Source organism: Mycoplana sp. 10N416 (genome assembly GCF_056394765.1).
The window spans coordinates 111,935-166,996 of the sequence record NZ_JBFTIM010000004.1 but is presented as its reverse complement, the minus strand read 5'-3'; the positions used below and the strand labels follow the sequence as shown (position 1 = coordinate 166,996).

Here is a 55,062-nt window from a genome sequence, read left to right as displayed (position 1 = left end):
CTCGTCGAGAACGACCTTGGCGACTTCCGCCGGCTGCAGGGCGTTGACGATGAAGGACGCCGGATCCTGCGACCACGGGATGATGTCGATCTTTTCGCCCTGCAGCTCGCCGACGACGGCCTGGACGCGCGAACCGCGCATACCGACGCAGGCCCCGACCGGATCGATCGAGCTGTCGTTGGAGATCACGGCGATCTTGGCGCGCGAACCGGGATCGCGGGCGACCGACTTGATCTGGATGATGCCGTCGTAGATTTCCGGTACTTCCATCGTGAACAGCTTCACCATGAACTGCGGATGGGTGCGCGACAGGAAGATCTGCGGGCCGCGCTGCTCACGGCGCACGTCGTAGACGAAGGCGCGGACGCGGTCGCCGTAGCGCATGTTCTCGCGCGGGATCATCTCGTCGCGGCGGATGATGCCTTCACCGCGGCCGAGGTCGACGATGACGTTGCCGTATTCGACGCGCTTGACCGTGCCGTTGACGATCTCGCCGACGCGGTCCTTGTACTCGTCAAACTGGCGGTCGCGCTCGGCTTCGCGGACCTTCTGCACGATCACCTGCTTGGCCGACTGGGCGGCGATGCGGCCGAAATCCATCGGCGGCAGCGGATCGGCGATGAAGTCGCCGATCTTGGCGTCCGGGTTGCGATCGCGGGCCAGTTCCAGCGGGATCTGCGTGGAGTAGTCCTCGGCGTGCTCGACGACTTCCAGCAGCCGCTGGAGGCGGATTTCGCCGGTCTTGGAGTTGATGTCGGCACGGATATTGGATTCCGAGCCGTAGCGCGAGCGTGCCGCCTTCTGGATGGCGTCGGCCATCGCCGCCAGAACGATTTCGCGATCGATGACCTTTTCGCGGGCCACGGCATCCGCGATCTGCAGAAGTTCGAGCCGGTTAGCACTGACTGCCATTGTCTCAAGTCTCCGTTTGATGCCGGGGCCCTGCCTCCGGCGGTGGGGAGCGGCCTGCCGCCCCCGGGTTCCGTCTTCTCCATCGCGCCCCGCCCGGGGCGACGCCCGGCAGACGCAACGCACTCAAAAACTATTCGTCCGCGTCGTTCTGGTTCGCGGCTTCCGCCTTCGCCAGCTTGTCGGCGCGCAATGCGTCGCGGATCAGATCATCGGTCAGGATCAGCTTCGCCTCCGCCAGCGCCGAAAACGGGATCGTGACGCTCGGCTCCTCGCCATAGGCGGGCTGATCGCGCTCGATCGTGAATCCCTCCGCGTCGGCGGCGACGATCTTGCCACGGAAGCGCTTGCGGCTGTCGATCAGGATCGACGTCTCGCATTTGACGAGATGCCCAAGCCAACGGGAGAAGTCCGATTTCCGGACCATCGGGCGATCGATACCCGGCGACGACACTTCGAGATGATACGCCTTGTCGATCGGATCCTCAACGTCGAGCACCGGCGAGACGGCCATGGAGACCGCTTCGCAATCTTCCACTGTCATGGTCCCATCGCTGCGCTCGCACATGATCTGCAAGGTCATGCCGTGCTGCGCCGACAGGCGAACTCGCACCAGCCGGTAGCCGATCTGCTCGATCGTCGGCTCGATGATATCGGCCACGCGCCGGTCGAGGCCTGTCTCGACGATCAGCCGCGGTTCGTTCTGTTGTTCCGTCATTGTCGCGTCCCTTGCCGCCCGCATCCCTCCATCGAAGGCTACGATCCGGCTCTGAGGCTCGGGCCGCAACTTCACCGTTCGACGGGTGAGCAACGCTCCGGAGCATCGTTCATCATGCGCTCGGCCGGGCCAATAAAAAAGAGCGGGTCCTCGCGGGCCCACTCCTCATCAAACCGATCAAGAATTTGACGGCTATATACGCTGCCCGACGGGGAATTGCAAGCTTTCGTCGGATTGCTGGGGGAAAGCGGGCGCAGAGCAAAAGCGCATCTGGCAATTTATTCACCCATATGGTTGACTAATGAAGCGAAAAGGAATATTCAACCCTATGGGTGAACAAATGGAAGACGAGATCCTGTCACGCATTCTGAAGGCCGCCGGCGACACGACCCGGCGGCAGATTCTCACGCTTCTCGTCCAGGAGGGGCCTCTGAGAGTGACGGGACTTGCTGCCCATTTCGACATGTCCCTGAACTCGGTGTCGAAGCACATCAAGGTGCTCGAGGAGGCGGGACTTGTCACTCGCCGGACTTTGGGCCGCGAGCATTTCATTGCAGCGGAGCTCGACCCACTGAAACATACGGAACGATGGTTCGGGCAACTGAAGTCGATATGGGAACTGCGCCTGTCGGCGCTCGATCAACTGCTCGCTTCCGAGGAGAAGGACCATGAGCCAACTCGAACTGACCAGGGACCTCGAACTGACCGTGAACCACACGATCGCCGCTCCGCGTGAGAAGGTGTTCAATGCGTGGCTCTCGCCGCAAATGCTGGCGAAGTTCATGCGCGCCTGCGAGGGAATGGAGGTGCCGAAGGTGCATACCGATCCCGTCAAGGGCGGCCGGTTCTCCATCCTGATGGCGGTCGACGGAAAAGAGATCCCGCACGCCGGCACCTATCTGGAGATCGACCCGTATTCACGCCTCGCGTTCACCTGGGAATCCCCCTATTCGGTCGATGACAGCGTGGTGACGATCGATCTCAAGGAAATAGACAGCGGCACAACGGAGATCACCCTCCACCAGGTGAAGTTTGCCAGCGAAGACGCCCGCAACGGTCACGAGAGTGGCTGGACCCGCATTCTGGCCGAGCTCGGCGCGGCTCTCGCGTGAGCGCGTAACGCGAGCCGGGCGGTTTCGCCGCCCGGCCGTCCCTTTGGCGCTGACACCCCTGTCGGACTGCGCGCCGCCTCAACCATCCTTTCCACGCGGACATGGTCGCAACGATTCCATCCCGTTAGGAATCGCAGCCGCACCCATTTCGACGGCGGGTTTTCCTTGCCGCCACGCATTACCTCGCTATCTTGATGGCGAGCCAAATCAGAAGAGGTGAGACTGAGCGGTGCCCGATCGCATTTCCCCCCTTGCACCCTTCAGGCACGACACCTTCCGCCTCATCTGGGCGGCAAGCCTGATTTCCAATTTCGGCGGCCTCGTCCAGTCGGTGGGTGCGGCCTGGATGATGGCCTCGATTTCCAGTTCGGCAAACATGGTTGCACTGGTGCAAGCCTCGACAGCACTGCCGATCATGCTGTTTTCGCTCGTCTCGGGCGCACTCGCCGACAGCTTCGATCGCCGCCGTATCATGCTCACCGCCCAGTTCTTCATGCTTGTCGTGTCGATCACCCTGACGCTGGCTGCCTGGTATGGGCTGATCACGCCCTGGCTGCTTCTCGGGTTCACCTTCCTGATCGGCTGCGGCACGGCGTTGAACAATCCGGCCTGGCAAGCCTCGGTCGGCGACATGGTGCCGCGCGAGGATCTGCCGGCCGCTGTGGCGTTGAACTCGATGGGGTTCAACCTCACCCGCAGCGTCGGCCCCGCCGTCGGTGGTGCGATCGTCGCCGCGGCAGGCGCTGCAGGCGCTTTCGCCGCCAATGCGTTCAGCTATTTCGCACTGATCTTCGCGCTTCTGCGCTGGAAGCCGGCGCTCCCCAGGAGCCCGCTGCCACGCGAGCCGTTCGGCCGGGCGATTTCCGCCGGTTTGCGCTATGTGTCGATGTCTCCGAACATCGGCAAGGTGCTGTTGCGCAGTTTTGCCTTCGGCCTTTCCACCAGCGCCATCCTCGCGCTGCTGCCGCTCGTCGCGCGCGACCTGGTAAAGGGCGGCCCGCTGACCTACGGCATACTGCTCGGCTGCTTCGGCGTCGGAGCAATCGGCGGAGCGCTGGCGAGTGCGCGAATGCGGGAAGTGCTCTCCAGCGAGGCGATCGTGCGCCTGGCTTTCACTGGATTTGCGCTCAGCGCCGTCGTGACCGCCTTTAGCGACAATTCCATCGTCACCGGCCCCGCCCTCTTCGTCGCCGGCGCCTGCTGGGTATTGGCCCTGTCGCTGTTCAACACGACGGTGCAGCTTTCGACGCCGCGCTGGGTCGTCGCGCGTGCGCTGTCGCTCTATCAGACGATGACCTTCGGGGGCATTGCCGGGGGGAGCTGGCTTTGGGGCGTCGTCGCGGACGGCCGAGGGGCGTCGAACGCGCTGCTCTGGGCCGCTGTCGCAATGATGGCCGGCGCGGCGCTCGGGCTGCGCTATGGCCTGCCGCAGTTCGAGTCCCTCAACCTTGACCCGCTGAACCGCTTCAGCGAGCCGCAACTGCCGCTCGACCTCAAGCCGCGCAGCGGCCCGATCGTCGTTCTCATCGACTACGAGATTGCGGAAGAGGATATCTCCGCCTTCCTGACGGCGATGGCGGAGCGCCGGCGCATCCGCATCCGCGACGGCGCCGGCCAGTGGACGCTGATGCGCGACCTCGAAAATCCAACCATCTGGAGCGAGACCTACCACGTACCGACCTGGATCGAGTATGTGCGTCACAACCAGCGCCGCACGCAGGCGGATGCGGAAAACGGCGACCGCCTGCGGGCGCTCCATCGCGGCAAGGAACCGCCGCGCGTGCACCGGATGATCGAGCGGCAGACGATCCTGCCGACCGAATACGAGCGCTACAAGCGGCAGGTCGACATGCACTGACAGAAGGTCAGCGCAGCCTGGCCTTCAAGGTGACATCGGGGTAGCAGGTGGGCGTCAGGCCGGACTTCGACTGCCAGTCGCCAAGCGAACGGCGGGTCTTGTAGCCGGGTAATCCATCGACCTTGCCGACGTCGTAGCCCTTGGCGACGAGCGCCTTCTGCATGGCCAGCACGTCGGAGCGCATCATCTTGCCGACGTCGCCCCAGCCGCCCTGGAAGGGGCCGTTGCCATAGGCGATGCGATCCGCAAGATTGCCGATGAAGAGCGCGTAGAGATCGGAGTTGTTGTACTCCTTGATCACGTAGAAATTCGGCGTGACAATGAATTCCGGACCGTGCCGGCCGGCCGGCACCAGCATCATGCCGGAGGCCCGGCCCTCTGTCTTCGAAAAGCCCTTGCCCGAGATGCGCTCGATGCCGGCGGATGCCCATTCCCCGATGGGCTTTGCGAGATCGGGGCCTTCCTGCGCACAGGAGACGCCCTCGGGAATGCGCACCTCGTAGCCCCAGCCGCGGCCCGGCTCCCAGCCCTTCTCGCGGAGGTAATTGGCGATAGAGGCGAGGCTGTCGGGGACGGAATTCCAGATGTCGCGCACGCCATCGCCGTCGAAGTCGACGGCGTATTTCAAATAGCTGGTCGGCATGAACTGCGGCTGGCCCATCGCGCCGGCCCACGAGCCTTTCAGCTGCGCCGGGGCACGGTCGCCTCCGTCGATGATGTGCAGGGCGGCAATCAATTCGCGCCGGAACATGTCCTTGCGCGTCGACATGAAGGCCTTGGTCGCCAGCACTTCGACAGCCGGATGCGGGATATCGGCGCGCCCGAAGCCGGATTCTCGCCCCCACACCGCAAGGATGATCTCGCCCGGTACGCCATAGGTCCGCTCGACCTTGCGCAACGTCGCGGCATGGGTCGACGCCAGCGTGCGCCCACTCGCGGCCAGCCCCTGCAAACGCTTCTCGGAGAAATAGGCGCCCGGCGAAGAGAACTCGGCCTGGCTCTGCTTCTGCTCCTTCTTCGGCGCGGCGCCGGGCGGCACGAGATCGGGGAGGTCCCAGTTCAGGCGCACGCCGTCAAAGGCAGCCTTGAAGGCTTTCTGCGAGACGCCGGCCTTCGAAGCCTCGGGCCAGAGGTCGCGCTGCAGCCAGGCCTGGAACTGCGTTTCGACGTCGGCCTTCGAGACGGCATGGGCCGCCGCGGGCGTCAGCAGCACGCCAAGGGCGATGGCGCCTCGGGCGATGCGCACAAGGGTTCCTGCCTTGATGTTCGCAGCTCTCATCCGGTTCCCTCTCAGATGGTCGTACGGGCACGCAGGGCCGCCGTGAGCGTGCCCTCGTCGAGATAGTCGAGCTCGCCGCCAACGGGCACGCCGTGTGCCAGCCGGGTAATCTTCACATCAAGGCCCTGCAGATGATCGGTGATGTAGTGCGCGGTCGTCTGGCCTTCGACGGTCGCATTCACCGCAATGATCAGCTCGCGAATGCCGCCGGCGGTGACGCGATCGATCAGGCCGCGGATGTTGAGATCGTCCGGGCCGACGCCGTCGAGCGGCGAGAGCGTGCCGCCAAGCACGTGGTAGGCGGCATTCATGGCACCGGCCCGCTCCAGCGCCCAGAGATCGGATACGTCCTCGACGACGATGATCACCGACCGGTCCCGGCGCTCATCGACGCAGACCGTGCAAGGATCGATCGTGTCGACATTGCCGCAGCAGGAACAGATGCGCACCTTGCGATGCGCCTCGCCCATCGCCTCGGCCAGCGGCCCCAGCAACTGGTCCTTCTTCTTGACGAGATGAAGCGCCGCACGCCGGGCGGAACGCGGGCCAAGCCCCGGCACCTTGGCGAGCAGCTGAATGAGTTTTTCGATTTCCGGACCGGTGACGCGTTTTGCCATGGGCTGCTTCTATCGCAAATCAATGCGGAACTGAAATCGCGAAAGCTGGACTTTTTCATGAAATTGGCATCGGAGAGCGGACCGCATGCACGCCAGCGCGTCGCTCATGCGGCCTCGTATGTTCACCGAGGCAGACATCGAAGATGGCAACTGCCAAAGCGGCAGCGCGGCCTTTATGCGGCTCGCGTCGAGGGGACGCGCCTCAGAACGGCATCTTGAAGCCGGGCGGGATCGGCAGACCGGCCGTCAACGCCTTGGTCTTCTCGGCTGCCAGCGCCTCGGCCTTGTCCTTGGCGTCCTTGTGCGCGGCAACGATGAGATCCTCGAGAATCTCGACGTCGTCCTCCTTGAACATGGACGGATCGATCTTCAGCCCCTTCATGTTGCCCTTGCCATCGAGCGTGACCGTGACGAGACCGCCGCCGGAGGTGCCGTCGACGGAAAGCGCGGCGATCTCCTCCTGCATCTTCTCCATCTTGGCCTGCATTTCCTTGACCTTGCCCATCATGCCCATGATGTCGCGCATCGGTCGCTCCTTCCGTATTTCGCATTAAGACCGTCAGAACTCTATGTCGTCACCGGGCAGGATGTCGCCCTCGGCGGACTCGGCTGCAGCCGCCACCTCGATCGTCTCGCTTTCGACCGGCGGCGCCTTGATGCGCACGTCGGTGATTTTCGCACCCGGGAACCGCTGCAGGATGGCAGCCACATCGGGGTCCTGGCGCGCATCGGCGACCCGCTGCTCCTGCGCTCTCGCCTCGGCCTCCGCGAGTGTCGGCCCGCCGGCTTCGCGCGAAACGATCACCATCCAGCGGATGCCGGTCCATTCCTCAAGACGCCGCTGCAGGTCGCCGACCAGCGCTTTCGGCGCGTCGTCGGCAAGGCCGATCTCCGCACGGCCTGGCTCGAATTTCACCGGACGGACGAAGTTGCGAAGCAGCGCGCGCAGGCGGATGTCGCGATTTTTCGTGCAAAGCTCAGCTATATCCTCGAGCGATCGCACCGGAACCTTTACCACAGGCGCGGCCTCGACCGGTTCCGGACGCTGTTCAGTCGCTGGTGCCATCTGCGGCAGTGCATCACCGGCCGGCACCGCCCGCAGCATGGTTGCCCCACCGTTGCCGGCACGCATCGTCGGCTGCTCCGGGGAACGCCCTACGGCAGAAACAGGCGGCTGTGACGATGCCTGCGCCCCACCGGAATAGCCGTTGCCCGAGGGCGCGCGTTGCCCGTTTCCGCCACCACTCCCGTTTGCAAGCTCGGCCAGACGCCGAGCGGCATCCTCCGGCGACGGCAAGTGCGCGGCGTGGGCGAGCCTGATCAGCACCATTTCGGCGGCGCCCGCCGGTCGGCTCGAGGCTTCCGTCTCCGGAATGCCCTTCAGCAGCATCTGCCAGATGCGCGACAGGGCGCTGACGGCGACGCTCTGGGCCAGCTCCGCACCGCGGACGCGCTCGATTTCGCTCAGCGACTGGTCATTTGCCGCGTCGGGCACGTATTTCATGCGGGTGACCAGATGGGTGAAATCGGCAAGGTCGGTCAGGACCACCGGCGGGCTGGCGCCGGCCTCGTACTGGGCGGTAAATTCGGCAAGGGCCGCGGCCACGTCGCCGCGGACGACATGACTGAACAGGTCGACGATGCGGGCCCGATCGGCAAGGCCGAGCATAGAGCGCACAGCCGCCGCTTCCACCACGCCGGCGCCGTGGGCGATCGCCTGATCGAGCAGCGACAGCCCGTCGCGGGCGGACCCTTCGGCGGCACGCGCGATCATGGCGAGCGCATCCGGCTCCGCCTGCACGCCTTCCTTCTCAAGGATCGTCGAAAACAGCCCGACGAGGTCGGTGGCTGCAATGCGGCGCAGGTCGAAGCGCTGGCAGCGCGACAACACCGTGATCGGAACTTTTCGGATTTCCGTCGTCGCGAAGATGAACTTTACATGCTCCGGCGGCTCCTCGAGCGTCTTCAGCAGGCCGTTGAAGGCCTGCGTCGAGAGCATGTGCACTTCGTCGATGATGTAGACCTTGTAGCGGGCAGAAACCGGGCGGTAGCGCACCTGCTCGATGATCTCGCGGATATCGTCGATGCCGGTGTGGGACGCCGCGTCCATCTCGATCACGTCGACGTGCCGGCCCTCCATGATTGCCTGGCAGTGTTCGCCGAGGACCTTCAGGTCAATCGTCGGCCGGTCGATCTCGGCGGTCTTGTAATTGAGGGCACGCGCGAGAATGCGCGCCGTCGTCGTCTTGCCGACCCCGCGCACACCGGTCAGCATGTAGGCCTGTGCAATGCGGCCGGTCTCGAAGGCGTTGGTGAGCGTGCGGACCATCGGCTCCTGGCCGACCATCAGATCCGTGAAATCCTTGGGACGGTACTTTCGCGCCAGAACCCGGTATGCGGCGGGCTTTTCACCTGACGGAAGTGGAGTGTCTTCGCTCATCGCCCCTGCCGCATCGCTTGAAAATCGCGTCCCGACAGGACGTTAGGTGGGAGGCTGGCACGATGACCCGTGCCGGGCTCGTTAGGGCTGCTTCCTTCCGGACCTGACCCGGTTGGCGAGTGGCTCGTCCACCACCAACCTCCCGGTTTCCATATCGGCAATAATGCATCAGAATGCAAGGCGGCGCGGCAAAAAACTGTTGGAGCGGATGACGAACCCGTGGCATGACTCGCAGTGGGGCGAAACGACGGGAGCGAAACATTGAGCGCATTCGAGGCGGACGAGCGGCTGGCACGCGACAGCGAGATGCTGACGAGGATCGGGCTTTGCGAACTGCGCCTGATGAATGACTCGCGCTGGCCCTGGCTCGTGCTCTTGCCGCAGCGGGCAGATGTCTGCGAGATCTTCGAACTCACTCCGCTCGATCAGACGATGTTGACGTTCGAGATCAATCTCGTCGCCGATGCGCTGAAGCGCGCCACCGGCGCCACCAAGATCAATGTCGGTGCGCTCGGCAATATCGTCAGACAGCTCCACGTTCATATCATCGCCCGCAACGAAGGAGACCCTAATTGGCCCGGCCCCGTCTGGGGCTTTGGATCAGCACAGGCCTGGGACGCGGACGACAAGGCTGCCTTCACCGCCAAGCTGCTGGAACACCTGGGCTCATGACATCATCGATCTTCGACCGACACCTTCCGCACGCCGAACCCAGCACCATGGTCGCCTTTGCCGAGAACAGCCTGGACCGGCGCTCGGAATACCGGGCGGAGGACTGTGTCGACCGTGCCTTCGAGACCGATGGCGTGCATGCTTTCGCCCTGGCCGGCGGCAAGTTGGTCGTCAAGCACGACGAGAAGATCATCGATCCGCTTTTCGCCCCTTACGAGCTTTCGGGACTGGACCCGATCGTCGAGGAAACGATCCTGCTGGGCTACCTCAAGAACGGTGAGCCGCGGCTCGCCGTGCCTGTCCGCGCCGACCCGGACGCGCTCCACGAACCGCTGAAGGCGGCCGACGGACGCACCCTCTATCGCCAGCAGATGCTGGACGACGACCTGCTCGGCCAGTTCGCGCAGGCCTCCAGCCTGCTGACCTGGAACGGCAACAATCATTACTGCGGCCGGTGCGGCGCGGCCAACCGCATGGAGATCGGCGGATATCGCCGCGTCTGCACCGCCTGCGGCCACCAGACCTTTCCGCGCACCGACCCCGTTGCCATCATGCTCACGATCGATCTCGAACGCGATCGCTGCCTGCTTGGCCGGTCCTACCATTTCCCCGAAGGCATGTACTCGTGCCTGGCCGGCTTCGTCGAGCCCGGCGAGACGATCGAGCACGCGGTGCGCCGGGAGACGCTGGAAGAGTCCGGCATCCGGATCGGGCGGGTGCGCTACCACGCCTCGCAGCCCTGGCCGATGCCACATTCGCTGATGATCGGCTGCTATGCGGAGGCGAAATCCTTCGAGATCCACCGCGACGAGCAGGAGCTGGAGGACTGCCGCTGGTTCACGCGAGCCGAAACCGTGGAATTGCTCGCCCGCACCGCAAGCGTCGATCCGGCAACCGGGGCGACGATCTCGCCGCCGAAAGGTGCCATCGCCCACCGTCTGATGCGCGACTGGCTCGACTGGCCGACCCCATAGGCTTGGAGGCAATGGCGCGCTCGGAACGCCTCTTGACCCTGCTGCAGACGATGCGCCGCTACCGCCGTCCGGTGAGCGGCGCCGCGCTCGCGGCAGAAACGGGCGTCAGCGTCCGAACGCTTTACCGCGATATCGCCAGCCTGCAGGCGCAGGGGGCGCTGATCGATGGCGAGCCGGGAGTGGGCTATGTCCTGAAGCCCGGTTTCATGCTGCCACCCATGATGTTCTCGCAAGACGAGATCGAGGCGCTTGTGCTTGGCTCGCGCTGGGTCGCGCGCGCTGCCGATCCGCGCCTCGCGACCGCCGGCGCCGATGCTCTCGCAAAGATCGCCGACGTTCTGCCACCGGAGATGCGGGAGGCGGTGGAAGCATCGACACTTCTCGTCAACCTTCGCCCTCCGATCGAGGCAAAGGCCGATCTCGGCGCCATCCGCAAGGCAATCCGCAGCGAGCGCATGTTGAACCTTACCTACTCCGACGAAACCGGCGCGGTGTCCGTCCGCCGCATCTGGCCGTTCGCGCTCAGCTACTATGAGCAGGTGCGCGTGGTGGTGGCCTGGTGCGAACTCAGGCAGGATTTCCGCCACTTCCGCACCGATCGCATCATCGAGATGGTTCCTCAAGACGAGCGTTACCCTCGTCGGCGGGCCGTTCTCCTCAAGGATTGGCGAGAGCGGCAAGAGGAGCAGGTCGGCAGCACCCAGGATTAAGCTGCCCCGACGCGAGGCTACTGCCATAATCTGTCAGCATGAACCGCTATCATCCATACCATTCAAGCGTGAATGGAGGACAAAATGATCGCGACCCTCAATCCTTCCGGGCCCTATGCTTCGGCGCGCTTCGCACCTGTTGGACGGCCCGCAAAGCAGCGGCGAACATTCCTTTCGCGAGTTGTCGATGCTATCGGCCGGCCCATGCGGACGGCACGCTGCCCGCGCCTCGACCTTGAGGCGATGCCGGAGTACCTGCGCCGCGACATCGGCTTCATCGACTGGCGATCGCCACCCGGGCGAGTCTCATGCGAACAATCGCAGCGGCCCGTTGCGCCCTGGACGATGTCGAACTTCCGATAGTTTGGCTCGCACCCCGGCCTTTAGGGTCTGCAAGCAAAGGGCCTGTCGCTGCACGGCGACAGGCTTTGGCTTTTCAAAGTTGACCGCGCATGGAATGCGCCCGGTAGGATCCGAGGATGCGCACCTTTTCGGAGAAGAAGCCCAGCTCTTCCAGCGCATGGCGAACATTGGCGTCGTCCGGATGGCCCTCGATATCGACATAGAACTGGGTCGCGTAGAACTTGCCGGCGATCTGGTAGCTCTCCAGCTTCGTCATGTTGATACCGTTGGTGGCAAAGCCGCCGAGCGCCTTGTAAAGCGCCGCCGGGATGTTGCGGACGTTGAAAACGAAGGTGGTGACAATCACCTCGTCGGGCTCGGCGCGGGCAGGGACGCTCGGCTCGCGGGCCAGCACCACGAAACGGGTGACGTTGCTCTCCGAATCCTCGACGTTCTCGGCGATGATCTCGAGGCCATAGAGCTCAGAGGCCAGACGCGGGGCAAGGGCCGCCATGCTGCGGTCCCCGGTTTCGGACACGAGCTTTGCCGCCCCGGCGGTATCTCCCGCAATCACCGGCTTCCATCCGTTCAGGCGCACGATCCTGCGGCACTGGCCGAGCGCATGGATGTGACTGTGGACGGTGCGAATTTCATCTTTCACGACACCCGGCAGGACCATCAACTGGAAGCGGATCGGCATGAAGTATTCGCCGACGATATGAAGGCGAGACTCCGGCAGCAGGTGATGGATGTCGGCAACGCGGCCGGCAAGCGTATTCTCGATCGGGATCATCGCCAGATCGGCGTCGCCGTTCTCGACGGCGAGAAAGGCCTCCTCGAAGGTCTGGCAGGGCAAGGGTTCCATCTGCGGGAACATGTCCCGGCAGGCCATGTCGGAATTGGCGCCGAAATCCCCCTGGAAGGCGATCTTGTTGTTCTTCTGTATCATGGGTCGATCCATTAGGGGGCTATCAGCGGGCCGCGGCCGCGAGCAGCTTGCGCGCCTTCTCGAGGTCGGCGGGAGTATCGACACCAAGCGGAACGGTGTCAACGATCTCCGCATCGATGCGCAACCCTGCTTCCAGGGCACGAAGCTGTTCGAGTGATTCACGTTTTTCCAGCGTCGACGGCGGAAGCGAGACGAAGGTTTCCAGTGCCTTTCGCCGGTAGGCGTAGAGGCCGATATGGTGATACAGCGGCCCGTCGCCATAGGGCGCGGTGGCGCGCGTGAAATAGAGCGCCCGCAACCGGCTGCCGCCGATGGGCGAGCCCACGACCTTCACGACGTTCGGATTTGTCTTCTCGTCCGGATCCGTGATCTCGGTGGTCAGCGTGGCGATGTCGGTCGACGGATCGGCAAGCGGGTTCAACGCGGCGCGGATCGTCGCCGGATCGATCGTCGGCAGATCGCCCTGGACGTTGATGACAAACCGTGCCCGCTGGTCCGGATCGCATTTCAACAGCGCTTCGTAGATGCGGTCGGAGCCCGACTGATGGTCGACCTTCGTCATCACCACCTCGAAGCCGGCGGCGGCGACCGCGTCGAAGGTTTCCAGATGGTCGACCGCCACCACCACGCGGCCGGCGCCGGACTCGGCCGCCCGCTTGGCGACCTGCACGATCATCGGCAAGCCGCAGATATCGGCAAGCGGCTTGCCGGGCAGGCGCGTCGAGGCCATGCGGGCCGGGATCAGCACGAGCGTTTCTTCAAAATTCGGAGAATTCATGTCCTAACCTTCAAAAAGCACGCAAAAAGTGTCAAATCGTCTCATCAGCCGCTGCACAATCACTGTTGCAACGAAGCAGCAAAAGACATAGGTTCCGCGCGATTTCAAGACTGGCCGGCTGCGATGCGCCGGCTCCCAGGGGAGCTGCGGATGAACTCTTATGTGAACATGGGCGTGGGTGCCCTTCTCGGCACGGTTTTCGTGCTGATGTCGGTATCCATCGCATCGGAAGGCATCTTCCACTCGGCCGCCCCAGAAAAAGAAGGCTTTGTGATCGCTGCCGCGGAAGGCGGAGGGGAAGCCGCAGACGAGGGCGGCGCAGCCGAAGCAGCCGCGACGCCGATCGCCACCTTGCTGGCGAGCGCGGATGCAGCAGCCGGCGAAGCCGTCTTCAAGAAGTGTGCCGCCTGTCACAGCGGAGAGAAGGGCGGACCGAACAAGGTCGGCCCCGATCTCTGGGACGTCGTCAACCGCCCGATCGCCGCGCATGAAGGCTTCAGCTACTCGGCCGGCATGAAGACCTTTGCGGAGGACGGCAAGCAGGTATGGGACTTCGACCATCTCAATCACTTCCTCGCCGCGCCGAAGAAGTACATCGCCGGCACGGCGATGGGCTTCGCCGGCCTGAAGAAGGACGACGAGCGAGCAAACCTGATCGCCTACCTGCGCACGCTGTCCGACAGCCCGGCACCGCTTCCGGACGCATCGGCAGAAGGCGCCGCAGCAGCTCCGGCTGCCGAAGGCGCTGCTCCGGCCGCAACCGAAACTGCTCCGGCTGAAGGTACTGCGCCAGCAGCGACCGAAGCTGCTCCGGCTGAGGGTGCCGCACCGGCTGCGCCCGAGACCGCTCCGGCTGCACAGTAAGCTGCGACCACTCGGTTCATCAGACTCATCAAACCCGGCCGCCATCGGCCGGGTTTTTTGTTTGTGCAATCCTGCGAAGGCTTGTGCGAGCCCCGGGGGGGTGCGGACAGGAAATAGGAAGCTGCGGATATGAAAAAAGCGGGGTCATCTCACCCCGCTTCCTCATTCCCGGTCTCGCCGGGAGAATGTCCGTACACTGCCAGTACATCCGTGGTCAGCGTCAGGAACAAACCGATTTGTCGCCTTCGATGGCGAGCGCCCGATGCCGTCCTTGTAACTTGTCTCGGTAACAACCGTATGACGGGTCCGCCGGTTCCGATTGGCCCAACATCGGCGAATTTGGTAAATAAAGAGTTAACCATCCGCCGGTGATCCGGTGCCGTCCCTTTGGAACCCGATGCCGGTCTTTCGAGTTTTGGCAAAACTAGCCGTTGCAGGAGATTCGGACATGACGGACGAGAACAAGACCAACCCGCGCGCACCGCTCGATGTCGTTCGCGGTCGGAACAAGGCGACGGGAGTAACCGGGACGACCGAGGACGCTGATGCGGAAGCCGCAAAGGCAGAGATCGCGGAACAGATCGAACTGCTGAAGGAAGAGGTGGCCCGCCTCAGGGAATCGCTCGGCATCCTTGCCGCGCGCAGCGGTCGCTATGCGGTGTCGCAGGTCAACTCGCTGCGGGAAGATGTGCGCGCCGGAGTTGCAGCCAACCCTCTGTCGGCTTTGCTCTGCGCTGCATTCGTCGGCTATCTGTTCGGCCTGCGGCGGCGTTGATTGCACGCCGCCTCTCACAAGGGCCCTTGCCGATGCGCTTCCCTTCTGTTTGACGGCAACCTCAGTGCCGCCAATACCTGCTGTACTTGCTGGGTGACGGCGGCTCGGATGCGAGAAGGTAGCCGAGCATCAGGCCTGCAAGTCCGGCCATCAGCACAAGCGTCGAAACGGCAGCGGGGTGCTCGCGCGCCGCGCCAGCCGCAGCGGCCCCTTCCGAGCGGACATAGTCGGCGCCCGTTCGCATTGCGGCACGTACGGATCGACCTGCGCTCCCGGCCCGGTTGCGAATGTCCTCGTAGGTTTCGGCCGATTGTGCCGCGAGTTCCTGACGCAGCTTTTCTATTTCTTCCCGGAGAGCGGTGATCTGCCCCTGAGCATCAAAATTCGCCATGCCTGCCTCCATCCATCTCGCTCTGTCGAGCAGTCGGCGCGGTCAAGTTGCCGGAAGTCCTTTGATGGTCAAACGGGAAAACGTCCGGGAAGTTCCTGAACTTCCGTCGACCGGCATCGAAAGGTCGCAGGAAGAGCCCGGCGCTGCGCGCGGGCGCCGGGGAGGCACRGGTTTGGGACATTTGTAGGGGTGGAGCTAGCACCACCACTGAGAGCTTAGTTGCAATCAGGGTGTGTTCCAAGCGGAATTGGGCAGTCTAGATCGAATTGTTGACGGACACGTAAGCCGCTGTACCCAACTGCTGGGCCTTGTGATGGCGCGCGAGGCGATGCAATCGCTCAGTGATCACCTATTCCACAACGGCGGCCTGCTCGACCTCGTTTGCCGCGAAATGAATGTCGACCAGCTCGGGAACAAACGCCAATCCAACCATGACGGCGACAAATGTGACAAACACCGCCAGGGACAGGGTGGTACGAATCATCTCGGCCCTCCATCTACTGATCGGACCATAGCACCGGCGAGCGGCGAGGTGGCCTTTTCTGAACGCTAGATGAACACAAAACCGTTACGGCGGAAGTAACATATTCTTTACGCCTGTCATCGCAGCGCGGAACGCGGACCGTCAGACGGCCTGCCCACTCATTGGGCTTTGACATGCCGATGGCGGCGAGGCTAGCTACCGCAACCGCACCAATCCCGATTCCGGACCCCACAGAATGCCCCCCAGGAAGCCGCGAAAACGCAAAAGCAACGGAGCTCGCCGGCCCGCGTCCGCTCGCGGTCGAATGTGGCCCTGGTATTTCCTCGGCCTCCTGATGGTGGGGGCCATCGTCGCGCGGGAGAACCTGCCCTCACTTGCCGAGCGGCTCAGCCCTTCTGATCGCGCCCGAAAGGCCGCGGAGACAACCACCACCGCCCGAGCGGCCCCCGCACCACCTCGATTATCGCTGCCGGCGCCGGCTCAAAGGCCGCCGCAACAGCACGCCACCACACGCGAGACCGGAACCGGCGACGTCACTTTCTTCTATTGCGGGATCAAGCAGGACAACTGCATCGTCGATGGTGGCAACTTCGTTTACCGCGGCGCGAGCATCCGCATGGCCGACATCTACGTGCCGGCGACCAAGGAAGCAAAATGCGACCGCGAGCGGCTCCTGGGTGGGGATGCCAAGGAGGCACTGCGGGTGCTGCTCAACGCGGGCAAGTTCGAGTTGGAAACATGGGCACCGATCGGCGAGGACCAGCACGGCCGCAAGCTGCGCATCGTCCGCCGGGACGGCAAGTCGATCGGCGACGCGCTCGTCGAAAGGGGGCTGGCGCGTCCCTGGACCGGACAACGCCAATCGTGGTGCCCGTGAGACGAGGCTACAGGCGTCGCGCGCGCTCTTCTCCAGACAGCGGAACGACCAACGACAGCATGTCTCCAGAATGCGGGAATCGGTTTCGGGACAAAGACCTGCGAAAGACCAAGGACCTAAAGCCTGACAAGCGAACTTTGAAAAAAACGCGACGCGCTTTAGATCGTTCCGCGCTGGAAGACCACCTTGATCCGGCTCAAACAGCGTTCGATTTCAACAGCGAGGCTATCCACCATCTGGGTAAATTCGATGCGCCGTTCGTCGCGGATGGCGCTGGGCAGCCGATCGACCGAAAGCAAGGCCCGCTCGGCGATTGCAAGATCATCACACATCGCGCGGAAGCTCTCGTTACGCTCGATCAGATGGCGGATTTGCGCGGAATGGGTCGGAAATCGTCGAAGCGCAGAAGCCAGTCCTTCATCTTGCCCCGATCCAGTCATGGCGATTTCTCCGGCCAGACGCAACCTGCAATGCTGATACTAAGATGATGATATTGCGTCATCGTGAGCGATTGACGTAATATACTTGAACATACAGGCGTGAATCCTCGCAATCTTGTCATGCGTCCCGATGAGAGGAATGGATGTGAGTCTGGCATTTCCGCAAAGCGTCCCTGCGGACGTTTCTACGCCGCCGACAAACAGTGAAATTGAGGACCAACTGGCGCGAATCCGGTCGAGTTCGGCGTTTGACGCGCCCGACCGGGCTCACAAGTTCCTGACCTATGTGGTCCAAGAGGCCCTGCAGGGGCGGGCCGACAGGATCAAGGCCTATTCCATCGCCATCGAGGTTTTCGGCCGCGACGCAACCTTCGATGCGCAGAACGATCCGGTCGTGCGGATCGAGGCAGGCCGCGTCCGACGCGCGCTGGAACGCTACTACCTCCTGGCGGGGCAGAAGGACCCGATCCTCATTACGATGCCCAAGGGCGGGTATGTTCCGGTCTTCACCCGCTTCACCGGCGTGGAGCCAGGCACGCCGGCCCCTCGCCCCGAGCGGAGCTGGCTTGGCGTGCGAGCACCTAAAATACCATGGTCGATCGTTGGTATCGTCGCCTTGGCGATTGCCGGCATGGCCCTGCTGGCCAACCTGGCGCGATGGGAGTTCCGGAGCCCCGAATCGACCCCACCTGCAAGTGCCGTACCGGACATGCCGCAGGTGGTCGTCAGGCCGTTCGAGGATCTCACCGGCACGCGGGATTCTGCGATGATTGCCAGAGGACTTACCGACGAGGTCATCGGGCAGATGGCCCGGTTCAAGGAGATCTCGGTCATTGCCGGCCGGCCGGACGATGGCGGCGTGAAAGGACAGGCGACCAGAAACGACCTGCCGCTCTATGCGCTCGAGGGCCGTGTCCGGGCCGACAATGACAAGCTCCGGCTCACCACTCGTCTCCTCAGCCGGGCCGACAACTCCGTCGTCTGGACTGGAAGCTTCGATGCCGACCTTGGCGTGCGCCAGCTGCTGGATATGGAATCCGATGTGGCGCGCGCAGTCGCAACCGCCCTCGCCCAACCCTACGGCGTCATTTTCCAGGCCGACGCAGCGCAGATGCTGCAGGCGCCTCCGAGCAACTGGAAAGCCTACGCCTGCACCCTGTCCTATTATGGCTATCGGGCGGATCTTAGTTCGCAAACGCACGCCTCGGTTCAAAGCTGCTTGAAGGAGACGGTGGAGCATTTTCCGAACTACGCTACGGCATGGGCGCTGCTGTCACTCACCTATATCGACGAACTTCGCTTCCGTTACCGTCTGGAACCGCCGTCGCCGCCACTGCTCGACCTGGCGATCCAGGCGGCCGAGCGCGCGGTGGAACTCGACCCCGAAAATGTTCGCGCCCTACAGGCCGAAATGCTTGCCCGGTTCTTCCAAGGCGACGTCGAGACGGCGCTCGCCGTGGGCGAGCGCGCCTTCCGGATCAATCCGAACGATACGGAACTGAGCGGAGAGTATGGTTTTCGGCTGGCATTGTCCGGACAGTGGCAGCGTGGCTGCGGCATCGTCGCCGAGACGGTTAGCCGGAATCCAGGGCCAACGGGGTATTTTCAGACGGCACTGGCAATCTGCTCCTACATCGATGGGGATTACAGCGGCGCCGAACGGTGGGCCCGCCTGGCGGACCTGCGTGAGAACGCGGTCTACCACCTCATCCTGACGGCTATTCTCGCCCAGCAGGGCAAGCTTGCGCAAGCCTATGAGGAGCGCAACTGGCTGGAGACTCAGGCGCCGCAGTTTTTGAATGACCTCCGAAAGGAAGTGGCACTGCGCGTCCACCGCCCCCAGGACCAGCAGCAACTTTACGATGGACTGCGGAAGGCCGGCATAGCGATACCGCCGCAGTAGAACCGAGCCCGCCGACGAGGTGAGCTTCTGGGCTACGCATCGCAACGGGTCGTCAGTCTTCTCGGCGACTGTATCAACGACGTCTCTTCAGGCGGAGGGAAAAACCCCTTCCGCGATGTCGATGAATTCCCGGATCGCGCCCTTTCCGCCGGGCTTCGGCAGGGCGACGATGTATTCGCCGGCGGACATGTCCGCGCCCGTGACCGGAATGCCGCGCAGGCGTCGGTCAAATCCGAGCTCGCGACTGAGGACGATACCCGCGCCGAGGCCGGCGGCGACCGCCTCTTTCACCGCTTCGCGGCTGCCGAGCACGAACCGCGGCACGATGTTGACCGAAGCCCGCGAAAGGCCGCGCTCGAAAAGCTGGCGCGTCATCGACCGCTCCTCGCGCAACACGAATGTCTTCCCCTCCAGTTCGTCGACAGAAACGCTGTCGCGGTCCCACCAGGGATGCCCCTCGTTGACGATGACGAGGACATTCTGATCGACCAGATGGCGGCACAGAAACTCCGGCACGGCTTCCGTTAGCGTCGCAAGGGCAAGGTCGACCCGATGGCTGGCGACCAGATCCAGCAACTGGCTGGAGTTCTCCATCCGCACATCGATCCGAACGCCGGGAAATCTTGCCGAGAAACGTTCGAGGATGGGCATGACAAGGCATGGCGAGCAAACTCCGAGCGTCAGGTAGCCGGACCGCAGCGATCGGCCGTCCTCAAGGCGCACAGCGATATCGTCGATCGTCAGCATGACCTCGCGAACCTTGGGCAGCAGGTCGAGGGCGTCCGCCGTCAGTTCGACGGTGCCGCCGCTCCGCACGAACAGCCGTGCGCCACAGCTGTCCTCGAGGGATTTCACATGCTGGGTAACGGCAGGCTGGCTGACCCCCAGCGCCTGGGCCGCCGCCGAGAATGTCCCCGTCACGGCAACCGCATGGAACGCCCGTAGCTGCGCGAAGTTCATCGTCGTCCCCTTGCTATAAGTTTCGCTTCACATGCCTGTCACGAAACTAAGTAAGAATTATAACACGCCAGTCAATATCACGCACTGGTCGCACGGAGATCCACAATGGCAATCATCACATCCAATCTGACACGACTGACGACGGCGGTTGCGTGCCTTGCACTCACCTCCACGGCCGCCTTGGCGAAGGAGCTCGTCATCTACAACGCATCGGACAGCGTCAACACCGCGCTCGTCGAAGCCTTCCGCGCCAAGTACCCCGACATTGAGGTCAAGTTCGTTTCCGGTTCGACGGGTCCAATTACCGAACGCGCCATTGCCGAGAAGGCCAACCCGCAGGCGGACGTCGTCTACCTGGTCAACAATACCGCACTCGACCAGCTTACCGCCGCCGGCGTCTTCGAACCCTACGAACCCAAGGACTCGCAGATCAGCGAGCAGTTCCGTCATCCGGACGGCTTCTACAACAAGCACTTCGCCACGACGATGTGCATGGTCGTCAATACCGAGCGCCTGGCGAGCAAGAAGCTGCCGATGCCCAACAGCTGGGAAGATCTTCTGAAGCCGGTCTACGACAACGAGATCTCGCTGCCTTCGCCCATGAAGTCGGGAACCGGCGGCGCCATCCACACGACCTTCGTCGACGCGTTCGGCTGGCCGTTCGTCGAAAACCTCAACGAAAACGTCTTCAAGTATTCGGAAGGCGGATCGGGCGGGGCCGAACTCGCCGCCACCGGCGAAGTCGCGATCGGCATCAGCTTCGACACGACCTGCTACCAGCTGAAATCCTCAGGCCGCCCAGTGGAAGTCGTCTACAGCGGCATCACCCCCAACGTCACCGAAGGTGGTGGCCTGGTTGCCGGCGCGCCAAACCCTGAGGAAGCGAAGCTGTTCCTCGACTTCATGGCCAGCAAGGATGCCGCCGAAGTGCTCGGCAAGGTCGTCGGCGCCACCGCCGTGCCCGGTTACGGTCTCGTCGACCTGTCGAAGGTAACGCTCTGGAACGTGCGTCGCCCGGTCTCCATCGACGAATTCCGGACCGAGTTCAACACTCGCATTCTCAGCAAGTCATGAACATTTCGGTACCGATCGCGGCCGAACGGCTGGTCTCCCACGGGGGCCAGCCGCATATCCGTGTCAGCAATATCCGCAAGATCTTCGGCGGCTCGGCGGCCGTCGACGATGTCAGCCTCGACCTTGGCCGAGGCGAGTTCGTCAGCCTGCTTGGCGCCTCCGGCTGCGGCAAGACCACGCTGTTGCGCATCATTGCCGGCTTCGTGACCGCCGACTCGGGGCAGGTCCTGCGGGCGGGGGACGACGTCACCGGGCAACCGCCATCAAAGCGGCAGATGGGCTTCGTCTTTCAATCCTATGCGCTGTTTCCGACCAAGACCGTCACCGACAACATCGGCTTCTCGGATGCCATCAAGTCGACGCCGCGCCCGGAAATGCGCGCCCGCATTCGCGAGCTCGCGACCCTTGTGGAGTTGGACCACCTGCTGGACCGCTATCCGCACGAACTCTCTGGTGGCCAGCAGCAGCGCGTCGCCCTGGCGCGGGCGCTGGCGTCGCGGCCCGAAGTGCTGCTGCTCGATGAACCGATGTCGGCGCTCGATGCCCGGATCCGCGCCAAACTGCGGACCGACCTGCGCGTCCTGGTCAACCGGCTCGGTCTCACGACGCTTTACGTGACTCACGACCAAGAGGAGGCGTTCGCCCTGTCGGACCGGATCGCCGTGATGGCCAACGGCCGGATCGAGCAGGTCGGCACGCCGTCGGAGATCTACCATCGGCCCAAGACACGCTTCGTCGCCGAATTCGTGGGCGTCTCCAACGTCATCGAAGGGGTCGCAGTCAGGTCGGGCATCGAGGCCGATGGCGAGGTCTGGCCGGCAACCCTGCCCTCGACGACCCCTCAGAACAGCCGGGCGACGGCCATCTACCGACCCGAACATCTTGCGATCGCCGCGCCCGATCAACCCGGCTTTGCCGGCCGGATCGTGACGACGACCTTCTGCGGCGCGCATCTGCGGCTGCAGGTGAGGCTGGAATCGGGTCGCACCGTCGTTGCCGACCGGCCTTCGGCTGCAAGCGACCTCATCCTGCACCCCGGCCTGCCCGTGCGCGTGCAGCCGAGCGCCGCGCATTGCTGCATCCTCCCTGATGGAAACCGTTGATGACCGTCTCGGCGCGAAATTTTCCCGGCATCGTGCTCTCCGCCATTGTCGCGGCAGTGCTGGTGCTATTCATCGCTTATCCGCTCGGCACCGTCTTGGTCGAAAGCTTCGTCATCCGCGGCCCGATGTCGCTCGAGCGGATCAGCGCCGTCACCAGGAACGCGCTTGACGCGATGCCGCCGCAAGAGCGGGCCGAGACCGTCGACCGCTGGGTCGCCACGGCCACGGAGGCGGAGACCGTCGACGCGACCGCCGCCGCCTTCGAACTGGCCGGCATCCCGGTGACCTGGGACCGCAAGGCACCCTACAGCGATCAGAGCGTCCGGGCCGCGGCGGCCACGGCGGCATTGTCGCCGGATGAGCGCGCCGCTTTCGACGAAGCCTACCCGATCGCTCATGTCGCCTTGCACAAGCGGGTTGCGCTGGCCTTCAAGGTCAAGGACGCTCTCGGCCCGGCCGGCTTCGACGAGTTGCGCCTTGGCTCCGAGTCGCGCTTCGGCCTCGACAACTATCTCGAGGTGACGCGCGACAATCAGCTCCGCACCGCCGCGTTCAACAGCCTCAGGCTCGCCTTCTGCGCCATGCTGTCGACGGTATCGCTCGCCTTCGCGCTGGCCTATGGCGTCAACTTCGGCGGCGTACGCTGGCCGGGCGTGACGCGCGCCGTGCTGCTCACCCCGCTGGTGGCGCCTCCGGTCCTGATCGCCACCGCGACGGTGATGCTGTTCGGGCGGCGCGGGCTCGCCACCTATACTTTTTTCGACCAGTGGCTCGGTATGATCGACGCCGAGAAGACCAATATCTATGGTTTTGCCGGCGTACTGATCGCCCAGACGCTCGCCTTCATGCCGGCTGCCTTCATCGTCTTCGACAATGTCATGCGAAAGCACAACGGCAATCTCGACGAGGCATCGGCCAACCTCGGCGCACGGCATGCGCAGACCTTTTCCCGGGTCACCGTGCCGATGGCCTGGCCGGCGATCAAGCGGGCCGTGGTGTTGGTGTTCATCCTCAGCCTGACCGATTTCGGCAATCCGATGCTGCTCGGGCACGACATGCCGGTGCTGGCCGAACTGATCTACGACCAGATCACCGCCTTCCAGAACACGCCGTTGGCCGCTGCCATCTGCGTGTGGCTGCTGGTTCCTTCCCTGCTCATCTACCTGATGCTCGAGAGCGTCGGGCGGCGGAAGCGCTATGCGAGCGCCGGCGCGGGCGGGCGCCGGTCCGATCTGGCGCTTCCGCTTGGCTGGCGTGTCGCCCTGTCGGGCCTGACAACGACTGTCGCACTCGTCATCCTTGCCATCTACGTGACGATGGCGCTCGGTGCGGTCGTGCGGGTATGGGGCGTCGACTGGAGTTTTACGCTCGGCTACTTCACCGCCGCCGGCGTCGATGTCGGCCTTGCCGGAACCGGCTACGGCAGCTCGGATCGCGGGCTGGGCCTGGTGTGGAGCAGCGTCTCGCTGGCCGTCATTGCCGCGCCGATCGGCGGCCTGCTCGGGATCGTGGTCGGCTACGTGATCGAGCGGCTGCGCCCGCCCGGCGCCAACGTCATCTTCTTCATCGCGCTGGCACCGGCGATCGTGCCGGGGATCATATTCGGCATCGGCTACATCATCGCCTTCAACCTGCCCTTCGGCATCAAGGCGCTGGCACTCACCGGCACCTCCGCAATCCTCGTGCTCAACATCCTGTTCTCCAACCTGTTCGTCGGCGTGCTGGCAGCGCGGGCAGCCCTGCAGGGGCTCGACCCGGCCATCGAAGAGGCCGCCGAAGGGCTCGGCGCCGGACTGGTGACGCGCTTCATCCGGGTGATCCTGCCGATGCTGAGGCCGGCGCTGCTGCTCGGAACGCTCTACGTCTTCATCGACGGGCTGACGACGCTCTCCTCGGTGATCTTCCTCGTCTCGGGCAATCACAAGCTCGCTTCGGTTGCCATCTTCAATCACGCCACGTCCGGGGAGTTCGGTTACGCCGGCGCCAAGAGCCTGCTGCTGCTGGTCCTGGCATTGTCGGCCATGGCGCTGATCTGGCTGCTGGACAACCCAGCTAACAACCCCGCCCGCAACCTCGGGCGCAGACTTCAATCCCTGGCGGAGCGGCTGCGCGCCTCTCTTGCCCGACCGGAGAAAGCATGATGACGGACAATCTCACCGAACGCGACGGCATAGCGTTCTTCCACCAGCACGGATCCTCGCCCTGCCAGTCGGCGCTGCGGGCGGTCGGCGGGATCTGGCTGGAGGAAACCGACGGCCATCGGCTGATCGACCTGCACGGCAACACTGCCCATCACGTCGGCTATGGCCATCCCGCCCTCGTCGCCAAGCTGAAGGCGCAGCTCGACGAACTGCCCTTCTCGCCGCGTCGCTTCACCAACCTGCCGGCGGTTGCCCTCGCCGAAAAACTGCTCTCCCATTGGCCCGGCGCGCCGGCAAAGGTCCTGTTCGCCAACAGCGGCTCGGACGGGATCGAGATCGCGATGAAGCTGGCCCGGGTCGCCACGGGCCGGCACGAAACGATCTCCCTGCAGGGGTCCTACCACGGCCACGGTTTTGGCGCCTTCGGCCTGTCACGCGCCGAAATCGACCCGCGCCTCGGACCGTTCCTGCCCGGACGCCACCACGTCGCCCCCTATTGGGGACCGGGCGGCGCGGAGCGCATGCTGTCCGAGATCGAGGCCGCCTTCGCCGCCTCGGAAACCGGCATCGCCTGCCTCGTCGCCGAGCCCATTCGAACGAACTGCCACGTGCCGCCGGATGGGCTCTGGCCGGAAGTGCGCCGACTGTGCGACCGCCACGGTGCACTGCTGATCTTCGACGAAATTCCCTCCGGGCTCGGCAAGACCGGCAAGTTCTTCGCGTTCGAAAACGTCGGCACGGTGCCCGATGCCGTTGTGCTGGGCAAGGCGCTCGGCGGCGGCATGCTGCCGATTTCGGCGATCGTGGCCGATGCCCGGCTCAACATCGCGCCCGAGCTCGATCTCGGCCACTACACCCACGAAAAGAACCCGCTCACCACCCGTGCCGCGCTCACCACTATCGAGATCATCGAGAACGAAGGGCTGGTGGCAGCAGCCGCCGCCGGTGAGCAGGTGTTCTTCGACGCAGTCGCGGCCCTGTCGCGAAAAATACCGGCGATCAAGGGTGCGCGGGGCAAAGGTCTTCTGCTGGCGATCGAGCTCGACTTGCCGGCCATGGGCCACGAGCCAGGTCCGGACTTCGAGCGCCACATGCTGGCGGAACTGCGAAAGGAAGGCGTATCAACCGTCTTTAAGGGCGGATCGAGCATCTCGTTCTCGCCGCCGCTGGTCATTTCCGAGGTGGAGATCGTCGATACGCTCGAGCGGATCGGCAGGGCGGTCCAGGCCGTTTCCTAAGCATGTCTCCCGAAAGTGGAACCGGTTTCGGGACAAAGACATGCGAAAGACCAAGGACCTAAAGCGTGGCAAGCGAATCTGAAAGATCGCGACACGTTTTAGCGGCTCGGATCCGGAGCGCCGACACCGGAAGGGCAAGTCTCACAAGGGTGACGACCGCTCTTCCGGGACCTCGCCTTCCGCCTACTTTCTTGATTTCAAACGCTGCCGAGCCTGCCGGGGGCTTTCACCGAAGGTCGCCCGGAAGCGGCGGGCAAACGTCGATGCGGAACTGAAGCCTGTCTGGATGGCGATCGTCGTGATGGACTTGTGGGTGTCGAGAACCAGGCGCCGTCCTTCCTTCATGCGCAAATTCAAATAGTAGTCGCGTGGGGACAGGCCGACTGTCTGGAGGAAGAGCATCTCCAGTGTGCGCTCGCCAACGCCGAGGATGTCAGCGATCGCAGGGATGGAAACGGGCTGTTCGATGCGCTTCTCCATCACTCTTATTGCCGAGGAGACGCGCGGTTCACTCCAGTCCAGCTTTCCGAGGGAAACCATCGGCTGCGGATCGCCAGCGGCACGAACCTCTTCATAGATAAAGATCGAGGCGACATCCATGGCAAGCGAATAGCCCTGCCGCGCCCGAATGAGATGCAGCATCATGTCCAGCGCCGGTGAAGCTCCGCCGGTCGTGAACCGGTTGCCATCGACCACGAATCGGTCCGGCCGTACATCTATCCGCGGATGACGCGCTGCGAAGTCCTCCAGATCCTCCCAGTGTGTCGTCGCTTGGCGACCATCGAGGATGCCGGCCTGTGCCAGAACCCAGGAGCCGGATTCGACGCCGCCGATTGCGATGCCACGCTGCGCGAATTTACGAATTCCGGTGAGCAAACGCGCGGTTGTGTGCCTGGCAACGTTGAACGCAGCCAATATGATCAAGGCATCGACGTTGTCGTCCAGTTCGAATCGACCCTGCACCGGAAGAAGCAGGCCGCTCGAGCTGACCACCGGATTTCCGTCCTCGCTGACGACCCGCCAGGTGTAGTGGTCATGGCCGGAGGCGCGATTTGCGGCCCGCAATGGCTCCAGCGTCGCTGCAAGGGATAGGAGCGAGAACTCAGGGAAGACCAGAAGGGTGATTTTCAGCCTGTTCGACGACGGCGAGAATATCGAGTTCATTGCGTAATATGCATCGTCTCATGCGGATTTTGCGGCGTGTACGAAGTCGCTGCGCATATAGCATCCATGAGCAACCTGAGCGAGGACTTTGGGGAGGGGTGCTTGGATTTCCCGGATCTACCGTTTGCCGGTGCCGGCACATTGGCATTGGACCGGGTGCGGGCAATCGGATCATGAGCGCACATGAAGCGCAATGACAGGGAAATACCTGCAAAGCAGGCCCATGCTCAGGAACACAGCACGGCGCGTGTCGCATCTTCAGCGTGATACGCGGTTCATTTAGGAGAGGCGGATTGATGACTGATTATTCAAAGCTGATCGACACCGAGACCTGGGCCTTCATCGATCGCACCAACTCCTATTATCCGCCGGACGCGGTTGACCATTCCATCGCCGAGCAGCGTCGCACCTATGATCGCATGTGCCGCGAATTCCACGCCGGCTATCCGGATGGCGTGGTGGCCGAGGATTCCAGGATCGAAACGGCGACGCACGCCATCCCCATCCGGACCTATCGACGAAATGCACCGGACCAGGCGGTGCTGGTGCTCTATTTCCATGGCGGCGGTTTCGTCGTCGGTGGGCTTGAAAGTCATGACGACGTCTGCGCCGAGATTTGCGCGCGCACGGGCTATGACGTTGTCTCGGTCGACTACCGCCTCGCGCCGGAACATGTCCATCCTGCGGCCTATGACGACTGCCGTGCCGCGTTCGAATGGGCGGCCACGCAGCAGGACCGGCCGATCCTGCTTTGTGGCGATAGCGCCGGCGGTGTTCTCGCCGCGGCCGTATCCCACAAGGTGCGTGACCACGCCAGCGCGCCGATTGGCCAGGTGCTGATCTATCCGGGCTTCGGCGGCGACCAGACCAAGGGATCCTACGTCACCCATGCCGAGGCGCCGCTGCTGACCGTGCGCGACATGGCTTTCTACAAGGACGTGCGCACCGGCGGAAAGGACGTTTCGAAGGATGCGACCTATGCCCCGTTCGTCGATCCCGACTTCTCCTGTCTGCCGCCGACCGTGATCATCTCGGCGCAGTGCGATCCGCTTTCCGATGACGGTCAAGAATATCGCGATCGCGTGCGGGCGGCAGGCGGCAAGGCGGCCTGGTTCAACGAGGAGGGACTGGTCCACGGCTACCTGCGGGCACGACACACGGTGAGCCGCGCCCGCGAGAGCTTTGCGCGCATCGTCGAGGCCGTACGCGGGCTCGGCAAGGGAGAGTGGAACTACTGAATGCGGCGCCCCGCGTGCGCACCATCAAAATCATAGGGAGGGAACGTCATGTCGAATGAAATTGAGTTTCTCAGCCATCAGGCCGTCTGCGGCAGGATGAGCCGCCGCGATTTCCTTGGTCGCGCCGCGGCCTTGGGCCTGACGGCCGCATTTGCAAATTCTCTGCTCGGCAGTGCGGCACGGGCCGCCGGACCGATCAAGGGTGGCCTGCTGAAGGCGGGCCTGGTCGGCGGCGATTCCACCGACGACCTCAATCCCGCGGGCATCAACAACCAGGTCAGGGGCGCCTTCACGCGCTGTTGGGGCGAAAAACTGACCGACGTTGCCCCCGACGGCTCGCTGATCCCGTGGCTGGCCGAGGACTACGGCTCCTCGCCCGACGCCAAGACCTGGACCTTCAAGATCCGCAAGGGCGTGACCTTCCACAACGGCAAGGAGCTCGATGCCAACGACGTGCTCGCCACCATCGAGCGCCACGCTGGTCCCGAGAGCAAGTCGGGCGCGCTCGGCGTGCTGCGCGGCATCGACACGCTCAAGGTGGACGGCGGCAATTTCGTGATCACCCTGAAGGAGGCCAATGCCGACCTCCCCTTCGTGATGTCCGACTATCATCTCGTCATCCAGCCCAACGGCGGCAAGGATGATCCGCTGGCGGGTATCGGGACAGGCCCCTACAAGGTCGTCGCCCATGAACCGGGCGTGCGTGAGGTCGGCGAGCGCTATGACGGTTATTGGGACCTCGCGAGCCGCGGCCATGCCGACCAGGTCGAGATCGTCGTTATCAACGACGCAACCGCGCGCATGGCCTCGCTGCAGAGCGGGCAGATCCACATGATGAACCGGGTCGAACCGAAGGTCGTCGAACTCATCAAGCGGATCCCCGGTGTAACCATCCAGAACGTGGCGGGAAGTGCGCACTACGTCCTTGCCGCGCAATGCAACACCGCGCCCTTCGACAACAACGACCTGCGGCTGGCGTTGAAATATGCCATCGACCGTCAGGAGATGGTGAACAAGATCCTCAACGGCTACGGATCGCTCGGCAACGATATTCCGGTCAACGCGGCATATCCGCTGTTTTCGGATGACATCGAACAGCGCGCCTTCGATCCCGACAAGGCCGCCTTCCACTTCAAGAAGTCTGGCCACAGCGATCCCATTCTGCTGCGGACCTCCGACGTCGCCTTTCCGGGTGCGGTTGATGCTGCCCAGCTCTTCCAGCAAAGCGCCGCCAAGGCAGGCATCCCGATCGAGATCAGGCGTGAACCAGGCGACGGATACTGGTCCAGCGTTTGGAACAAGGCCCCGTTCTCGGCCTCCTATTGGACCGGACGGCCGACGCAGGACCAGCAATACTCGACGGCCTATCTCTCGACTGCCGACTGGAACGAAACGCGCTTCTTCCGTCCGGATTTCGACAAGCTTCTCATCGCCGCGCGCGCCGAACTCGATGAGGCCAAGCGCAGGGCGATGTACCGCGACATGGCCATGATCGTCCGCGACGAAGGTGGCGCGATCATTCCCGTCTTCAACGACTGGATCGACGCGGTTTCCGAGAAAGTCGGCGGCTTCACGCCGCATCCTGCCGGCGAACTCATGGGAGGACTGGCCCTGGCGTCATGCTGGCTGGCAGAATAGGCCCATCACCACTGTCGCACCCCCGCCAAGACGCGGGGGTGCGTCTCCATGAGCCGCCCAGCATGAAGAACGCAAACCCGTAGTCGACGTCGAGCCGTTCGGCCGTGATCGCCTCGTTCAACTGTTGAAACAAAGGCGTGTTCTTCGCAGGTTCGGTTAGCAGGCTGCCGGGAATGGGCTTGTCGCTTGACAAAGTCAGAACCAGTTGCGGCATTGGTCTATCCTCGGATTGCGCGATGCGCCCGATTTCAAAACGATTACCTTGGCGCAGCGTGTCGTGGCTGTAGACGATGCCGTCGTTGTCGATCAGGTAGAGCGCCGTATTCTTCTTCGTGAGATTCTGCAGTTCGCCCTTCAGCGCATCGCCGTTCTTCAATTGGTCGTTTGCCAACGAGATTGAAACGCTGGGCTACTTGATTTGGGACAGCGACCTCAGGAACGTCGCTACACCACATTGCATATTGCTGATCAGCGTCCCTCTATGTCGGGGGCGAAGCCGAACTCTTTGGTAAAGTCGGCATCGAGTTTTTCGAGTGGGTCGGCGCTCGTCGCCAATCCCTCGATGCGCACACTGTCCGGCGAACTCGTCAACACATGGGCAAAGAAGCAACCGCCGGTATCAAATGCACGGAGCCATGCCAGCCGTTCATTGATGGCGCCCCCCCGGCAGGCGTGCCGATAGAGAAACTGCAAGAGATCATTGCCGGCCTGCACCGATGCATCGCCGCGCCGGCGCACCGCCACCAAGGTCTATGTGGACGCCGTCAGGATGTTCTCGACACGGCTAGGCGCATCACTCCCGGCTAACACGTTCGCCCCTCCAGCGCCGGGCCGAGCGGGAGGGGGCTGCCGGGCGCCATCTGCTCGCGCAGGCGATGTCGGCGGGCATGTCTTGGGTTTGCCTGCCGTCGGTTTCGTTGGCACGTGCAAAGGGCGCACTTCGTGGGATGCTTGGTGCGTCGCAGGTGTTGAAGCGCTTCTCTTTTCAACATAATTAGGTGCAGCACGCGAGCTGTACTCGCATTGGGGGAGGTCAGCACATGAACGCGGGTGGTCTTGGGGGGATTGCAGGGGGGCTTCTTGTACTGTTCCTGACAACATCTCTTTGGTCGGTGGTCCTAAGGAACCGTGTTCCAAGAACCGCAGTGCCTTTTGCCGCAAGCGTATTGTCACTCGGCACAGCTACAATATTGGGGGGGTATGGGTTCGGCAACGGCAGCAGCGAGGCTTTCGGCTACTCGTTCGGTTTCTATCTCATCCCTCAGATCGTTGTGTGCGCCGCGTTTTGGCTCCGACTACCTTCCTTTGCCGCGAGTACAGAAACTCGGCCTCGCTCAGCTTCTGAAAACCATGCGGATAAGGCTGAGTACCAAGCCCCTACTGTCCAAGTGGACGCAGACGAACATCCTGAATGCCGCGAAGGCGCTGGAGCGTTGGCCCCAAAAGGGGTGCCAGAAGCTCCGCGGCCGAATTTGTTTGCACGGTACTGGCGCGGTGAGTTCCCGTTAGCGACCTCGTATTGGGGCGTGAACTTCCTAGTCAATCTGGCTGTGGTCTTACTTATTAGCGCGCTAACGGAGGTGTTTTCGCTCGAGGGAGGCTTTGAACCTAACTCGTTGTTTTGGTTTCTGGTTCTGCTGTGGCTCGGTTTATTGGTGCTCTTAATGTGGCAGGTCGTGGGGCTCTGGAGGTCTGCGCGACGCCACGCCCAAAGGCAGCGACAAGCCAACAAGACAACCTTTTGGGCAGGGGCGGCACGGGTTGCTGCCGTGTTGGGCGTTCTACAAACAGCAGGAACCTTCATCAAGAGTGGTGCTCCCCAGATTGGAGAATTGTATAAAATAGCCTTCGAAGGCGACCCTGACATTCCACCCAGCGAACTCAAGCTTTTGGCTGGTGGCACCGAGCTTAGTATTTTCGGCGGGATAAAGTATGGGTTATCGAACGATGTTGAACGGCTGCTCAAGGCGGCGCCGGCGGTTACAACAATTCATTTGACAAGCAGTGGGGGGCGCATCGCTGAAGCGGGCAAGCTCTTAAAGCTAATCAGGTCCCGCGCGCTCGACACATACGTGCCGAATGAGTGCTCGTCAGCTTGTACGCTAGTGTTCGCAGCAGGCAGCCGCCGGTCATTGCTAGAGGGTGCCAAACTAGGGTTCCACGGCCCTTCATTCCCTGGGTTAGGTGACGCGGAGCTGCGACATTTGACAGAAGAATGGGCGCACTTATATCGGGAAGCAGGATTGAGAAGCGAATTCGTCAATAAAGCGTTGGCGGTTTCTCCGAAAACAGTGTGGTATCCAAGCGCTAGTGAGCTATTGGAAGCGAATGCGGTAACAGCCGTGGTAACAGGTGACGGGTTCGCGTTGTCGGGGCACGAGGTCGTCCCATCGCTTGCAGCGATCGAGCGCGAAATGCGTGCAGCAAATCGATTAATCGATGCTCTCCATACGACATATCCAGACGCGGCTCGGCAAATCTACACGACAACAAGGCAAGGCATTCTGGCAGCGAAGCCTGAGGCCAAACTGCGCGAAGACGTAAATGATCTGCTCACCAAGGCTATCGTAGCCAATCTCGCCCGAGCAGACGATGATACGCTCGCACAGTATGCTGCGCTTATGTCAGATCAATACACCGCCTTGAATGCGAAAGACCCTGCCCTATGCTTTCAATACGCGGCACTAGGAGCGAGTGTCCAAGTAACTTCTGCATTCCCCCAAGAGTTGATTACGGCGGAAACAATTTTGAATGAGCGTGTGCTCCGCTCCGCTCGCGACCGGCCCCCTATGCAGCCAGAGGAAAGTGAAGCAGCGTGGGCGTCGATATTCCAGAGCATGACTTCCGACGAGGTGGAAGTCTTTTCGCTTGAACCGAGCAGCGTCGCGCCGGAACGCCATGCAAAGTATTGTCAGGTAACAATAGCTATTTTCAAGAGTATAAGCCATCTGGAAACAAGGCAGGCGGCAATGCTCATGAGGGAGATTTTCTTGGATCGTTGAGCCACGGGATGGCTTCTATCTGGCTGGTTCGCCTGGGTAATCTGGTTTGAAAAGAGCTCTCCGAATGGCGACGCCATAGCTGGATGTGTTTTTTGGAGCTGGGCGCTCTCGGCTGGCGGTGAGGATTGTTTCGGCACCGCGGTCTGCGGCGCAATGGCTCGACAGCTATGCGAAAAGAGGTGGTTGGACCACGAGATCGTTTCGGTGTAACCGCGTATTGTATCCGCAAGGACACCGAAGCGAGCTAACGCGCTTCAGCATGGGCGGCGCGAAGGAATGCTGGAAAGCTGGAACGTTCTCTGTGAACCGCAAGCCGATGGCCTGATATTCCGGGCCGGGCCAGTTTCTTGTTTCTGGCTCAAATTGCGTTAATTCATACCCGCCACGAAGGCGCAAGCAAAGATGCAAGGGTCGGCCAAGGATCCTCGAAAAAGACCGATATTTCAAACACTTATGAGACATTAATGGCGGACAGAGAGTCCGTCATACTGCCGCTTCATGATGTCCCAGATCGTCGCATTTAGTCGTTTTATTCCAGCAATTTAGGCCGCTACCCGTATCGACATGTGTCATGCCGTTCCATAGAATTGCAGTCATCTGTTAGGGTAACTGTTGGGGTAGATATGGCTCTCTCATTGAACAAACTGAGCGCGCGCGGCGTGACTTCAATCACCAAGCCGGGCCGGCATGGCGATGGCGGCGGGCTTTACCTGGTTGTCGATAAGAGCGGCGCGAAGCGTTGGGTCTTCCTGTACCGGCGAGACGGCACTTTGCGAGAGATGGGCCTGGGCGGCCTGAAGTCCGTCACTCTGGCCCGGGCTCGCGAGCTTGCCAGCGAGGCGCGGGCGAACCTTCAGGCGGGCGTGGATCCAATCGCGGCGAAGAACAGCACCCCTGTTGCCGTTCCCACCTTCGGCGAAGAAGCGGACGCCTTCATCGAAGCGATGGGGCCGCAATTCAGAAACGCGAAGCACCTCGACCAATGGAAGATGACGCTGAAGGAATACGCCGCGCCGCTGCGATCGAAACGGGTTGACGAGATCTCGACGGTTGACGTGCTGGAAGTCCTGAAGCCGATTTGGCTCACAAAGCCTGAGACTGCCGCCCGCCTGCGTGGTCGCATCGAGAGGGTCTTGGACGCGGCCAGCGCCAAAGGCCACCGGACCGGGCAAAACCCCGCCCTATGGCGCGGGCACCTTGCAAACCTCCTGCCGAAGCGTCGGAAGCTCTCACGCGGGCACCATGCCGCCATGCCCTATGAAGACGTTCCCGCGTTTATGGCGGCGCTCCGGCAGCGTGAGGCAATGGCGGCAAGGGCGCTGGAGTTCACGATCCTGACGGCGGCGCGCTCCGGTGAAACCTTCGGCGCCACTTGGAAGGAAATCGATCTGGAGGCCGCGCTGTGGGTCATTCCTGCGGAACGGATGAAGGCTGGTCGGGAACATCGCGTTCCGCTCACGCCGCGGGCTGTGGAGATCCTGACAGAGCTTTCCCAAATCGGCGCCGAACCCGACGCATACGTCTTCCCAGGCCAGAAGGAAGGCCGTCCGCTGTCGATCATGGCCATGGACATGATCCTGCGCCGCATGAAAGTCGATGTCACTGTGCACGGCTTCCGATCGTCCTTCCGCGATTGGAGTGGCAACGAGACGGCTTTTCCTCGCGATGTTGCAGAGGCGGCGCTGGCGCATGTTGTCGGCGATCAGACGGAGCGGGCGTATCGGCGCAGCGATGCGCTGGAGAAGCGGCGGAAGCTTATGGCGGCTTGGGCGAACTACTGCGCTCCCAAGCCTGAGAACGTGGTGGAGTTGAAGCGGTCAAAACGGGCGTCTTGAGAAACTTGGCTGAAGGCAAATGTCTGTTGCCTAGACCGGTCTACCGGGCTTCACCCCCGCGCTATCGCAACCTGCCGGGCAATTTCGTGACGCACTATAGCCCGTGCTCGGATGTACAAACACCAGATGACCCCGACAGCCATCAAACGATCCTGCGTCTCGGGGATGATAGAATAAAAAATCCATCCAGCGACAAGAAGCGCTGCCGTGTCACCCCATGAATATCGCATGTGTTCCCCCTCAAACAGATCGATGAGCCTAGCACTCCCGCGGAAGTAGATCATATTCGCCGGGAAGTTTCTGCGGCCTGCCTAGGCTATGGCGACGGGCTTGCAATCCGCTTGCATCTCGTAGACCAGCATCTGTGTTCTTGCGCTTTGGCGCCCCAAGAGCGATAGAGATCCCGGCGGCGATATCAACGAATAACCGGGTCAAATGCGGCGGCCCATGAGTGACCGCCCATGCATGCTTACAAGGGAGCCCGGACCCTATCCGAGTTCGCCGGCCGCAAGATCCACGTCGAATGTCTGAAATGCGAGATCCGGCGCCGTTACGATGGTGACGCGATGATTGAGCGCGTCGGCCGTGACGTGGTGATGCCGGATCTGCTCAACCGAATTGCCCGCGGCAACGGCTGAACGATGCGCCGACGCCAAACGGGATCAGGTGCCGGATGCATTACGCGCGACCGCTCGAATAAGAGTGCCGGCAGGAGTGACCGACGTGCTCAGGATGCTTGCCGCCGGCGGGTCATCCAGAGCAGCACGAATGCGATTGGAGCCGCCGCGCCATAAATCACCATGGCGTTCAGGAAGGGGATGCCCGAATTATGGCTGTAAAGCGCCGCTGCGATCGGCATAGCGATCACCACGCCAGCCACGTAGGAGTGGAGCAGCGCGATGTTAAGCGCCCGCCGCAGTAGGAACGCGAATAGTGCTCCGAGTAGCGCAACCCCAAACGCTCCGCCAATGATCATAGCCATGGCAATCTCCCCTCAGCCTTTGCGTGCCTACCTTGAACATCCACACGGGATCGTCTCACATCAAGGGGCGCAATCGCAACTGGTCTATTACTCGCTCCGCAGCCTGGGCTTGACGGATCGGCCTCGGCAGGCCAACTTCAGCCCATCAGGCGCTTACACCCGCGAACCACCACCGACCTAACTCGCGAACTTGCCGCCAACCCTGTCAGCTCAGCGCTGCGCATCGCAACGGGTCGCTTCACAAACTGGAGCAATGCGATGCATTCGAACAAGCTTATCACTGAAATTCCGCCCATCCCCGCAAATGAGCGGAGCCGCGAGCGCTCGGCTCGACGCAGACTGTCACGCCTTGGTTTTCGTCTTGAGAAGACCCCGGTCGTGGCTTCGGAAGGAATACGGCCCCGGCTATCAGATCCTTGAGGGAAATACCGTCGTGGATGGCTGCTTGTCACGCGAGTATGAAATGACGCTGGAAGCGGTCGAAGCCTGGATTGAAAACCGAGCCTGAACTAGAGCCCGCTGCCGGCCATATCGGCAGCGGGTTTTCCTACTGGTCGCCGCTGCGGCTTCGGCACGCTCACCTGTGATGCTGTCACTTTCCGCTTTCGTATCCGGCCTTGAACTCGTCAACGGCGTCAGCGATGGGCTTTGTCGTGCTGCTCCACCATTCGCCCGCTTCTTTCGTTGCGTTGCCCAACGCTGCCCCAACGTCTCGGACTGCGGTGCTGCGAGCGTTTTCCTCGGCAATCCGTTTATCGTGTCGCTGCTGCATGACCTGAAAGCGATGGGTGCAAGAAGCCAGAGAGGCGTCGTAGTCGGCAAGATGCGGCTGTAGTTTGCCGATCTCCGCTGTCGCTTTCAGGTAGGCGTAATAGTTGTCGGTGTTGAACGTCGGGCTCTGCATATCGACCTGACGGACGAAGACCAAGCAATTCGCCTCGGCCGCCTTCTCAACTATGGCTGCCGGCAGCGGGTCAGATTGGTTGTACCCTTCGGAGATGTGGAAGTTCACCAGCGCCAGCAAGTACCCTTCAGAATGTCTGCTTAGGGTGGCCTTCATCGTGCTCGGGCTTGAATAGACCAGTTCGAGCCATTCCCTGCTCTTTACCGATGGGGCAGCATCTGACGCTTCGATGCGCTTCAGATCGGCCAAGGTCTTCGCGGCGGCTTCGTCCTCGGCCCGGCTATCGAGGTAGCCTCTGACCGCCGCATATACGAACAGAAGCGCGAATGCGGCGATCATGCTCAATGCAAAAACGGTCGAAACCTTTTGAATCTTCTCACCTGTTGTCGTAGCCATCTCCGCCCCCGCGCTATCCTTCGAACGCGGCATGATGCCTTGAGCGCAGACGATCCACAACAGGTTGTGAGTGCTGCGCTGCTCGCGTCACCGGCTCCCGACGTACTGAGAGCCGGCAGCGGCCGATTTGACGAAAGCATTGCGGTTCGCATCGATAGCGGCCTGAACAGCGTTCGGCCGGGCCTGCGTAGCGGCTTTGCTGCCGCCCGCCATGATGATGTCGATCAACTCTTGCACGAAGCCCTCCTGCATGCGCTCCGCGCCTTTGCGGGCCACGTAGCCCACTGCCGGGGCAGCGACGGCGCCAACCGGGCCACCCATCTGATAGCCCGCGCCGCTCGATAGCGCACCGCTGACGATCCCGGTCGGGGACAGCTTGCCCACGAGACGAAGCGCGTTTTGGTCGGGCGTGCCGGTGATGGCCTGCAACAGGGCTTCGTGCTCGTCAGGCGTAAAGCCCCGCGTTGCTGACTTGTTGTTGCGGAGCGCCTTCATTGCCTGGTGCGAAGCGTTCTCGCGATTGGCGCCCGATCCGGCAGCGGCCGCGTTCAGTTCGCCGCGGGCTGCGGCCTCGGTCACGACATTCGCCTTCGACATGCGGGACCAGAGATCACGCGCTGTCTTCAGGGCTTCGGCTCCGGCCGCCGCGTCACCGTTCAGAACCTCGCCGGCCTGCGTGTTGCCTACAAGGTCATCGATGCGATTGACGATCGCCGAAACGGCAGCGTCGTTGCTCTTATTGCCCGGAATGTAACCGCCGCTCGCGACCTTGCGCAGGGTATCAAGCCCCTTCAGTGTGACGTTGTTGCCTTGGAGATCCTGGAGCCGGCGAAGAACTGCTGCGGCTCCGGGCTGCAAGGCCGGATCAAAACCGGCATCCGTCAGCGTCTGGACGATCTCAGATTGAAGTCTGCCGGTTGCCTGGGGCGTGAAGATTACGCCGGCATTGTCCGCGGCGTCGTAAGCCTGACGTGCGGCCGTCGCTAGCGCATCCATCGTCGGGATCTGCGGCTTGGCATTGACCACGCCAGCCAGCTTGCGAGCGCCTGTCGCGACCGCTTCGCCCGCTGCATTGCCTCCAGCCCCGAAGATGGCGCCCATCAATGCGCCTTGGCCGATGTCTTGATCATGGCCGGAAGCGTTGAGCGCGCCATAGCCGGCACCCTCGACGGCTGCGAGCCCGGAGCGCGCGACCGTGCCAGTGACGCCGGGAACCGATGCGGCGATGCGAGGCAGGGATGCGCCAGCGCTCGCAGCCATTACAGGGGTGGCGATTGCCCCTCCGATCTCGGCAACGGTCGTCGCAGAGCCGCCGCGCATGGAAGCCTCGGCGCTCTTCTGGCGTTCTTCCTCGGTGCTGGTTTCGTTCATGTAGGCGGCGAGCTTGTCCGCATAACCAAAGGTCGCGCCATTCGCGATCGAGCGCACCACGTCATCGGCGGCAACGGCCGCTTTCTGATACCAGGGCTTCGCGTCGAACTCGGCTTGCACGTTCGCCGCGGTTCGCGGCTGCGGCGCGCTATCCCGCGAAAAGCCTTCAGTGAGGGGGACGCCGGAAAAGCGCGGCTTCGGCGCCTGGTTGTCCTGCTCGACGGGCGTTCCTGAAAATCGGGGCATCACGGTTTCCTATATCTCTTGCCGTCTTCGGGATCGATGTAGATCGCGCCGGACGGGAGGGCGTCGAATTCTTGCTGAGTTTCCGGGCGGGCGATGGCGGCCTGACCCGTCTGCGCTGCATTGTCCGGTGTCGCGGCGCTCGCGCCAGCGTCGGCGGTGAAGCCGGGCGGCGGGCCGGATCTCATCGCTGCGTCTATCTGCGCCCGGCGAGCGTCCAGGTTCATCCCCGCTTCCATTGCGTTTACCGCAACTTCTCGCAGCCAAGCCTTGGTCCGCAACGTCTCTGGCTTATCACCGGGCCGGGGCAGCAGCGTGGACTGATATTTTGCGATTTCAGCGTCCGGCGTCGCCGCGCCGCTTTCGTTGCGCAGAACTGACTGAACGAAACGCTCTCCTGTATTGCGTGCGTTCTGATACCGAGCCGACTGAACGTAGTTTCCGGGGTTCACCGTGCCAAGTGTCGGGGACATCTCGGAAAGGCCCTGCGCTGTCGAGGTAAGCTCCTCGCCGTCTCGGGCTAGAACCTCGTTCATAGCTCTTGCTGTCATCGAGTAGTTCGTAAGCTTGCCCTGGGCTTCGGTAAGTCCTTTGCCGCCTTGCTGCACGACAGTGCCGTCCGGCAGCGTCACGGACATGCCGGGGGCCTGTTCTTTCGGCGCGGGCTGCTGGCCGATAGCGTCAGGTCGCAAGACATATTTCGGAGCGCCGTCAGGGCCTGCGATAGCGTCAACAGGCGTATTCGCGAACACGATCGCCTTTTTCTGTTCATCCGGCAGGTTTGCGAAGATGGCTGCCTTCAGTTCGTCTTCGGTCTGTGGCTTTGCGGGGCCGACGCGCGACGGAACTGCCGGCATGTCCAGCAGCTTCATGAAGTCTTCGGAAACAGCCGGCGCGACTTGACCGGGATTAAGCGGCCCGTTCAGGCCGACTATAACCTTTGTCTGGTTATCGAGTTTGTTCGCCTGGAGAGCCCGCGCATTGTCAGCGGCATTGTTCGCGCGCGAGGTGAGATTGCTCTGGTCAACAGCGTAATAGCCCTGGCTCGGCACCCACTGACCGGCGGCAGCGCCCATTCGGTCAAAGCGGGTCTGGTCGAAGTCTTTGGCCTGGCTGTAGTCGAATAACTGGCCTAGCCGCGCCATCTCGGCGTTCTTCGAATTGGCTGTCGCCCATCCGGCCGCGTCAGCGCCGGAAGGCGGCTCAAAGAGGCTAGCGAGATTGGACGCGGCCTGAGCCAGATCGGGGCTGTTCATGTAGGGTGAATTTTTTATCGGCATTTCGCTGCTCCTAATGCGCCGTCATCGGTTCGGGATGGAACACTGCTGCGAGGGGGTTGCGGCAGATGGCGTGCGCAAGGTCTGCCTGGCTGCAGGTCGCGACCAGATCGCGCAAATGCAACGCGCGCAGTTCGCTTTCGAGAACGCGGGCAGAAGCCAATAGCCAGACATAGCGATCGAGATCCACACAGGTCAGGGCCGCGTTGGCACATCCGAGGGAATGGAAAACATGCTCGGCCGGTAGCCGCCCTTCCGTCTCGGCGGCAACCTGCGGGGCGGTGCGAAATAGGAGCCTCTGAGCATCGGAGGTGAGGACCGGATCGAGCCCGCCCATGCTGGTAGCCGCGATCAGCGCGTTAAGGCCCTCAGCGCAGGTCAGAAGGGCATTCTTGCCCTCGGCTGCGCTGCTGAGCTTGGAGATAGCGACTTGAAGAAGTTCGTTCCCGGTCATGGCGTTGATCCGAATATGTCGGCTTCTTCGGCCGTTCCCAGAAATTGCTCGATCGTCCCATGCTCCCGATCCCGGCGCCGCTGTTCGGTGTCCTGGCGATGCTCGGCAATTCGGGCGTAGTGGATGAGGCATTTCACGCGGGTACGGTCATCGGTGTAGCGATCGGCGCCGGTATCTTCTTTGTCGATTGCCTCGACCAACCGCGCGGCGGCCAGCAGGCCCTCGGTCAGATGCTCGACCTCGATCTTTCCCATGTAAGGGTCAGACGTACCCCACCGGATGGCGTTTCCAAGCGCTCCGTAGACGCCGGCGAGCAGATCCCGTGTCGGTAGGCTATCCGGCAACTCCCATCTCTCGCGTCGTGGGTCGGACAGTTCCAGAATGGTCCCGAGACCCATCTGAAGATTGAAAGTCCAGTTCGACTGCCCGCCGACCAGGCGCAACTGCTGGATTGCGTGGGCTGCGCTCTGATTGGCTGCTTCTGTGTAAACTCCGTGCACGGCTCGACCTGCTTCGACGTTGATGTTGTCGAAGTTTCGGCCCTGTGGGTCGACTGATCTACCCCTCCGTTTGCGGAGGAATAGTGCGAAGGGTTCGGCGGGATCGAAACGGCTCATCGGCATATCGCATAGTCACGAACTGGCACGTCGGCGAGGTGCTGACAGGGTTTGTTCGATTGACGAGAGAGCACGAAGGCCCAGCGACGCGGCTGCCTGAAGTCCGCTGTTTACTGACAGGCCGAAGATAGCACGGTGAGGCCTGGGAGGCCAGCGCGACGGCAGCGGGTGGCGAGGTGAAAAGTTCTAGCGGGGCGTAAATTTCTAGAGGGGTCGGATGCCCATTCCCCGCGACGCTGGCGAGTATGCCGGAGGGGGGATCGGGGGTGCGGGTGGCACCCTCCGACGCGGAGGTGACGACGGCGCGAACGCCTCGGCCCGTTGCGCCCGATGACCGAGCCGCCTGAAAGAACGGCCGTTGACAGGGCCGCAGATGGTGTTACATTAATGGCAACGAACGTAGACGAAAACGTAACAGAGGCAGGAACGGCGATGGCGGATGGCAAATTCATAGGCTATTATCGGGTGAGCACGGCACGCCAGGGCGCCAGCGGCCTCGGGCTCGAAGCTCAGCAAGAAGCTGTCCGCGCCTACCTGAACGGCGGCAACTGGCAACTGGTCGCTGAGGTGACGGAAGTCGAGAGCGGAAAGCGCAACGATCGCCCGAAGCTTGCCGAAGCGCTCCGGCTCTGCAAGCTGCATGGCGCGACCCTGATCATCGCCAAGCTCGACCGTCTCGCCCGTAACGTCGCGTTCATTTCGAACCTGATGGAAAGCGGCGTGGACTTCACGGCCGTTGACTTTCCGAAGGCCAATCGCCTCACGGTCCACATCCTCGCCGCCGTTGCAGAGCATGAGCGCGAAATGATCTCGCAGCGCACGAAGGCCGCTCTTCAGGCAGCAAAGGCGCGTGGCAAGCGTCTAGGGGGTGATCGTGGCAACTTCGCCGACGTTCGGGCGCTTGGTCCTGCCGTAAGCGTTGCCGCCCGCAGCAAGAAAGCCGACGAGCGCGCCGCACTGGTCGCGCCGATCATCCAAGAGCTACAGGCTTCCGGCGCGTCCCTGCGCACCGTCGCGGCGGAATTGAATGCTCGGGGCATCCCGACGCCTCGCGGCGGCGAGTGGAGCGCGGTGCAGGTCAAGCGAGTTGCCGAGCGCGCCGCTTAACCGAAGACCAGCCGGCGCCTCAGTTTGCACAGCCGAAGTCTGACCAAACGGCAGCGCCCCGGTCTTAGCCGGGGCGCTTTGCTTGTCTGGATAGCTGGCTCAGGCGTCGATCGGCGCCAGGGTGGCGTTATGTGCGTTACAGATGGCTTGCGCCCGTTCGGCGATGGCGAACGGAACTAAGCCTTCGATAAGTACGCGGGTCGTCCCAACCTCAATCTCGGGGTGGTCGACCACATCGAGACGGCCCCCTGCGCAGCGGGCGAATAGCGCGTTGATCTCAATCGCTACTTCCACTGGAACGAGACCGTCAACTACGAAGTGGCCGTCTGGCCCTCGCGGTGTCTCCGACATAACCGGGTCGTCCCAGTTCATAATTTGGAATTTCGCCGCGCGGTCGAGGCGTTCGCGAGAGGTAAAGTCGATTGGCATGCTCAGTTCCTCGCTTAGGTCGTTGTTGATGACTACCAAGTTACAAAAAAGGGTCACGCTAAGTCAATGATTTTATTTGTCTTTTTTGTATCGCACCTGTTGCGCTACCAACGATACAGAAGTTACGCGGTCGACAGAAAAGCACGGCCTAATCGAACGCGCCGCCCTCGTCATCTGCGTCAAGCTCTCTGAGCAACGCCTGCTTTTCGTTCTCGATCCGGTTCGAGAAGTCCCGCAACTCCTGCATGGACATTTGGTGCAGTTCCTTCTCAGCCTCGGTGTTTGTCCGGTCAAAGAAGCCGTTGGCGCGCAACAAGCTTGTGCCAGCCGTGCTCTTTGCCGGTGCCGGCGCCTTTGGATCACGACACACGCTCACCAGGGCCTCCACGGCCGCGATTACGCCCTCGGTCTGCAACAGATGCTTGGCCCGCTCCATTGCCTCTCTACGTTCGCTTGCCGCGCTCATCCGAATACACCTCGATCTAGATTGGCCTGCTCTTGCTCTGCGAGCCGGCGATAATGGTCCCGCGCCGCTTCAAGCGCCGCGGCTTGTCTCTGCAGTTCGGCGAGCTCGGCAGAGACCGGCCGCGGATCTTCTTTCTCCATCCGCTGGCGAAGCTCTTTCGCATGCTGTCGGTCTTGCCTCTTGCGGGCTCTGTCCGCTGCCGGGCCGGGCTGGTGCGTCCTATGCCATTGCTGGTGCGCTTCAAGCTGCTCAGGGCTCATCTTGGCCCGGCGCTTCGCTCGGGCCTTCTTGTCGCGTTCGATCTGCTGGAGCTTCCGCTGCAATTTCGCTTCAGCGTTCGGCGCATCGCCATTAGGGAACAGATGCCGGTGGTAGTCCGTCCCTTTGCCTGTTCGCCCCCCGTGGAGGTAGCAGCGGCCGTTTTCCTTCGCGAGTTGCATACAAGGCTCGCCGTCGCGCTTTCGCTTCGCCCCGCACTTGGGCAGCGTCTCGCGCTTCGCGTTCCATCGCTTGATGGCCTCGCGGCTGATCATTCGCCACTGCGTAGATTGGCGCCATGCGCTCAGTCGGTCGCTCTTCACAGCACTCTCCAAACAAGGGGTATTGAGGTATCGAAGATTGAGCGCTCCAGACCATGGGCGCCCCGATAGCTCCAGACGGATAGAAGGACAGAATGTCTGGTCTCGCGACCCCAATAGCCCAAGGGGTGGAGGCGGCAGCGCGGCTGGCGCGCAGCGCAGCCTCTCCCCCGTAGGGGTGCAATTCTGCGCACGCAATTCTGCGCACCTGAGAACCCCTGAGAAACAAGGAGTTTTGCGCAATTCTGCGCAATTTCGCGCACTCCGATTCTGCGCAAAGCTCTGCGCAATGATTTCAATGACTTAGCAGGATTTGCGCAAGATTGCGCGCAGAGCTTTGCGCAAGTTCTGCGCACTTTGTTCGCCCGTCTCATTCGAATACTCCGGCATCTGGTGAAGCCTTCGCGGACACTTTGTCGGGAACGACGATGTAGCCGTATTGCTTCTGACGCTGATCATTCTTGCCGATCACATCGAACCTGATCGCCCCGCGCGCCTCCAGGCGATGCAGCGCGTTGGTGATGTCGTCCATTGAGAACGCTGCCAAGATGTCGGAGGCTCGCCGCTCAAGCACTCTCGGGGCGAAAAGGCCGCTGCGGGGCTTGTCCGACATCGGAACGCCGGGCAGATCGAGCAGGGCCGAAACAACCGCACTTTCTGCGGCGTCGTTCAGGCTCGGAATGGCCCCGGATGCGCTTGCATCGCGAAGGGTCGCAGGAGCGCTGCCGGCGAGGACATCGAACGCGCCACGGTTCCAGCGCAGCTTCAGGCCGGCGCCCTTCGCCCCATAGTTCAGCTTCATGTTTGTGAGCTGCCGGATATCGCCGCTCTTTGTTTTGCCCGGATATTGCAGATACAGGCGCGAGCGAGAGGCGTTGCTCCAGCCGGTTGAACCGGAGGTGCCGTCGCCGGAACTCTTGCCCGCAGCGGACGGATGGCCGAGCGCAATGACAGAGCCGCCGATTGCCCGGCCCAAGCCGCCAAGGAAACGTTTCACGAAGTCGTTGACCAAAACTCGGTCGATCTCGGAACCCGCGTAGATGTCGGCGATCGTATCAAGGATCAGCACATCGGCATCGAAGGCAACGGCGTCCTCGCGGATTTGGTGCCAAAAAGCCGTCTTCGCGAGCGTCTGGCTCTTCCGATCAAAGGTGGCGATGAAGTTGTCCTGAAAGTTCCGCGACACCAGGCGCAAGTTGCCAAGCTCGGAGAAGCTGACACCGAGCGACCGGTTTATATCGATCTGGCGACGGTGAAGCTCGGCCGCGCTGTCCTCGCAGAAGATGCACATGACCCGAGCCGGGCGAGTGATCTGGCCTAGCCAACTCCGGCCCGTTGCCGCTGCCGTCGCGTACTGGTGCGCCAGCAGCGTTTTGCCGATGCCGCCGTCTCCGTAAAGCAATGTCACTTCGCCGCGCGGTATCCAGCCCTCAACCTCCCACTCGCGAGGAAGCGGCTCGATACCCTGCCAATCTCGGCTAGGGTCAATCCAGCCCAAGGGTGGCAAATCAGACGTTGCCTTCGGCGCGCGTTCGACCGCCTGGGGCTCTGCGTGGAAGCCCTCGGCAATCAGTTCCTCGACCTTGGCGACAGACAAGCCGCTATCGCTCAGCGTGGCCCATCGGTCTACCAGGCTCGCGAACGTGGCCGGGTTGGCGATCCGCAGGGAAGCTAGCAGCCCGCCATTTGCGCGGATGTCGTCAGCGTCCCACGTTCCCGGCTCCCGCTTGCCGAAGCCTTGCCAATCGACAAACTCGAAGACGCGGGCAATCTCCAGATCGGCGACGTTGTAGCCCATGGCCTGGGCAACGGTCAGAGACGCGCTTTTCCAGTCGGCTGAGCCCGCGTAAGTCGGGAAGTCGTCGGAGCCGAGCCGGCGGCAAAGCCATGTGACGGCCTGCGCTGGAGTTGGGCGCCGGGCGCTGTCCTCGGCGACCTCGAAAACCTCGCCCTCTCCGGGCTGGTATTCCGGCGAGCCGCCAAAGTGAATTTCGCCCTCGTCATCGATCTCGCCAAACTCGCAAATCAGGCTGACGGGGTTATGCGCCCGGCGCGTCCCCCAATCATATATACCATCAGGGTAGATCGTGAGATCTTCCTCAAGCTCGCGGTCCAAGTGATCGGCGCCGATCCGCAATTCGCCTTCATCGTTGCCGACGTTCAGGCCGAGCCCAAGCACATCAGGCAGCCATTCCCTTTTGCGCTCCAGCGCCGCGCGCGTGATCGGGTCGCGCACCTTCGCCGAGACGGCGCCGGGCTTGCGGGAAGGTTTCTTGCCGACGGTGTAGCCAAGAGCTTCGGCCTTCTCCTTGATGCGGGCGAAGATGACCGAGATACCCTGTTCATCGATCAGGGGGAGATCGGACAGATTGTGTTCGGTGAGCGTGTTCATCTGCGGAACGCCGCTTTGGTGCATGCCGCTGACAACGACTTGCTGGCCTATTGCCAGGAACTCCAGTTGATGCCGATGGCCCTCGGCCTCGAAGAACATCTCTTCCTTGTAAAGTTCGTCCTCGGTCCGGGCGAAATAGACGGTGCTGGTCGAGTTGGACCGCTCACGGCGCGGCATGCCATTGGGCGACATGCCGAAGCGTTCGGCCAAGACGTTGCGAATTTCGGTGGCAAGTCGGCGGGCCTGCACATCGTGCGGAGCCATTGACGACGGGTCCACCTTGATATCGATGTCAAAAGCGACGGGTCCAAGGCCGGTGCGAATGCCGATCCCGGTTTCGGCCGGCAAGGTCTTCCACGTTCCGAGATCGATCGGCGGCGCTTTCGTCCAGTTCCAGGCGTTGCGCCAGTTCGTTCCATTCCACTCGCCGGGAACCTTGCCGTTCGCGGGGCGGGATTGCCCGCTGACATAGCAGCCGCAGGGAATGAGTGGCAGCATCAGGTTGCCATAGCCGCGAGCATTGAGCGCTCTGGCGCGCTGGTGTACCGGAAGCAACTCAGGGACCGCCGGTTCAGACTTTGCCGCGGCTGTTGCGGGAGGCTGCGGCGGCTCGGTTTTCGGCGGTTGCGTGGCACTTCTGGCTTGAACCGCGTCCGCGAGAGAATTGCCGTTTCGGCTTCCTTGGTGTATAATGTTCATATCACTTGCTTTCGATAGACCCGAGACGCCCTGCCAGGCGCTCGGGTTTGCTTTTTCGGGGCTATCCGTTGTTGATCACAAGCCGGAGCTTCGGCCTCGGCTTCGCGGCCGCCCGCGCCCTGAGCAGGACCGCGAGGCATTCCGCGTCGATGAGTATTCGGCCTTCCGGTCTGGCACTTTCGAGCTTGCCGCATTGTGCAAGGCTTCGAATGTGGCCCGCGGACCAGCCAGACCTTGAGACGGCTTCTTTGACCGTGAGGTATTCGATAGTTGGCATTGTGCTGATTGAGCGCATGGTCGTCTCCTGTGCTTCGAACGGAAATGGTCAGCCTGCGGAGTTGGCAGTTCTACCCCCGCTTTGGGGTCTGCCAGTAGTCGACACGTTCAGGTCTTCGAGCACCCACTCGCGTAGGCCGATGGCCGCGTCGATCGTTCGGGCGAGGTCAGCCCCGTACAGACCGGCAAAGCGCTTGCCCGCTCTGGCCTTGGTGTAGCAGCGTTCAAATGAGCCCATAGGCCAGGTAATGAGCTTTTCGAACAGGACCGGCCACATGTACCCGTCTTCCTTGTCGAGCATCCTGGTCAGCCTGCGGCCCATGACCATCCAGTCATAGACGCCGCAATCCCACACATGAGGCATTCCCTTGAGCCGCACGCGCTCAAACTCGCGTCGATGCCGCACCGTCATAGTCTCGATATCATCGAAGACCCCATGACTTTCGACCGCATCGCGAACGTTCTTGATACTCAGGCGGCGGTTGGCTTCGGACTTCGGAATGCCGTCACGTAGATGATCGGCTGTCATGGAATAGACGGCATTTTTTGAGGCCGTAGGGTTTCGGCCTTTTATGCCGGCGGCCACGAAAGCGATGACCGTGCGGCTTGGTCTCAGCGGTAGGTGCGGCGGCACTTCGCGGCGCCTGTTACCCTTCTTCGGGCGGGGCGTCTGCAACTCGTCCAGCCTGTCCGCGAGATCCCGAGCGATAATTTCGTTTCGGTAAGCCGCGAATTCAACGCTAGCGAAGTAGTCGATTGTTTCGGGGGCAGTTGCACCCAATCGCGCCGCTACGTTGGCGTGGATCTGGGTCTTTATGCAGGCCGTTAAGTCGGCATCGACCCGATACGATTTGTCAGCATCGGCTTCGCACCAGATAATGATGCACTCTTCGAGGAAGGCCTGACGGCTCTTGAGATGCGGCTTAAAGTAAGAGCCACCACTGCGCCGGGCGCCGGTCATTGCTGCGCCTCCGGCGAGGGCCAGTCCTCGATTGCTTCAAGGTAGGCGATCACACTCGCTGTTCTAATGACCGTCTTTCCGCCTATGCGGGAGAAGGTCAGCTTGCCGCCGGCCTGCAAACGATAGAGGCTCGACCGCGAAACGCCCAATACTTCTGAAGCCACGCGAAGGGGCAGTACAGGCTTTTGAAACCATGGGACGGTGGACGCGGTATTGACCGCGGGAATGGCTGCGTTTGGCATCTGACGCCTTTCATACGGGCGCCGAGGCCCGCGTTAATGGTGGGGTTTTTCCATCGCGGGTTCTTCCATTCGTAAAATTCGTGCTGGTTCTAAAAGTCTTGATGCGACGACTAAGACGTAATTTGAATCACTTTTGGACAAATAGCAAGCTCAAATTCTGCTAAGCTATTGATAAACGTAAGACATTTCGCACAGGGCTCTCCCGTAAGATGCCGGCTAGACTGGATTAATTGGGCCTCGGCAGTTGCCGGAAAAATCTGAACGTTGACCATGGCGATCGGCCTACAGACACGGAGGACAAGGTACGCAACAGGAAGCAAGCCGCCCGATCGAACCGGGGCGCAGGGCAAAGCAGGCGCCATCCTAACGCCGAGCGCGAGTTAGGGTAAAAGTTGGGGCGAACACCCGAAACTGTCAAATTGTCCAATGATTTCAAGGGTGGCTGGCGGACAGAGAGGGATTCGAACCCTCGATACGCTTTCACGTATACACGCGTTCCAGGCGTGCGCCTTCAACCACTCGGCCACCTGTCCGTCCGCAAACGACCGGCGGTCAACCCGGTGCGGGCCGCTTCGCTGATTTCCAGTTTGGCGGGACGGCGCGATATATACCGATGATGGCGGAAGGATCAACCGCTTTCTCGCAGATTTTTGCCCTCGGCCGCTTCGCGCTTCCGCGCGGAGCGGATTGCAAGCCATGATCGATGACCCTATCTATTGGCGGAAGGGGCGTTTTGCGCCATACCGCTCCTTTGGAGTCCGGCAATCCATGTTCCGCTTTGTCTTCAGGCTGCTCAGCCTCATCACCCTGGCGATGGCCATCATGGCGGCGACGCTGGACGCCATCCAGTCGGTCGCAGCGTCCGAACCGGTGCTCACGCCCCTTGCGGTCGCCTGGACCGCCGCCAGCCCGCAGTCGATCGCTTTTGTTGCCGACATGATCATGAACAGGCTTAGTCCCCTGCTTTGGGATCCCGTGGCCTTGTGGGTGCTTTCGCAGCCGGCCGCCGCCGTGCTTTTGGCACTTTCGCTACTGTTCTGGATGGTGGGCTACAAACGCCAGCCCTTCGCCGGACGTTTCACCGCCTGACCGGGTTCGAATGGCGCGACTGGTCGGCTAAAGAGGAGGATCCCGCGTGTTTCTGATCGACATGTTCAACAAGAAGACCACGATGCCGACGCCTGAGGGCGCGCTGCCCGGCCGGCCGGACCCGATCCCGACGGCCGAAACCCATTTCATCAACGGCCACCCATTGGGAGAGCCCTACCCGGACAACACACGCTCCATCCTGCTCGGGCTTGGCTGCTTCTGGGGTGCCGAGCGGCTCTATTGGCAGGTTCCCGGTGTCTGGGTGACGGCGGTCGGCTATTCCGGCGGCTACACGCCGAACCCGACCTATCAGGAAACAACGACGGGCCTGACCGGTCACACGGAGGTGGTTCGAGTCGTCTATGACCCGCAGGCCGTCTCACTCGAAGAACTGCTGAGGATCTTCTTCGAGCAGCACGACCCGACGCAGGGCATGCGGCAGGGCAACGACATCGGCACCACCTATCGCTCGGCGATCTACACCAACAGCGACGATCAGTTGGAGGCGGCCGTGAAGGTGCGCGACCAATACCAGGCGGCGCTGGATGCGGCCGGGCATGGCGGCAAGGTCACGACGGAGATCGCCCCCGCCGGTCCGTTCTATTTCGCCGAACCCTATCACCAGCAGTATCTCGCCAAGAACCCCGGCGGCTACTGCGGCCTGCGCGGCACCGGCGTCTCCTGCGCGATCGGCTGACGGATTGCAACGAAGCAGCCCGGCAAGCCCCTGCGAATCCGGGCGACAACGTTTTTTTACCAAGTGAAAAATTTCTGGTGAATTTTTCCTACAACCATGCAAGGATCGCGGCCGTCTGACCCTAGGGAACGGGGTCGGCAACTCCGCACCCGTCATTTACGGGACGTGCGGGAGGGACCCGACATAATCAGAGCAACAGGGCTGCACGATGAAAAAAACCTTACTGACTTTTCTTGCCACCGCGGCGATGTCGGCGACGGCGCTTGCGGCCGACATCAAACCGGCGATCATCTACGATCTGGGCGGCAAATTCGACAAATCCTTCAACGAAGCAGCCTATAACGGCGCCGAGAAGTTCAAGACCGAGACCGGCATCGCGTATCGCGACTTCGAGATCGCCAACGACGCCCAGCGCGAGCAGGCACTGCGCCGCTTCGCCGGGGACGGCAACAACCCGATCGTGATGGCCGGATTCTCCTGGGCCGCCACGCTGGAAAAGGTCGCAGCCGAGTATCCGGACACGAAATTCGCCATCATCGACATGGTCGTCGACAAGCCGAACGTCCGTTCGGTCGTCTTCAAGGAAGAGGAAGGCTCCTGGCTCGCCGGCATCCTCGCCGCCATGTCGTCCCAATCCAAGACCGTCTCCTTTGTCGGCGGCATGGACATTCCGCTGATCCACAAGTTCGCCTGCGGCTATATCGGCGGCGCCAAGTCGACGGGTCCGGACGTCAAGGTGCTCGAAGCCTATACCGGCACGACGCCGGACGCCTGGAACGACCCGGTCAAGGGCGGTGAAATCGCCAAGTCGCAGTTCGACCAGGGTTCGGACGTCGTCTACCACGCTGCCGGCGGCACGGGCGTTGGCGTCCTGCAGGCGGCAGCGGATGCCGGCAAACTCGGCATCGGCGTCGACTCCAACCAGAACATGCTGCATCCGGGCAAGGTGCTGACCTCGATGCTCAAGCGCGTCGACGTCGCCGTCTACGACGCCTTCAAGTCGGCGAACGAGGACAAGTTCACCCCTGGCATCAACGTGCTTGGGCTCAAGGAAGACGGCGTCGGCGTCGCGATGGACGACAACAACGCCTCGCTGATCTCGGCAGAGATGAAGTCTGCGGTCGAGAAGGCCAAGGCCGATATCATCGCCGGCACGGTGACCGTCCACGACTATATGTCGGACGAGTCCTGCCCGTACTAATAGCACTCGAACAAAAAGCCCGCCGGATCGCAACGGTCCGGCGGGCTTTTGCGTATCCGCTTCCAGACGTCAGTAGTGCGGCGGGCGCGTGATCGGCGGCGCTTCGAGCGAACTTTCCTCGAGAACGAGGAAGCGCTCCGTCAACCGGTCCAATTTGGTCCGCATTTGCTCGACGACCTTCCACTGTTCGGCCATCTGGCCGGACAGCTCCTCGATCGTCCGGTCCTGATGGGCGATATGCTCCTCAAGGGCCGCGATGCGGCCCGAGCTGTCGTCGTCGAGGGGCACTGGGTTGGTCATTGTTCGATCGGCCATGCTATGGCCGCCTTCCGTTTCATTGCGGTGGATCTATCGAATGGCGAGGCAGGCCGCAATGATGCTGGACAAGCGGACCGGAAGCAACAAGACTGGACCTGAAGAATCCGCAGCAAGCGGACGGACGGCTCCCACGCGGAAAAACAACGGATCGTCATGGGCGAATTGGCTATCGAATTGAAGGGCATAGACAAGAGTTTCGGGCTCGTCCATGCCAACAAGGACATCAACCTGAAGGTCCGCAAGGGCACCATCCACGGCATCGTCGGCGAGAATGGCGCGGGCAAGTCGACGCTGATGTCGATCCTCTATGGCTTCTACCAGGCCGACCGCGGCGAGATCCTGGTCGACGGGCGCCCCATCGACATTCGCGACCCGAACACGGCGATCGCTGCCGGGATCGGCATGGTCCACCAGCACTTCATGCTGGTGGAGAACTTCACCGTGCTGGAGAATATCATGCTCGGAGCCGAGGAAAGCCGGATCCTCAACGCGGGCATCGCCAGGGCGCGCGCCGAGCTCAAGCGGCTCGAAAGGGAATATGCACTGGAGGTCGATCCGGACGCTGTGATCGAGGAACTGCCGGTCGGTTTGCAACAGCGCGTCGAGATCCTGAAAGCCCTCTACCGCAAGGCCGACATCCTGATCCTCGACGAGCCGACCGGCGTGTTGACCCCCGCCGAAGCCGACCACCTGTTCCGCATCCTCGAGCAGCTCAAGGCGCAGGGCAAGACGATCATTCTGATCACCCACAAGCTGCGCGAGATCATGGCGATCACCGACGAGGTCTCGGTCATGCGCCGCGGCGAGATGGTGGCGACGCGCGAGACTGGCAAGACATCGGTGGAGGAACTGGCAGAGCTGATGGTCGGCCGACGCGTGCTGCTGCGGGTGCAGAAAGGCGAGGCGCAGCCGGGTGACGTGAAGCTCTCGGTCGAGAACCTCACCGTGCGCGACAGCCGTGGCGTGACGATGGTCGACAACGTCTCCTTCGACCTGCGCGCGGGCGAGATCGTCGGTATCGCCGGGGTTGCCGGCAACGGCCAGTCGGAGCTGCTGGAGGCGATTTGCGGCATGCGCCGCGCCGTGTCAGGCAGCGTGCTCCTCAACGGCGAAGCGATCGACGTCACCGGCAATGCCGATCCGGCGGAGCTTCGCGCACGCGGTCTGGCGCATGTTCCCGAGGACCGCCACCATGTCGGCCTCGTGCTGAAGTTCGAGGAAAGCGAGAATGCCATCCTCGGCTACCACGACGATCCGAAATACCGGAAGGGCTTCCTGCTCGACATCGACGCGATCCGCGCAGATGCCGAGGAGAAAATCGAGAAGTACGATATCCGCCCGCCGAATGCGCGGCTGAAGACCGCCAACTTCTCCGGCGGCAACCAGCAGAAGATCGTGCTGGCGCGGGAAATGGAAAGAGACCCGGACGTGCTCATCATCGGCCAGCCGACGCGCGGCGTCGACGTCGGCGCGATCGAATTCATCCACAAGCGCATCATCGAGATGCGCGACCAGGGCAAGGCGGTGCTGTTGGTATCCGTCGAACTCGATGAGATCCGCGCGTTGTCGGACCGAATTCTCGTCATGTTTGCCGGCCGCGTCGTCGGCGAGCGCGCCCCCGATGCCTCCGAGGGCGAGCTTGGCCTGCTGATGGCCGGGGTGGAAGGCCGGAAGGAGGCCGCAGAATGAGCGTACCCTATGCGAAACTGCCGGCCTGGGCCGAGTACGGCCTCATTCCGCTCGTCAACCTCATCGTCGCCTTTGCGGTGGCCGGCCTCGTCGTGCTGCTCGTCGGCGAGAGCCCGCTTGAAGCGGCCTACCACATGATCAACGGCGCCTTCGGGCGCGGCGAGTACATCGGCTTCACGCTCTACTACGCCACCACCTTCATCTTCACCGGCCTTGCCGTCGCCGTCGCCTTCCACGCCGGACTGTTCAACATCGGTGGCGAAGGACAGGCCTACGTCGCCGGCATCGGCGTGGCGCTCGCCTGCCTTTCGCTCGACCGGATCATGCCCTGGTATGTGGTCTTCCCGGTGGCGATCCTCGGCGCCGCCCTCTTCGGTGCCGCCTGGGCCTTCATCCCGGGCTGGCTCCAGGCCAAACGCGGCAGCCACATCGTCATCACCACGATCATGTTCAACTTCATCGCCGCGAGCCTGATGAACTACATGCTCAACCGGGTTATGAAGCCGCTCGGCTCGATGTCCCTGGAGACCCGCACCTTCGAGGCCGGCGGACAATTGCCGAAGCTCGACTGGCTGATGAAGATCTTCGGGCTGAGCGTCGGCACCTCACCTTTCAACGTCACCTTTCTCCTGGCGCTCGCAGCCGCCTTCGGCGTCTGGGTGCTGATCTGGCGCACCCGCCTCGGTTACGAGATGCGCACCATGGGGCATAGCCCGGCGGCCGCCCGCTATGCCGGCATCAAGGAGGCGCGCATCATCGTCATCACCATGATGATCTCCGGCGCGCTCGCCGGGATGATGGCGCTGAACCCGATCATGGGCGAGACCTACCGGATGCAGCTCGACTTCGTCCAAGGTGCCGGCTTTGTCGGCATCGCGGTGGCGCTGATGGGGCGCTCGCATCCCGCCGGCATCATTCCGGCGGCGATCCTGTTCGGCGTGCTCTACCAGGGCGGGGCGGAGATCTCCTTCGAGATGCCGTCCATCTCGCGCGACATGATCGTCATCATCCAGGGTCTGGTGATCCTCTTTGCCGGTGCGCTGGAGCACATGTTCCGCCCCGCCATCACGCGCGCGGTCCTCGCCGTCTCCGGGCGCGGACACACGGAAGCAGCGGTCAAGGGAGCCTGATACCGATGGATCTTCTGCAGCTCTTCCTTGAACTGGCCCAGTCGACGGTGCGCCTTTCCACGCCGCTGATCCTGGCGGCACTCGCCGGCCTCTTCACCGAGCGGGCCGGCGTCTTCGACATCGGCCTCGAGGGCAAGATGCTGGGCGGCGCCTTTGCCGCCGGCTGCGTCGCCTTTGTCGCCCAGTCGGCCATGGCCGGACTATTGGCGGCGGTCGTCGTCTCCGTCCTGTTGTCGCTGGTGCACGGCTATGCCTCGATCACCCAGCGCGGCAACCAGATCGTCTCGGGCGTCGCCATCAATTTCATCGTCGCCGGCTCCACCGTCATCCTCGGCCAAGCCTGGTTCCAACAGGGTGGCCGCACGCCGGCGCTATCCGAAGGGGCCCGTTTCCAGGAAATCGAGCTGCCATTCGCCGAGGCACTCCGGAGCGTGCCGCTCGTCGGACCGGTCTATGCCGAGCTGCTCTCCGGCCACGCTGCGCTGACCTATTTCGCCTTCCTGATGGTGCCCTTCACCTGGTGGGTCCTCTACCGCACGCGCTTCGGTCTTCGGCTGCGCGCCGTCGGCGAGAATCCGGGCGCGGTCGATACCGCGGGCATCTCGGTCATCTGGATGCGCTACCGCGGCGTGATCTGCTGCGGCATCCTGTGCGGGGTCGCCGGCGCCTATCTCTCGCTCGCCGCCAATGCCGGCTGGACGAAGGGCATGACGGCCGGCAAGGGCTACATCGCGCTGGCCGCGCTGATCTTTGCCAAATGGCGGCCGGTCAATGTCATGTTCGCCTGCCTGCTGTTCGGCTTCCTCGACGCGTTTGCGATCCGCTACCAGGGAACGCCATTGCCGTTGATCGGCAAGGTGCCGGTCCAATTGATGCAGGCGCTGCCCTATATCCTCACCGTCATCCTGCTTGCGGGCTTCATCGGCAAGGCGATCCCGCCCAAGGCCGGCGGTGTGCCCTATGTGAAGGAGCGCTGAGATGTCCCACGACCTGTTCGAAGCGGCACGCGACGCGATGGCGCATGCATATGCCCCCTACTCGAAGTTCCCGGTGGGGGCC

56 protein-coding genes, 1 tRNA gene and 1 other RNA gene (2 of these 58 only partly in view) are annotated in these 55,062 nt (G+C 62.5%); 28 read left to right on the top strand and 30 right to left on the bottom strand.

The genetic code is table 11. From position 1 onward, the window contains the following. A protein-coding gene (gene nusA, locus AC1DDS_RS10145) for a transcription termination factor NusA (RefSeq protein ID WP_477478789.1) crosses the window boundary here: on the bottom strand, window positions 1-912 show its 5' portion. It extends 696 nt beyond the left edge of the window; 912 of the gene's 1,608 nt are visible here — the first part of the coding sequence; it begins with the start codon at window positions 910-912; the stop codon falls past the left edge of the window. 130 nt (window positions 913-1,042) lie between these two features. Further along, window positions 1,043-1,627 carry a ribosome maturation factor RimP gene (gene rimP, locus AC1DDS_RS10140; RefSeq protein WP_310412252.1) on the bottom strand — a complete coding sequence of 195 codons (585 nt, stop codon included), beginning with the start codon at window positions 1,625-1,627 and terminating at the stop codon, window positions 1,043-1,045. A gap of 328 nt (window positions 1,628-1,955) precedes the next feature. Here rimP and AC1DDS_RS10135 point away from each other — a divergent pair, with 328 nt between their 5' ends. From AC1DDS_RS10135 to AC1DDS_RS10125, 3 genes are all read left to right on the top strand, one after another. Continuing rightward, entirely contained in the window at window positions 1,956-2,363 is a 408-nt protein-coding gene (locus AC1DDS_RS10135) for an ArsR/SmtB family transcription factor (protein WP_477478788.1), read from the top strand. Beyond that, complete coding sequence (locus tag AC1DDS_RS10130) at window positions 2,296-2,739, top strand: SRPBCC family protein (RefSeq protein WP_477478787.1); 444 nt, start codon at window positions 2,296-2,298, stop codon at window positions 2,737-2,739. The genes AC1DDS_RS10135 and AC1DDS_RS10130 overlap by 68 nt, the downstream gene beginning before the upstream one ends. Window positions 2,740-2,968: 229 nt before the next feature. Next, complete coding sequence (locus AC1DDS_RS10125; protein WP_477478786.1) at window positions 2,969-4,597, top strand: MFS transporter; 1,629 nt, start codon at window positions 2,969-2,971, stop codon at window positions 4,595-4,597. A gap of 7 nt (window positions 4,598-4,604) precedes the next feature. Here the strand turns inward: AC1DDS_RS10125 and AC1DDS_RS10120 are convergent, their stop codons facing one another. The 5 genes from AC1DDS_RS10120 to ffs form a co-directional block, all read right to left on the bottom strand. Beyond that, window positions 4,605-5,876, bottom strand: a complete 1,272-nt coding sequence (locus AC1DDS_RS10120; protein ID WP_477478785.1) for a lytic murein transglycosylase — start codon at window positions 5,874-5,876, stop codon at window positions 4,605-4,607. An 11-nt stretch (window positions 5,877-5,887) separates the two neighbouring features. Further along, window positions 5,888-6,493: a recombination mediator RecR gene (gene recR / locus AC1DDS_RS10115; RefSeq protein ID WP_477478784.1), complete on the bottom strand. Its 606-nt coding sequence runs from the start codon at window positions 6,491-6,493 to the stop codon at window positions 5,888-5,890. A gap of 202 nt (window positions 6,494-6,695) precedes the next feature. Next, entirely contained in the window at window positions 6,696-7,019 is a 324-nt protein-coding gene (locus AC1DDS_RS10110; protein ID WP_310412270.1) for a YbaB/EbfC family nucleoid-associated protein, read from the bottom strand. A gap of 33 nt (window positions 7,020-7,052) precedes the next feature. After that, window positions 7,053-8,933 (bottom strand): DNA polymerase III subunit gamma/tau, encoded by a 1,881-nt coding sequence (locus AC1DDS_RS10105; RefSeq protein ID WP_477478783.1) that lies wholly within the window; start codon window positions 8,931-8,933, stop codon window positions 7,053-7,055. 46 nt (window positions 8,934-8,979) lie between these two features. Further along, an RNA gene (gene ffs, locus AC1DDS_RS10100) (signal recognition particle sRNA small type) lies at window positions 8,980-9,076 on the bottom strand. 118 nt (window positions 9,077-9,194) lie between these two features. Between ffs and AC1DDS_RS10095 the strand changes: the two genes are divergently transcribed. The 4 genes from AC1DDS_RS10095 to AC1DDS_RS10080 all read left to right on the top strand — a co-directional run bounded on the left by AC1DDS_RS10095 (window position 9,195) and on the right by AC1DDS_RS10080 (window position 11,652). Next, window positions 9,195-9,605 carry an HIT domain-containing protein gene (locus AC1DDS_RS10095; protein WP_477478782.1) on the top strand — a complete coding sequence of 137 codons (411 nt, stop codon included), beginning with the start codon at window positions 9,195-9,197 and terminating at the stop codon, window positions 9,603-9,605. Beyond that, a complete protein-coding gene (gene nudC / locus AC1DDS_RS10090; protein WP_477478781.1) occupies window positions 9,602-10,579 on the top strand; it encodes an NAD(+) diphosphatase in 978 nt (325 codons plus the stop codon). The genes AC1DDS_RS10095 and nudC overlap by 4 nt, the downstream gene beginning before the upstream one ends. An 11-nt stretch (window positions 10,580-10,590) precedes the next feature. Then, window positions 10,591-11,289 carry a helix-turn-helix transcriptional regulator gene (locus tag AC1DDS_RS10085; RefSeq protein WP_477478780.1) on the top strand — a complete coding sequence of 233 codons (699 nt, stop codon included), beginning with the start codon at window positions 10,591-10,593 and terminating at the stop codon, window positions 11,287-11,289. 84 nt (window positions 11,290-11,373) lie between these two features. After that, window positions 11,374-11,652 carry a hypothetical protein gene (locus tag AC1DDS_RS10080; protein ID WP_477478779.1) on the top strand — a complete coding sequence of 93 codons (279 nt, stop codon included), beginning with the start codon at window positions 11,374-11,376 and terminating at the stop codon, window positions 11,650-11,652. Window positions 11,653-11,725: 73 nt separating this feature from the next. Here the strand turns inward: AC1DDS_RS10080 and AC1DDS_RS10075 are convergent, their stop codons facing one another. After that, entirely contained in the window at window positions 11,726-12,580 is an 855-nt protein-coding gene (locus AC1DDS_RS10075) for a prephenate dehydratase (RefSeq protein ID WP_477478778.1), read from the bottom strand. Window positions 12,581-12,602: 22 nt separating this feature from the next. After that, the gene (locus AC1DDS_RS10070) at window positions 12,603-13,358 is read right to left on the bottom strand and encodes a 3-deoxy-manno-octulosonate cytidylyltransferase (protein ID WP_477478777.1); all 756 of its coding nucleotides are present in this window, start codon (window positions 13,356-13,358) and stop codon (window positions 12,603-12,605) included. Window positions 13,359-13,508: 150 nt separating this feature from the next. Here AC1DDS_RS10070 and AC1DDS_RS10065 point away from each other — a divergent pair, with 150 nt between their 5' ends. Next, window positions 13,509-14,222, top strand: a complete 714-nt coding sequence (locus AC1DDS_RS10065; RefSeq protein ID WP_477478776.1) for a c-type cytochrome — start codon at window positions 13,509-13,511, stop codon at window positions 14,220-14,222. Between the two features lie 448 nt (window positions 14,223-14,670). Continuing rightward, the gene (locus AC1DDS_RS10060) at window positions 14,671-14,997 is read left to right on the top strand and encodes a hypothetical protein (RefSeq protein ID WP_477478775.1); all 327 of its coding nucleotides are present in this window, start codon (window positions 14,671-14,673) and stop codon (window positions 14,995-14,997) included. Between the two features lie 61 nt (window positions 14,998-15,058). Here AC1DDS_RS10060 and AC1DDS_RS10055 read toward each other — a convergent pair whose 3' ends face one another. Together AC1DDS_RS10055 and AC1DDS_RS10050 are read right to left on the bottom strand one after the other, a co-directional pair. Continuing rightward, a complete protein-coding gene (locus AC1DDS_RS10055) occupies window positions 15,059-15,388 on the bottom strand; it encodes a hypothetical protein (RefSeq protein ID WP_477478774.1) in 330 nt (109 codons plus the stop codon). Window positions 15,389-15,737: 349 nt separating this feature from the next. Continuing rightward, window positions 15,738-15,872 (bottom strand): hypothetical protein, encoded by a 135-nt coding sequence (locus tag AC1DDS_RS10050; RefSeq protein WP_310412295.1) that lies wholly within the window; start codon window positions 15,870-15,872, stop codon window positions 15,738-15,740. 334 nt (window positions 15,873-16,206) lie between these two features. Here AC1DDS_RS10050 and AC1DDS_RS10045 point away from each other — a divergent pair, with 334 nt between their 5' ends. Then, window positions 16,207-16,749 (top strand): thermonuclease family protein, encoded by a 543-nt coding sequence (locus AC1DDS_RS10045; RefSeq protein WP_477478773.1) that lies wholly within the window; start codon window positions 16,207-16,209, stop codon window positions 16,747-16,749. Window positions 16,750-16,907: 158 nt separating this feature from the next. Here AC1DDS_RS10045 and AC1DDS_RS10040 read toward each other — a convergent pair whose 3' ends face one another. Beyond that, the gene (locus AC1DDS_RS10040) at window positions 16,908-17,189 is read right to left on the bottom strand and encodes a hypothetical protein (protein ID WP_477478772.1); all 282 of its coding nucleotides are present in this window, start codon (window positions 17,187-17,189) and stop codon (window positions 16,908-16,910) included. Between the two features lie 145 nt (window positions 17,190-17,334). On the opposite strand from AC1DDS_RS10040, the gene AC1DDS_RS10035 reads away from it, so the two are divergent. Beyond that, entirely contained in the window at window positions 17,335-19,092 is a 1,758-nt protein-coding gene (locus tag AC1DDS_RS10035) for a hypothetical protein (RefSeq protein ID WP_477478771.1), read from the top strand. Between the two features lie 87 nt (window positions 19,093-19,179). Here the strand turns inward: AC1DDS_RS10035 and AC1DDS_RS10030 are convergent, their stop codons facing one another. Further along, on the bottom strand, window positions 19,180-20,052 hold the full coding sequence (locus AC1DDS_RS10030) for a LysR substrate-binding domain-containing protein (RefSeq protein ID WP_477478770.1): 873 nt from the start codon (window positions 20,050-20,052) through the stop codon (window positions 19,180-19,182). 105 nt (window positions 20,053-20,157) lie between these two features. Between AC1DDS_RS10030 and AC1DDS_RS10025 the strand changes: the two genes are divergently transcribed. Genes AC1DDS_RS10025 through AC1DDS_RS10010 form a run of 4 tightly spaced genes read left to right on the top strand, consistent with a single transcriptional unit; the run spans window position 20,158 to window position 25,608 of the window. Beyond that, on the top strand, window positions 20,158-21,126 hold the full coding sequence (locus tag AC1DDS_RS10025; RefSeq protein ID WP_477478769.1) for an extracellular solute-binding protein: 969 nt from the start codon (window positions 20,158-20,160) through the stop codon (window positions 21,124-21,126). Then, a complete protein-coding gene (locus AC1DDS_RS10020) occupies window positions 21,123-22,229 on the top strand; it encodes an ABC transporter ATP-binding protein (RefSeq protein WP_477478768.1) in 1,107 nt (368 codons plus the stop codon). Before AC1DDS_RS10025 ends, AC1DDS_RS10020 begins: the two co-directional genes overlap by 4 nt. After that, complete coding sequence (locus AC1DDS_RS10015; RefSeq protein ID WP_477478767.1) at window positions 22,229-24,370, top strand: ABC transporter permease; 2,142 nt, start codon at window positions 22,229-22,231, stop codon at window positions 24,368-24,370. Before AC1DDS_RS10020 ends, AC1DDS_RS10015 begins: the two co-directional genes overlap by 1 nt. Continuing rightward, the gene (locus AC1DDS_RS10010; protein WP_477478766.1) at window positions 24,370-25,608 is read left to right on the top strand and encodes an aminotransferase class III-fold pyridoxal phosphate-dependent enzyme; all 1,239 of its coding nucleotides are present in this window, start codon (window positions 24,370-24,372) and stop codon (window positions 25,606-25,608) included. The genes AC1DDS_RS10015 and AC1DDS_RS10010 overlap by 1 nt, the downstream gene beginning before the upstream one ends. A 183-nt stretch (window positions 25,609-25,791) precedes the next feature. On the opposite strand, the gene AC1DDS_RS10005 is transcribed toward AC1DDS_RS10010, so the two are convergent. After that, window positions 25,792-26,772, bottom strand: a complete 981-nt coding sequence (locus AC1DDS_RS10005) for a GlxA family transcriptional regulator (protein WP_310412320.1) — start codon at window positions 26,770-26,772, stop codon at window positions 25,792-25,794. Window positions 26,773-27,068: 296 nt separating this feature from the next. Here AC1DDS_RS10005 and AC1DDS_RS10000 point away from each other — a divergent pair, with 296 nt between their 5' ends. Together AC1DDS_RS10000 and AC1DDS_RS09995 are read left to right on the top strand one after the other, a co-directional pair. After that, entirely contained in the window at window positions 27,069-28,010 is a 942-nt protein-coding gene (locus AC1DDS_RS10000) for an alpha/beta hydrolase (RefSeq protein WP_477478765.1), read from the top strand. A gap of 48 nt (window positions 28,011-28,058) precedes the next feature. After that, entirely contained in the window at window positions 28,059-29,648 is a 1,590-nt protein-coding gene (locus AC1DDS_RS09995; protein WP_477478764.1) for an ABC transporter substrate-binding protein, read from the top strand. On the opposite strand, the gene AC1DDS_RS09990 is transcribed toward AC1DDS_RS09995, so the two are convergent. Both AC1DDS_RS09990 and AC1DDS_RS09985 read right to left on the bottom strand, forming a co-directional pair. Next, complete coding sequence (locus tag AC1DDS_RS09990) at window positions 29,605-30,024, bottom strand: hypothetical protein (protein ID WP_477478763.1); 420 nt, start codon at window positions 30,022-30,024, stop codon at window positions 29,605-29,607. The two genes, AC1DDS_RS09995 and AC1DDS_RS09990, sit on opposite strands and share 44 nt — an antisense overlap. A 92-nt stretch (window positions 30,025-30,116) precedes the next feature. Next, window positions 30,117-30,395: a hypothetical protein gene (locus tag AC1DDS_RS09985; protein ID WP_477478762.1), complete on the bottom strand. Its 279-nt coding sequence runs from the start codon at window positions 30,393-30,395 to the stop codon at window positions 30,117-30,119. Window positions 30,396-31,417: 1,022 nt separating this feature from the next. Here AC1DDS_RS09985 and AC1DDS_RS09980 point away from each other — a divergent pair. The 3 genes from AC1DDS_RS09980 to AC1DDS_RS09970 all read left to right on the top strand — a co-directional run bounded on the left by AC1DDS_RS09980 (window position 31,418) and on the right by AC1DDS_RS09970 (window position 35,123). Then, window positions 31,418-32,650 carry a COG3904 family protein gene (locus AC1DDS_RS09980; protein WP_477478761.1) on the top strand — a complete coding sequence of 411 codons (1,233 nt, stop codon included), beginning with the start codon at window positions 31,418-31,420 and terminating at the stop codon, window positions 32,648-32,650. 623 nt (window positions 32,651-33,273) lie between these two features. Next, window positions 33,274-34,485, top strand: coding sequence for a tyrosine-type recombinase/integrase (locus AC1DDS_RS09975; protein ID WP_477478760.1), 1,212 nt, complete (start codon window positions 33,274-33,276; stop codon window positions 34,483-34,485). A 461-nt stretch (window positions 34,486-34,946) separates the two neighbouring features. Next, complete coding sequence (locus AC1DDS_RS09970; protein ID WP_477478759.1) at window positions 34,947-35,123, top strand: hypothetical protein; 177 nt, start codon at window positions 34,947-34,949, stop codon at window positions 35,121-35,123. 89 nt (window positions 35,124-35,212) lie between these two features. Here the strand turns inward: AC1DDS_RS09970 and AC1DDS_RS09965 are convergent, their stop codons facing one another. The 6 genes from AC1DDS_RS09965 to AC1DDS_RS09940 all read right to left on the bottom strand — a co-directional run bounded on the left by AC1DDS_RS09965 (window position 35,213) and on the right by AC1DDS_RS09940 (window position 40,612). Beyond that, complete coding sequence (locus AC1DDS_RS09965; protein WP_477478758.1) at window positions 35,213-35,467, bottom strand: hypothetical protein; 255 nt, start codon at window positions 35,465-35,467, stop codon at window positions 35,213-35,215. Window positions 35,468-36,059: 592 nt separating this feature from the next. Beyond that, window positions 36,060-36,767 (bottom strand): hypothetical protein, encoded by a 708-nt coding sequence (locus AC1DDS_RS09960; RefSeq protein WP_477478757.1) that lies wholly within the window; start codon window positions 36,765-36,767, stop codon window positions 36,060-36,062. Window positions 36,768-36,854: 87 nt separating this feature from the next. After that, complete coding sequence (locus AC1DDS_RS09955; protein ID WP_477478756.1) at window positions 36,855-38,384, bottom strand: hypothetical protein; 1,530 nt, start codon at window positions 38,382-38,384, stop codon at window positions 36,855-36,857. Then, on the bottom strand, window positions 38,384-39,661 hold the full coding sequence (locus tag AC1DDS_RS09950) for a hypothetical protein (RefSeq protein ID WP_477478755.1): 1,278 nt from the start codon (window positions 39,659-39,661) through the stop codon (window positions 38,384-38,386). The genes AC1DDS_RS09955 and AC1DDS_RS09950 overlap by 1 nt, the downstream gene beginning before the upstream one ends. Before the next feature lie 10 nt (window positions 39,662-39,671). After that, window positions 39,672-40,112 (bottom strand): hypothetical protein, encoded by a 441-nt coding sequence (locus AC1DDS_RS09945; protein WP_477478754.1) that lies wholly within the window; start codon window positions 40,110-40,112, stop codon window positions 39,672-39,674. Continuing rightward, window positions 40,109-40,612 (bottom strand): hypothetical protein, encoded by a 504-nt coding sequence (locus AC1DDS_RS09940; protein ID WP_477478753.1) that lies wholly within the window; start codon window positions 40,610-40,612, stop codon window positions 40,109-40,111. The genes AC1DDS_RS09945 and AC1DDS_RS09940 overlap by 4 nt, the downstream gene beginning before the upstream one ends. A 549-nt stretch (window positions 40,613-41,161) precedes the next feature. On the opposite strand from AC1DDS_RS09940, the gene AC1DDS_RS09935 reads away from it, so the two are divergent. Further along, window positions 41,162-41,836, top strand: coding sequence for a recombinase family protein (locus AC1DDS_RS09935; protein ID WP_477479013.1), 675 nt, complete (start codon window positions 41,162-41,164; stop codon window positions 41,834-41,836). 99 nt (window positions 41,837-41,935) lie between these two features. Here AC1DDS_RS09935 and AC1DDS_RS09930 read toward each other — a convergent pair whose 3' ends face one another. From AC1DDS_RS09930 to AC1DDS_RS09900, 7 genes are all read right to left on the bottom strand, one after another. Further along, window positions 41,936-42,265 (bottom strand): hypothetical protein, encoded by a 330-nt coding sequence (locus AC1DDS_RS09930; protein ID WP_477478752.1) that lies wholly within the window; start codon window positions 42,263-42,265, stop codon window positions 41,936-41,938. Between the two features lie 148 nt (window positions 42,266-42,413). Then, entirely contained in the window at window positions 42,414-42,731 is a 318-nt protein-coding gene (locus tag AC1DDS_RS09925) for a hypothetical protein (RefSeq protein WP_477478751.1), read from the bottom strand. Then, a complete protein-coding gene (locus AC1DDS_RS09920; protein ID WP_477478750.1) occupies window positions 42,728-43,264 on the bottom strand; it encodes an HGGxSTG domain-containing protein in 537 nt (178 codons plus the stop codon). Before AC1DDS_RS09920 ends, AC1DDS_RS09925 begins: the two co-directional genes overlap by 4 nt. Window positions 43,265-43,679: 415 nt before the next feature. After that, window positions 43,680-46,049, bottom strand: a complete 2,370-nt coding sequence (locus AC1DDS_RS09915) for an AAA family ATPase (RefSeq protein ID WP_477478749.1) — start codon at window positions 46,047-46,049, stop codon at window positions 43,680-43,682. Window positions 46,050-46,725: 676 nt separating this feature from the next. Then, window positions 46,726-47,637: a hypothetical protein gene (locus tag AC1DDS_RS09910; protein WP_477478748.1), complete on the bottom strand. Its 912-nt coding sequence runs from the start codon at window positions 47,635-47,637 to the stop codon at window positions 46,726-46,728. After that, a complete protein-coding gene (locus AC1DDS_RS09905; RefSeq protein WP_477478747.1) occupies window positions 47,634-47,879 on the bottom strand; it encodes a helix-turn-helix domain-containing protein in 246 nt (81 codons plus the stop codon). The genes AC1DDS_RS09910 and AC1DDS_RS09905 overlap by 4 nt, the downstream gene beginning before the upstream one ends. Before the next feature lie 443 nt (window positions 47,880-48,322). Next, a tRNA-Ser gene (locus AC1DDS_RS09900) sits at window positions 48,323-48,412 on the bottom strand. Window positions 48,413-48,647: 235 nt separating this feature from the next. Here AC1DDS_RS09900 and AC1DDS_RS09895 point away from each other — a divergent pair. The 3 genes from AC1DDS_RS09895 to AC1DDS_RS09885 all read left to right on the top strand — a co-directional run bounded on the left by AC1DDS_RS09895 (window position 48,648) and on the right by AC1DDS_RS09885 (window position 50,866). Continuing rightward, on the top strand, window positions 48,648-48,968 hold the full coding sequence (locus tag AC1DDS_RS09895) for a hypothetical protein (protein WP_477478746.1): 321 nt from the start codon (window positions 48,648-48,650) through the stop codon (window positions 48,966-48,968). Window positions 48,969-49,014: 46 nt separating this feature from the next. After that, entirely contained in the window at window positions 49,015-49,665 is a 651-nt protein-coding gene (gene msrA, locus AC1DDS_RS09890) for a peptide-methionine (S)-S-oxide reductase MsrA (protein ID WP_477478745.1), read from the top strand. 208 nt (window positions 49,666-49,873) lie between these two features. Next, entirely contained in the window at window positions 49,874-50,866 is a 993-nt protein-coding gene (locus AC1DDS_RS09885) for a BMP family lipoprotein (RefSeq protein WP_477478744.1), read from the top strand. A 69-nt stretch (window positions 50,867-50,935) separates the two neighbouring features. On the opposite strand, the gene AC1DDS_RS09880 is transcribed toward AC1DDS_RS09885, so the two are convergent. Further along, a complete protein-coding gene (locus AC1DDS_RS09880) occupies window positions 50,936-51,166 on the bottom strand; it encodes a SlyX family protein (protein ID WP_405030147.1) in 231 nt (76 codons plus the stop codon). Window positions 51,167-51,337: 171 nt separating this feature from the next. Between AC1DDS_RS09880 and AC1DDS_RS09875 the strand changes: the two genes are divergently transcribed. The 4 genes in view from AC1DDS_RS09875 to AC1DDS_RS09860 are tightly spaced (at most 5 nt apart) and all read left to right on the top strand, a layout consistent with a single transcriptional unit that may run on beyond the window. Next, window positions 51,338-52,873 (top strand): ABC transporter ATP-binding protein, encoded by a 1,536-nt coding sequence (locus tag AC1DDS_RS09875; protein WP_477478743.1) that lies wholly within the window; start codon window positions 51,338-51,340, stop codon window positions 52,871-52,873. Next, on the top strand, window positions 52,870-54,003 hold the full coding sequence (locus AC1DDS_RS09870; RefSeq protein WP_310412348.1) for an ABC transporter permease: 1,134 nt from the start codon (window positions 52,870-52,872) through the stop codon (window positions 54,001-54,003). Before AC1DDS_RS09875 ends, AC1DDS_RS09870 begins: the two co-directional genes overlap by 4 nt. A gap of 5 nt (window positions 54,004-54,008) precedes the next feature. Next, a complete protein-coding gene (locus AC1DDS_RS09865; RefSeq protein WP_477478742.1) occupies window positions 54,009-54,980 on the top strand; it encodes an ABC transporter permease in 972 nt (323 codons plus the stop codon). A gap of 1 nt (window position 54,981) precedes the next feature. Continuing rightward, window positions 54,982-55,062: the start of a cytidine deaminase gene (locus AC1DDS_RS09860; protein WP_477478741.1), read on the top strand. It continues 312 nt past the right edge of the window; only the first 81 of its 393 coding nucleotides appear in the window; its start codon is at window positions 54,982-54,984; its stop codon lies beyond the right edge, outside the window.

What these genes read in the sequence shown, in the direction of transcription:
- AC1DDS_RS09945 (WP_477478754.1), bottom strand. Translation starts at nt 40,112, where the DNA reads ATGACCGGGAACGAACTTCTTCAAGTCGCTATCTCCAAGCTCAGCAGC.
- AC1DDS_RS10080 (WP_477478779.1), top strand. Translation starts at nt 11,374, where the DNA reads ATGATCGCGACCCTCAATCCTTCCGGGCCCTATGCTTCGGCGCGCTTC.
- nudC (WP_477478781.1), top strand. Translation starts at nt 9,602, where the DNA reads ATGACATCATCGATCTTCGACCGACACCTTCCGCACGCCGAACCCAGC.
- AC1DDS_RS09865 (WP_477478742.1), top strand. Translation starts at nt 54,009, where the DNA reads ATGGATCTTCTGCAGCTCTTCCTTGAACTGGCCCAGTCGACGGTGCGC.
- AC1DDS_RS09895 (WP_477478746.1), top strand. Translation starts at nt 48,648, where the DNA reads ATGTTCCGCTTTGTCTTCAGGCTGCTCAGCCTCATCACCCTGGCGATG.
- AC1DDS_RS09920 (WP_477478750.1), bottom strand. Translation starts at nt 43,264, where the DNA reads ATGATCAGCCGCGAGGCCATCAAGCGATGGAACGCGAAGCGCGAGACG.
- AC1DDS_RS09955 (WP_477478756.1), bottom strand. Translation starts at nt 38,384, where the DNA reads ATGCCCCGATTTTCAGGAACGCCCGTCGAGCAGGACAACCAGGCGCCG.
- AC1DDS_RS10000 (WP_477478765.1), top strand. Translation starts at nt 27,069, where the DNA reads ATGACTGATTATTCAAAGCTGATCGACACCGAGACCTGGGCCTTCATC.
- AC1DDS_RS09975 (WP_477478760.1), top strand. Translation starts at nt 33,274, where the DNA reads ATGGCTCTCTCATTGAACAAACTGAGCGCGCGCGGCGTGACTTCAATC.
- AC1DDS_RS10010 (WP_477478766.1), top strand. Translation starts at nt 24,370, where the DNA reads ATGACGGACAATCTCACCGAACGCGACGGCATAGCGTTCTTCCACCAG.
- AC1DDS_RS10050 (WP_310412295.1), bottom strand. Translation starts at nt 15,872, where the DNA reads ATGATTCGTACCACCCTGTCCCTGGCGGTGTTTGTCACATTTGTCGCC.
- AC1DDS_RS10045 (WP_477478773.1), top strand. Translation starts at nt 16,207, where the DNA reads ATGGTGGGGGCCATCGTCGCGCGGGAGAACCTGCCCTCACTTGCCGAG.
- AC1DDS_RS09885 (WP_477478744.1), top strand. Translation starts at nt 49,874, where the DNA reads ATGAAAAAAACCTTACTGACTTTTCTTGCCACCGCGGCGATGTCGGCG.
- AC1DDS_RS09950 (WP_477478755.1), bottom strand. Translation starts at nt 39,661, where the DNA reads ATGCCGATAAAAAATTCACCCTACATGAACAGCCCCGATCTGGCTCAG.
- AC1DDS_RS10110 (WP_310412270.1), bottom strand. Translation starts at nt 7,019, where the DNA reads ATGCGCGACATCATGGGCATGATGGGCAAGGTCAAGGAAATGCAGGCC.
- AC1DDS_RS10005 (WP_310412320.1), bottom strand. Translation starts at nt 26,772, where the DNA reads ATGAACTCGATATTCTCGCCGTCGTCGAACAGGCTGAAAATCACCCTT.
- AC1DDS_RS09910 (WP_477478748.1), bottom strand. Translation starts at nt 47,637, where the DNA reads ATGACCGGCGCCCGGCGCAGTGGTGGCTCTTACTTTAAGCCGCATCTC.
- AC1DDS_RS09960 (WP_477478757.1), bottom strand. Translation starts at nt 36,767, where the DNA reads ATGGCTACGACAACAGGTGAGAAGATTCAAAAGGTTTCGACCGTTTTT.
- AC1DDS_RS10015 (WP_477478767.1), top strand. Translation starts at nt 22,229, where the DNA reads ATGACCGTCTCGGCGCGAAATTTTCCCGGCATCGTGCTCTCCGCCATT.
- AC1DDS_RS09925 (WP_477478751.1), bottom strand. Translation starts at nt 42,731, where the DNA reads ATGAGCGCGGCAAGCGAACGTAGAGAGGCAATGGAGCGGGCCAAGCAT.
- AC1DDS_RS09880 (WP_405030147.1), bottom strand. Translation starts at nt 51,166, where the DNA reads ATGACCAACCCAGTGCCCCTCGACGACGACAGCTCGGGCCGCATCGCG.
- AC1DDS_RS09875 (WP_477478743.1), top strand. Translation starts at nt 51,338, where the DNA reads ATGGGCGAATTGGCTATCGAATTGAAGGGCATAGACAAGAGTTTCGGG.
- AC1DDS_RS10130 (WP_477478787.1), top strand. Translation starts at nt 2,296, where the DNA reads ATGAGCCAACTCGAACTGACCAGGGACCTCGAACTGACCGTGAACCAC.
- recR (WP_477478784.1), bottom strand. Translation starts at nt 6,493, where the DNA reads ATGGCAAAACGCGTCACCGGTCCGGAAATCGAAAAACTCATTCAGCTG.
- AC1DDS_RS09905 (WP_477478747.1), bottom strand. Translation starts at nt 47,879, where the DNA reads ATGCCAAACGCAGCCATTCCCGCGGTCAATACCGCGTCCACCGTCCCA.
- AC1DDS_RS09930 (WP_477478752.1), bottom strand. Translation starts at nt 42,265, where the DNA reads ATGCCAATCGACTTTACCTCTCGCGAACGCCTCGACCGCGCGGCGAAA.
- AC1DDS_RS10060 (WP_477478775.1), top strand. Translation starts at nt 14,671, where the DNA reads ATGACGGACGAGAACAAGACCAACCCGCGCGCACCGCTCGATGTCGTT.
- AC1DDS_RS09870 (WP_310412348.1), top strand. Translation starts at nt 52,870, where the DNA reads ATGAGCGTACCCTATGCGAAACTGCCGGCCTGGGCCGAGTACGGCCTC.
- AC1DDS_RS10105 (WP_477478783.1), bottom strand. Translation starts at nt 8,933, where the DNA reads ATGAGCGAAGACACTCCACTTCCGTCAGGTGAAAAGCCCGCCGCATAC.
- AC1DDS_RS10070 (WP_477478777.1), bottom strand. Translation starts at nt 13,358, where the DNA reads ATGAATTCTCCGAATTTTGAAGAAACGCTCGTGCTGATCCCGGCCCGC.
- rimP (WP_310412252.1), bottom strand. Translation starts at nt 1,627, where the DNA reads ATGACGGAACAACAGAACGAACCGCGGCTGATCGTCGAGACAGGCCTC.
- AC1DDS_RS09995 (WP_477478764.1), top strand. Translation starts at nt 28,059, where the DNA reads ATGTCGAATGAAATTGAGTTTCTCAGCCATCAGGCCGTCTGCGGCAGG.
- AC1DDS_RS09970 (WP_477478759.1), top strand. Translation starts at nt 34,947, where the DNA reads ATGCATGCTTACAAGGGAGCCCGGACCCTATCCGAGTTCGCCGGCCGC.
- AC1DDS_RS10030 (WP_477478770.1), bottom strand. Translation starts at nt 20,052, where the DNA reads ATGAACTTCGCGCAGCTACGGGCGTTCCATGCGGTTGCCGTGACGGGG.
- AC1DDS_RS10040 (WP_477478772.1), bottom strand. Translation starts at nt 17,189, where the DNA reads ATGACTGGATCGGGGCAAGATGAAGGACTGGCTTCTGCGCTTCGACGA.
- AC1DDS_RS10120 (WP_477478785.1), bottom strand. Translation starts at nt 5,876, where the DNA reads ATGAGAGCTGCGAACATCAAGGCAGGAACCCTTGTGCGCATCGCCCGA.
- AC1DDS_RS10025 (WP_477478769.1), top strand. Translation starts at nt 20,158, where the DNA reads ATGGCAATCATCACATCCAATCTGACACGACTGACGACGGCGGTTGCG.
- AC1DDS_RS09965 (WP_477478758.1), bottom strand. Translation starts at nt 35,467, where the DNA reads ATGGCTATGATCATTGGCGGAGCGTTTGGGGTTGCGCTACTCGGAGCA.
- AC1DDS_RS09935 (WP_477479013.1), top strand. Translation starts at nt 41,162, where the DNA reads ATGGCGGATGGCAAATTCATAGGCTATTATCGGGTGAGCACGGCACGC.
- AC1DDS_RS10065 (WP_477478776.1), top strand. Translation starts at nt 13,509, where the DNA reads ATGAACTCTTATGTGAACATGGGCGTGGGTGCCCTTCTCGGCACGGTT.
- AC1DDS_RS10075 (WP_477478778.1), bottom strand. Translation starts at nt 12,580, where the DNA reads ATGATACAGAAGAACAACAAGATCGCCTTCCAGGGGGATTTCGGCGCC.
- AC1DDS_RS10135 (WP_477478788.1), top strand. Translation starts at nt 1,956, where the DNA reads ATGGGTGAACAAATGGAAGACGAGATCCTGTCACGCATTCTGAAGGCC.
- AC1DDS_RS10055 (WP_477478774.1), bottom strand. Translation starts at nt 15,388, where the DNA reads ATGGCGAATTTTGATGCTCAGGGGCAGATCACCGCTCTCCGGGAAGAA.
- AC1DDS_RS10020 (WP_477478768.1), top strand. Translation starts at nt 21,123, where the DNA reads ATGAACATTTCGGTACCGATCGCGGCCGAACGGCTGGTCTCCCACGGG.
- AC1DDS_RS10085 (WP_477478780.1), top strand. Translation starts at nt 10,591, where the DNA reads ATGGCGCGCTCGGAACGCCTCTTGACCCTGCTGCAGACGATGCGCCGC.